The organism is Microcystis viridis FACHB-1342 (genome assembly GCF_014698335.1).
GTDB classification, from domain to species: domain Bacteria; phylum Cyanobacteriota; class Cyanobacteriia; order Cyanobacteriales; family Microcystaceae; genus Microcystis; species Microcystis ichthyoblabe_A.
In genome coordinates this window covers 1-57,671 of the sequence record NZ_JACJSV010000019.1, presented here as the reverse complement: position 1 = coordinate 57,671, position 57,671 = coordinate 1, and the positions used below count along the sequence as shown (strand labels likewise).

The 57,671-nt window shown below is 42.9% G+C and carries 54 protein-coding genes, 2 pseudogenes and 1 riboswitch (1 of these 57 running past the window's edge); of the genes and pseudogenes, 29 read left to right on the top strand and 27 right to left on the bottom strand.

Features of this window, described 5'->3' with window-relative positions; genetic code table 11:
• Window positions 1-449, top strand: the 3' portion of a protein-coding gene (locus H6G40_RS08695; RefSeq protein ID WP_002737508.1) for a DUF2301 domain-containing membrane protein. Its footprint begins 178 nt before the window's first position; only the last 449 of its 627 coding nucleotides appear in the window; the start codon falls outside the window, past its left edge; the stop codon is at window positions 447-449.
• A 277-nt stretch (window positions 450-726) separates the two neighbouring features.
• Here H6G40_RS08695 and H6G40_RS08690 read toward each other — a convergent pair whose 3' ends face one another.
• The 4 genes from H6G40_RS08690 to H6G40_RS08675 form a co-directional block, all read right to left on the bottom strand.
• On the bottom strand, window positions 727-1,725 hold the full coding sequence (locus H6G40_RS08690) for an ABC transporter ATP-binding protein (protein ID WP_002736441.1): 999 nt from the start codon (window positions 1,723-1,725) through the stop codon (window positions 727-729).
• 259 nt (window positions 1,726-1,984) lie between these two features.
• Entirely contained in the window at window positions 1,985-3,991 is a 2,007-nt protein-coding gene (locus tag H6G40_RS08685) for an ABC transporter ATP-binding/substrate-binding protein (protein ID WP_190537530.1), read from the bottom strand.
• A 140-nt stretch (window positions 3,992-4,131) separates the two neighbouring features.
• Window positions 4,132-4,959: a nitrate ABC transporter permease gene (gene ntrB, locus H6G40_RS08680; protein ID WP_069474575.1), complete on the bottom strand. Its 828-nt coding sequence runs from the start codon at window positions 4,957-4,959 to the stop codon at window positions 4,132-4,134.
• Between the two features lie 169 nt (window positions 4,960-5,128).
• Window positions 5,129-6,451, bottom strand: coding sequence for a CmpA/NrtA family ABC transporter substrate-binding protein (locus tag H6G40_RS08675; RefSeq protein WP_190537528.1), 1,323 nt, complete (start codon window positions 6,449-6,451; stop codon window positions 5,129-5,131).
• An 809-nt stretch (window positions 6,452-7,260) separates the two neighbouring features.
• Here H6G40_RS08675 and H6G40_RS23655 point away from each other — a divergent pair.
• The 4 genes from H6G40_RS23655 to H6G40_RS08660 all read left to right on the top strand — a co-directional run bounded on the left by H6G40_RS23655 (window position 7,261) and on the right by H6G40_RS08660 (window position 11,301).
• Window positions 7,261-7,395: a hypothetical protein gene (locus tag H6G40_RS23655; protein ID WP_002740620.1), complete on the top strand. Its 135-nt coding sequence runs from the start codon at window positions 7,261-7,263 to the stop codon at window positions 7,393-7,395.
• Between the two features lie 78 nt (window positions 7,396-7,473).
• Window positions 7,474-9,216, top strand: a complete 1,743-nt coding sequence (locus tag H6G40_RS08670; RefSeq protein ID WP_190537526.1) for an ABC transporter ATP-binding protein — start codon at window positions 7,474-7,476, stop codon at window positions 9,214-9,216.
• A gap of 76 nt (window positions 9,217-9,292) precedes the next feature.
• Entirely contained in the window at window positions 9,293-10,954 is a 1,662-nt protein-coding gene (locus tag H6G40_RS08665) for a purple acid phosphatase family protein (protein WP_042790662.1), read from the top strand.
• A gap of 47 nt (window positions 10,955-11,001) precedes the next feature.
• The gene (locus tag H6G40_RS08660) at window positions 11,002-11,301 is read left to right on the top strand and encodes a hypothetical protein (RefSeq protein ID WP_242028730.1); all 300 of its coding nucleotides are present in this window, start codon (window positions 11,002-11,004) and stop codon (window positions 11,299-11,301) included.
• A gap of 223 nt (window positions 11,302-11,524) precedes the next feature.
• On the opposite strand, the gene H6G40_RS08655 is transcribed toward H6G40_RS08660, so the two are convergent.
• The 4 genes from H6G40_RS08655 to H6G40_RS08640 all read right to left on the bottom strand — a co-directional run bounded on the left by H6G40_RS08655 (window position 11,525) and on the right by H6G40_RS08640 (window position 14,814).
• Window positions 11,525-11,836, bottom strand: coding sequence for an aspartyl protease (locus tag H6G40_RS08655; protein WP_016514852.1), 312 nt, complete (start codon window positions 11,834-11,836; stop codon window positions 11,525-11,527).
• Window positions 11,833-12,108 carry a hypothetical protein gene (locus H6G40_RS08650; protein ID WP_002755638.1) on the bottom strand — a complete coding sequence of 92 codons (276 nt, stop codon included), beginning with the start codon at window positions 12,106-12,108 and terminating at the stop codon, window positions 11,833-11,835. Before H6G40_RS08650 ends, H6G40_RS08655 begins: the two co-directional genes overlap by 4 nt.
• A gap of 210 nt (window positions 12,109-12,318) precedes the next feature.
• On the bottom strand, window positions 12,319-12,942 hold the full coding sequence (locus H6G40_RS08645) for a sulfotransferase family 2 domain-containing protein (RefSeq protein ID WP_123230987.1): 624 nt from the start codon (window positions 12,940-12,942) through the stop codon (window positions 12,319-12,321).
• Window positions 12,943-13,389: 447 nt separating this feature from the next.
• Window positions 13,390-14,814 (bottom strand): protein adenylyltransferase SelO, encoded by a 1,425-nt coding sequence (locus H6G40_RS08640; RefSeq protein WP_069475609.1) that lies wholly within the window; start codon window positions 14,812-14,814, stop codon window positions 13,390-13,392.
• A gap of 82 nt (window positions 14,815-14,896) precedes the next feature.
• Here H6G40_RS08640 and H6G40_RS08635 point away from each other — a divergent pair, with 82 nt between their 5' ends.
• The 5 genes from H6G40_RS08635 to H6G40_RS08615 all read left to right on the top strand — a co-directional run bounded on the left by H6G40_RS08635 (window position 14,897) and on the right by H6G40_RS08615 (window position 19,176).
• Window positions 14,897-15,154, top strand: a complete 258-nt coding sequence (locus H6G40_RS08635) for a CRR7 family NDH-1 assembly protein (RefSeq protein WP_002755642.1) — start codon at window positions 14,897-14,899, stop codon at window positions 15,152-15,154.
• Between the two features lie 214 nt (window positions 15,155-15,368).
• Window positions 15,369-15,767, top strand: a complete 399-nt coding sequence (gene dndE, locus H6G40_RS08630) for a DNA sulfur modification protein DndE (RefSeq protein ID WP_002735106.1) — start codon at window positions 15,369-15,371, stop codon at window positions 15,765-15,767.
• A gap of 195 nt (window positions 15,768-15,962) precedes the next feature.
• Window positions 15,963-17,474, top strand: coding sequence for a cupin domain-containing protein (locus H6G40_RS08625; RefSeq protein WP_002736577.1), 1,512 nt, complete (start codon window positions 15,963-15,965; stop codon window positions 17,472-17,474).
• Window positions 17,475-17,500: 26 nt separating this feature from the next.
• Window positions 17,501-18,262 (top strand): class I SAM-dependent methyltransferase, encoded by a 762-nt coding sequence (locus tag H6G40_RS08620; RefSeq protein WP_002737696.1) that lies wholly within the window; start codon window positions 17,501-17,503, stop codon window positions 18,260-18,262.
• On the top strand, window positions 18,259-19,176 hold the full coding sequence (locus H6G40_RS08615; RefSeq protein WP_002735690.1) for a TauD/TfdA family dioxygenase: 918 nt from the start codon (window positions 18,259-18,261) through the stop codon (window positions 19,174-19,176). Before H6G40_RS08620 ends, H6G40_RS08615 begins: the two co-directional genes overlap by 4 nt.
• A gap of 94 nt (window positions 19,177-19,270) precedes the next feature.
• On the opposite strand, the gene H6G40_RS08610 is transcribed toward H6G40_RS08615, so the two are convergent.
• Window positions 19,271-20,785, bottom strand: coding sequence for a SagB/ThcOx family dehydrogenase (locus H6G40_RS08610; RefSeq protein ID WP_069475608.1), 1,515 nt, complete (start codon window positions 20,783-20,785; stop codon window positions 19,271-19,273).
• A 125-nt stretch (window positions 20,786-20,910) separates the two neighbouring features.
• On the opposite strand from H6G40_RS08610, the gene H6G40_RS08605 reads away from it, so the two are divergent.
• The 7 genes from H6G40_RS08605 to H6G40_RS08575 all read left to right on the top strand — a co-directional run bounded on the left by H6G40_RS08605 (window position 20,911) and on the right by H6G40_RS08575 (window position 26,937).
• Window positions 20,911-22,194, top strand: coding sequence for a flotillin family protein (locus tag H6G40_RS08605; RefSeq protein WP_069475607.1), 1,284 nt, complete (start codon window positions 20,911-20,913; stop codon window positions 22,192-22,194).
• A 211-nt stretch (window positions 22,195-22,405) separates the two neighbouring features.
• Window positions 22,406-22,783, top strand: a complete 378-nt coding sequence (locus H6G40_RS08600; protein ID WP_016514790.1) for a phosphomannose isomerase type II C-terminal cupin domain — start codon at window positions 22,406-22,408, stop codon at window positions 22,781-22,783.
• 48 nt (window positions 22,784-22,831) lie between these two features.
• The gene (gene cobU, locus H6G40_RS08595; protein WP_002773073.1) at window positions 22,832-23,383 is read left to right on the top strand and encodes a bifunctional adenosylcobinamide kinase/adenosylcobinamide-phosphate guanylyltransferase; all 552 of its coding nucleotides are present in this window, start codon (window positions 22,832-22,834) and stop codon (window positions 23,381-23,383) included.
• A 5-nt stretch (window positions 23,384-23,388) separates the two neighbouring features.
• Window positions 23,389-23,826, top strand: coding sequence for a class I SAM-dependent methyltransferase (locus H6G40_RS08590; protein ID WP_002735100.1), 438 nt, complete (start codon window positions 23,389-23,391; stop codon window positions 23,824-23,826).
• 104 nt (window positions 23,827-23,930) lie between these two features.
• Entirely contained in the window at window positions 23,931-24,521 is a 591-nt protein-coding gene (leuD, locus tag H6G40_RS08585; protein ID WP_002736080.1) for a 3-isopropylmalate dehydratase small subunit, read from the top strand.
• 101 nt (window positions 24,522-24,622) lie between these two features.
• Window positions 24,623-24,799: a hypothetical protein gene (locus H6G40_RS08580; protein ID WP_002737666.1), complete on the top strand. Its 177-nt coding sequence runs from the start codon at window positions 24,623-24,625 to the stop codon at window positions 24,797-24,799.
• A gap of 65 nt (window positions 24,800-24,864) precedes the next feature.
• Complete coding sequence (locus H6G40_RS08575) at window positions 24,865-26,937, top strand: AAA family ATPase (protein WP_069475606.1); 2,073 nt, start codon at window positions 24,865-24,867, stop codon at window positions 26,935-26,937.
• Between the two features lie 29 nt (window positions 26,938-26,966).
• Here the strand turns inward: H6G40_RS08575 and H6G40_RS08570 are convergent, their stop codons facing one another.
• The 3 genes from H6G40_RS08570 to H6G40_RS08565 are packed head-to-tail and all read right to left on the bottom strand — an operon-like array spanning window position 26,967 to window position 30,858.
• Window positions 26,967-29,204, bottom strand: coding sequence for an FUSC family protein (locus tag H6G40_RS08570; RefSeq protein WP_190537524.1), 2,238 nt, complete (start codon window positions 29,202-29,204; stop codon window positions 26,967-26,969).
• Between the two features lie 12 nt (window positions 29,205-29,216).
• Entirely contained in the window at window positions 29,217-29,378 is a 162-nt protein-coding gene (locus tag H6G40_RS22930) for a hypothetical protein (protein ID WP_002738019.1), read from the bottom strand.
• A 34-nt stretch (window positions 29,379-29,412) separates the two neighbouring features.
• On the bottom strand, window positions 29,413-30,858 hold the full coding sequence (locus H6G40_RS08565; protein ID WP_002735311.1) for an Ig-like domain-containing domain: 1,446 nt from the start codon (window positions 30,856-30,858) through the stop codon (window positions 29,413-29,415).
• A gap of 1,065 nt (window positions 30,859-31,923) precedes the next feature.
• Between H6G40_RS08565 and H6G40_RS08560 the strand changes: the two genes are divergently transcribed.
• Window positions 31,924-32,151 carry a DNA-directed RNA polymerase subunit omega gene (locus tag H6G40_RS08560; RefSeq protein WP_002737694.1) on the top strand — a complete coding sequence of 76 codons (228 nt, stop codon included), beginning with the start codon at window positions 31,924-31,926 and terminating at the stop codon, window positions 32,149-32,151.
• 27 nt (window positions 32,152-32,178) lie between these two features.
• On the opposite strand, the pseudogene H6G40_RS23210 reads toward H6G40_RS08560, so the two are convergent.
• Both H6G40_RS23210 and H6G40_RS08555 read right to left on the bottom strand, forming a co-directional pair.
• Window positions 32,179-32,295: pseudogene (locus H6G40_RS23210) on the bottom strand (Uma2 family endonuclease); the annotation flags it as partial.
• Window positions 32,296-32,362: 67 nt separating this feature from the next.
• Entirely contained in the window at window positions 32,363-33,148 is a 786-nt protein-coding gene (locus H6G40_RS08555) for a DUF3782 domain-containing protein (RefSeq protein ID WP_069475604.1), read from the bottom strand.
• Window positions 33,149-33,477: 329 nt separating this feature from the next.
• Here H6G40_RS08555 and H6G40_RS08550 point away from each other — a divergent pair, with 329 nt between their 5' ends.
• On the top strand, window positions 33,478-33,900 hold the full coding sequence (locus tag H6G40_RS08550; protein ID WP_069475603.1) for a SufE family protein: 423 nt from the start codon (window positions 33,478-33,480) through the stop codon (window positions 33,898-33,900).
• Window positions 33,901-33,904: 4 nt separating this feature from the next.
• On the opposite strand, the gene H6G40_RS08545 is transcribed toward H6G40_RS08550, so the two are convergent.
• Window positions 33,905-34,456: a ferric uptake regulation protein gene (locus tag H6G40_RS08545; RefSeq protein WP_002737956.1), complete on the bottom strand. Its 552-nt coding sequence runs from the start codon at window positions 34,454-34,456 to the stop codon at window positions 33,905-33,907.
• A gap of 105 nt (window positions 34,457-34,561) precedes the next feature.
• On the opposite strand from H6G40_RS08545, the gene H6G40_RS08540 reads away from it, so the two are divergent.
• Window positions 34,562-35,827 (top strand): J domain-containing protein, encoded by a 1,266-nt coding sequence (locus H6G40_RS08540; protein WP_190537522.1) that lies wholly within the window; start codon window positions 34,562-34,564, stop codon window positions 35,825-35,827.
• On the opposite strand, the gene H6G40_RS08535 is transcribed toward H6G40_RS08540, so the two are convergent.
• A complete protein-coding gene (locus H6G40_RS08535; protein ID WP_190537520.1) occupies window positions 35,780-36,394 on the bottom strand; it encodes a molybdenum cofactor guanylyltransferase in 615 nt (204 codons plus the stop codon). The two genes, H6G40_RS08540 and H6G40_RS08535, sit on opposite strands and share 48 nt — an antisense overlap.
• 149 nt (window positions 36,395-36,543) lie before the next feature.
• On the opposite strand from H6G40_RS08535, the gene H6G40_RS08530 reads away from it, so the two are divergent.
• The 5 genes from H6G40_RS08530 to H6G40_RS08510 all read left to right on the top strand — a co-directional run bounded on the left by H6G40_RS08530 (window position 36,544) and on the right by H6G40_RS08510 (window position 43,030).
• Window positions 36,544-37,683 (top strand): DegT/DnrJ/EryC1/StrS family aminotransferase, encoded by a 1,140-nt coding sequence (locus H6G40_RS08530; protein ID WP_123230982.1) that lies wholly within the window; start codon window positions 36,544-36,546, stop codon window positions 37,681-37,683.
• A gap of 37 nt (window positions 37,684-37,720) precedes the next feature.
• Window positions 37,721-38,626, top strand: a complete 906-nt coding sequence (crtB, locus tag H6G40_RS08525; protein WP_069475599.1) for a cyanoexosortase B — start codon at window positions 37,721-37,723, stop codon at window positions 38,624-38,626.
• Entirely contained in the window at window positions 38,619-39,365 is a 747-nt protein-coding gene (locus tag H6G40_RS08520) for a cyanoexosortase B system-associated protein (protein ID WP_069475598.1), read from the top strand. The genes crtB and H6G40_RS08520 overlap by 8 nt, the downstream gene beginning before the upstream one ends.
• Window positions 39,366-39,497: 132 nt before the next feature.
• A complete protein-coding gene (locus H6G40_RS08515; protein WP_002773033.1) occupies window positions 39,498-40,715 on the top strand; it encodes a polysaccharide biosynthesis/export family protein in 1,218 nt (405 codons plus the stop codon).
• A 113-nt stretch (window positions 40,716-40,828) separates the two neighbouring features.
• On the top strand, window positions 40,829-43,030 hold the full coding sequence (locus H6G40_RS08510; RefSeq protein WP_069475597.1) for a GumC family protein: 2,202 nt from the start codon (window positions 40,829-40,831) through the stop codon (window positions 43,028-43,030).
• A 6-nt stretch (window positions 43,031-43,036) separates the two neighbouring features.
• Here H6G40_RS08510 and H6G40_RS08505 read toward each other — a convergent pair whose 3' ends face one another.
• From H6G40_RS08505 to H6G40_RS08485, 5 genes are all read right to left on the bottom strand, one after another.
• Window positions 43,037-44,485: a family 10 glycosylhydrolase gene (locus H6G40_RS08505; RefSeq protein ID WP_069475596.1), complete on the bottom strand. Its 1,449-nt coding sequence runs from the start codon at window positions 44,483-44,485 to the stop codon at window positions 43,037-43,039.
• An 18-nt stretch (window positions 44,486-44,503) separates the two neighbouring features.
• A complete protein-coding gene (locus tag H6G40_RS08500) occupies window positions 44,504-45,394 on the bottom strand; it encodes a hypothetical protein (RefSeq protein ID WP_002735334.1) in 891 nt (296 codons plus the stop codon).
• 86 nt (window positions 45,395-45,480) lie between these two features.
• Window positions 45,481-46,845 (bottom strand): DUF3370 domain-containing protein, encoded by a 1,365-nt coding sequence (locus tag H6G40_RS08495; RefSeq protein WP_002737389.1) that lies wholly within the window; start codon window positions 46,843-46,845, stop codon window positions 45,481-45,483.
• Window positions 46,846-47,092: 247 nt separating this feature from the next.
• Window positions 47,093-47,542, bottom strand: coding sequence for a YlqD family protein (locus H6G40_RS08490; RefSeq protein ID WP_002740554.1), 450 nt, complete (start codon window positions 47,540-47,542; stop codon window positions 47,093-47,095).
• Between the two features lie 61 nt (window positions 47,543-47,603).
• A complete protein-coding gene (locus tag H6G40_RS08485; RefSeq protein WP_002737027.1) occupies window positions 47,604-49,523 on the bottom strand; it encodes a long-chain fatty acid--CoA ligase in 1,920 nt (639 codons plus the stop codon).
• Between the two features lie 292 nt (window positions 49,524-49,815).
• Here H6G40_RS08485 and H6G40_RS08480 point away from each other — a divergent pair, with 292 nt between their 5' ends.
• Both H6G40_RS08480 and H6G40_RS08475 read left to right on the top strand, forming a co-directional pair.
• A complete protein-coding gene (locus H6G40_RS08480) occupies window positions 49,816-50,406 on the top strand; it encodes a Uma2 family endonuclease (protein ID WP_149106554.1) in 591 nt (196 codons plus the stop codon).
• Between the two features lie 26 nt (window positions 50,407-50,432).
• A complete protein-coding gene (locus H6G40_RS08475) occupies window positions 50,433-50,999 on the top strand; it encodes a Uma2 family endonuclease (protein ID WP_103112187.1) in 567 nt (188 codons plus the stop codon).
• Between the two features lie 229 nt (window positions 51,000-51,228).
• Here H6G40_RS08475 and H6G40_RS08470 read toward each other — a convergent pair.
• The 6 genes and pseudogenes from H6G40_RS08470 to H6G40_RS08445 form a co-directional block, all read right to left on the bottom strand.
• A pseudogene (locus H6G40_RS08470) lies at window positions 51,229-51,393 on the bottom strand (P-loop NTPase fold protein); the annotation flags it as partial.
• Window positions 51,394-51,457: 64 nt separating this feature from the next.
• Window positions 51,458-52,162: a precorrin-2 C(20)-methyltransferase gene (gene cobI, locus H6G40_RS08465; protein ID WP_069475592.1), complete on the bottom strand. Its 705-nt coding sequence runs from the start codon at window positions 52,160-52,162 to the stop codon at window positions 51,458-51,460.
• Window positions 52,159-52,785, bottom strand: coding sequence for a precorrin-8X methylmutase (locus H6G40_RS08460; RefSeq protein ID WP_002736997.1), 627 nt, complete (start codon window positions 52,783-52,785; stop codon window positions 52,159-52,161). Before H6G40_RS08460 ends, cobI begins: the two co-directional genes overlap by 4 nt.
• A 1-nt stretch (window position 52,786) precedes the next feature.
• On the bottom strand, window positions 52,787-54,211 hold the full coding sequence (cobG, locus tag H6G40_RS08455; protein ID WP_069475591.1) for a precorrin-3B synthase: 1,425 nt from the start codon (window positions 54,209-54,211) through the stop codon (window positions 52,787-52,789).
• Window positions 54,212-54,268: 57 nt separating this feature from the next.
• Window positions 54,269-54,427: riboswitch (cobalamin riboswitch) on the bottom strand.
• Window positions 54,398-54,967, bottom strand: a complete 570-nt coding sequence (locus H6G40_RS08450) for a DUF3782 domain-containing protein (protein ID WP_184891222.1) — start codon at window positions 54,965-54,967, stop codon at window positions 54,398-54,400. It overlaps the preceding riboswitch by 30 nt.
• A gap of 57 nt (window positions 54,968-55,024) precedes the next feature.
• Window positions 55,025-55,651 (bottom strand): DUF3782 domain-containing protein, encoded by a 627-nt coding sequence (locus H6G40_RS08445; RefSeq protein WP_123230975.1) that lies wholly within the window; start codon window positions 55,649-55,651, stop codon window positions 55,025-55,027.
• 63 nt (window positions 55,652-55,714) lie between these two features.
• Here H6G40_RS08445 and cbiE point away from each other — a divergent pair, with 63 nt between their 5' ends.
• Both cbiE and H6G40_RS08435 read left to right on the top strand, forming a co-directional pair.
• The gene (cbiE, locus tag H6G40_RS08440; RefSeq protein ID WP_123230974.1) at window positions 55,715-56,983 is read left to right on the top strand and encodes a precorrin-6y C5,15-methyltransferase (decarboxylating) subunit CbiE; all 1,269 of its coding nucleotides are present in this window, start codon (window positions 55,715-55,717) and stop codon (window positions 56,981-56,983) included.
• 473 nt (window positions 56,984-57,456) lie between these two features.
• Window positions 57,457-57,671 (top strand): IS4/Tn5 family transposase DNA-binding protein (locus H6G40_RS08435; protein ID WP_190537532.1); only part of this gene is annotated, 215 nt, incomplete at its 3' end.

Below are 57,671 nucleotides of genomic sequence, written 5' to 3'. Positions count from 1 at the left end.
TTTTATACATGGGTTTTTGTCTGGGGTTAGGCATCAGTTTATTGACTATCCATATATATTTAATTCCCCTCCATCGTCTCCTGCAATTTTTTTGGCTAATCGGGGCGATTACTTCCCTAATTTTCAGCCTCTATTCTCACCTTTCTCCCCTAGAATTTGTCTATAACCATCCGGTGAGTTTATTGGGTGTCGGCTTTATTTTTGCTAGTCTCACGGGGATTTATTTCAAAGAAGCTTTTTGTTTTAATCGTCTAGAAACCAAGTTTTTAACCCCTCTAGTTCCCACCCTTTTACTCGGTCATCTTTTGGGGATATTGCCCTTAAATTGGGAAAAGGGGCTATTAATTCTCTGGGCGACTTTATTCGTTATCTTTGCTCTGAGAAAATTAAGCCAACCTCTCCCCAACGATATCGGTGATAAATCGGTCTTTGAACATCTTAATCACTGATAAACTCTCCAGAGATTAAAATCTATTCTAAGATATAGTCTTGCGGGCAAGTGAGTGGAACGAACCACTCCAGACACAAAGGACACAAAGATCGATCACTACTATATAAGTTAAACTGATCGGGTTTCAGCTTTTTGTTCTTTGTCTCTTTCTGGTTTATTCTTGGTCAGTAATCAGTAAACAGTAATCAGTGAAAAGATAGTAAGAAACTTATATTTAATACTGTCACTTAAAACTCAAATCTGATAACTGATAACTGATAACTGATAACTGTTACCTATCTGGGGGCCTCGATGGTAGCCGGATTGGTAGTATTGGCAGTCTTGCTGGTGAACATTTGTATCAGGCTAAAACCGACAAAAGCGAGTAAAGCTATGCCACCAATAGTAGTAACAATTTTACCCACGAGATTTTCTGTGCGGGGTTGTTCGGGGGCATCCTCGTTGGGATCCTCCGAATGGGCAAAACGATTGTAGAGGAAATCGAGAGCTTCATTGCGGAGTTCGTAGTAACGGGGATCCTCGGTAATTTGGGAACGAACCCGGGGACGAGCAAAAGGCATCTTTAACACCTCCCCAATTTTAGCGCTCGGGCCGTTGGTCATCATCACCAAGCGATCGCACAAGAACAAAGCCTCATCGATATCGTGGGTAATCATCAACACGGTTAACTGGTTTTCTTGCCAGATTTTCAGCAATTCTTCCTGTAATTCCTCTTTGGTAATCGCATCTAGGGCCCCAAAAGGTTCATCGAGGATGAGGACTTGGGGACGAATGGCCAGGGCGCGGGCGATCGCAACCCGTTGTTTCATGCCTCCCGATAATTGGGGGGGTTTTTTCTGGGCTGCTTCTGTCAATCCCACTAGGGATAGATTTTCTTCCACGATCCTCACCTTCTCAGCGTGAGATTTTTGGGGATAAACCGAACTAACCCCGATATAAACGTTCTCAAAGGCAGTTTTCCAAGGCAAAAGCGAATAATTTTGGAATACCATCATCCGGTCCGGTCCTGGTTCCTTAACCTCTTTATCCTGTAGCAGCACTTGCCCACGACTAGGAGAAGAAAACCCCGCCACCATATTCAAAAGAGTCGATTTACCGCAGCCGGAGTGACCGATAATGCAGACAAATTCCCCCTCATTGACTTGCAGCTCCACACCGTCTAAAACGGTGTAAACCCCTTCGGGAGAGGGGTATTCTTTGGCAACATTACTAACTAATAAAAAAGGCTGGGTGGTGGTGCTGGAATTCACGGTCTTATCGGTAAAAGTTTGCATATTCGTCCTAGATTTATTTTAAGGTGGGCAAAGCCCACCACAACTATTAATTCGGGTCTGCTGAAAAAGTTTTTCGTGGGGTGTGGGGTGTGGGGTGTGGGGTGTAGGGTTTTAGCGATTTTCATCTGGTCAATTACCTAATTTTCAGGGAAAAAGTCCCGGAATTTTCCCCCCGATCACTCCCAGATATGGTACTTTCTGATTGCCAAAAAGTCTAAAAGTTTTACCCAACAAGGTTTTTAGATTTATTCAGCCAACCTTAATTAGCGACGGGATCATCGAGGAGAACTTCTGAGACGCGATAATCGCGACGGATCGAAAAACGTTCCAGATAGCCGATCGGATCGTCGGGACTGAAAATAAGATGATCAAAGAGGGCAAAACTGTGGCGATCGGGTTCCAAATCGGGAAGGCCCAGGGACCGGCAAGCTTCACCAAACAGATCGGGACGACGGACGCGTTCAATCACTTCCACCCAGTTGCGGGGGAACGGTGCGTAACCCCAACGAGCAAGCTGAGTTAGGGTCCATAGGGCCTCACTGCGGCCTGGACAGTTAGCTTGATCGACGTAAAACTGATTAAATCGGAATAGGGGTTCGGGGGCAGTTCCTAAACCGCGATCGTAACCATCGAGGAAACCGGGGCGGATAATTGCCCTATCCACACCCACATACTGGGGCTGACTGAGAATATTAACGATATGTTCTCGATTACGCTGATCATCGCAGTATTCACAGGCTTTAATTAAAGCTTTCACCATGGCGATATGGGTTTCGGGATGTTTCGCTGCCCAAGTTTCCTTGACTCCGAGGACTTTTTCCTGGTGTCCGGGCCAAATATCGAGATCGGTGGCGATAACGTAGCCTAATTTTTCGTGAACGGCGTAGGAGTTCCAGGGTTCCCCCACACAATAACCGTCGATCTTACCCGCTTTTAGTAGGGAAACCATTTGAGGCGGCGGAATTACGGCTAAATTGACATCACTATCGGGATCGATGCCGCCACTAGCTAACCAGTAGCGTAACAGTAGATTGTGCATGGAAGCGGGGTGAACCATGCCGAAAGTGGCGATTTTATCGGGACTTTGCTGGAGGGCCTCCTTTAAGTCCTCGAGTTTTTCTACCCCCAATTCCCTGTATTTATTGCTGAGGGTGATGGCGTTACCGTTGCGACTGAGTACCAAAGCACTAATCACGGGGACAGAGGGCTTATTTCCAGCCCCAATGGTCATGCTCAGGGGCATTCCCGCCACCATCTGGGCCGCATCGAGACGACCGGTGGCCACTCCTTGGGCGAGTGCTTTCCAGTTGGGTTCCCGTTGCAGGACAACATCCTCTAATCCTTCCTCGGCGAAGAAACCTTTCTCTTTGGCGATAATAATCGGAGCGCAATCGGTGAGGGGGATAAAACCGATGGTGGGATTGGTTTTCAATCTGGTAGCTTGGCCGATCACTGTTACTGGTTCGGTGGGTTGGCCGACTTTCTTCGATCGCTTCTGTTGGTTGAGGAAATAAACGATCTCGTTACGGAGGGCGTAGTAACTGGGATGGTTAACTACTTCTAAACGATGCCGGGGCCGGGGAATGGGAACATCGAGAATCTGACCGATATGGGCCTCTGGACCGGTGGTTAACATCACCACTCGATCGGATAGTAATAGGGCTTCATCCACATCGTGCGTGACCATGATACAGGTAACGTGGCTTTCTTCGACAATTTCCATCAAACGTTCCTGTAAATTGCCTCTGGTTAACGCATCCAGCGCCCCAAAGGGTTCATCAAGTAGCAGGACTTTTGGCCGTAGGGCTAAAGCGCGGGCGATCGCTACCCGTTGTTTCATGCCTCCCGATAATTCTCCCGGTCGTTTGTTGGCGGCATGGCGCAGGTGTACCATATCGATACTATGTTCGATGACACTTTTGCGTTCAGCAGCTGGTAGATGACGCAGCACGCGGTTAACTCCTAGGGCGATATTTTCCCGGACGGTTAACCAGGGCAGCAGAGAATAATTCTGGAAGACTACCATGCGATCGGGACCGGGACCTTTAATTTCTTTTCCCTCTAAAATCACCCCTCCCACCGTCGGGCGATCGAGTCCAGCGACCATATTTAAGAGGGTGGATTTCCCGCAACCGGAGTGACCGATTAAAGAGATAAATTCCCCTTGAGTAACGCTGAGATCGATATTTTTTAGGGCGATATATTGACGGCCATCGGGGAGAGGGAAAACCTTATCAATGTGATCGACTTCAATAAATGCAGACATTTTCAGTTATCAGTTATCAGTTATCAGTTATCGGTTATCAGTTATCAGTTATCAGTTATCAGATGTGAGTTTTTAGTTTACTGTTTACTTAAAAAGCTCCCCACACCCTGCCCCCACCGAAAAATTTTTTGCCGCAAACCCTATTTATTTTCTTCGGGTACAACTAATTTAGCGATGTAGGCCATGAGGCGATCGAGTAGGAAACCAACAATACCCACATAAATCAGGGCGAGGATAATTTCACTGATCATGGAACTATTCCAAGCATCCCAGATAAAAAAGCCAATTCCCACGCCACCGATCAGCATTTCTGCCGCTACAATCGCCAACCAAGATAAACCGATACCGATTCTTAATCCCGTGAAAACGTAGGGAACGGTGGCGGGAAAAAGAATATTGAAAAAATATTCAACTTTGGATAATTTTAGCACTCTAGAGACGTTTTTATAGTCTTGGGGAACCTGCTGTACTCCCACGGCTGTGTTAATAATAATTGGCCAAATTGCTGTAATAAAAATTACAAATATGGCACTAGGTTCGTTATTACGAAAAGCCGCTAGGGAGATGGGTAGCCAAGCTAGGGGGGGAACGGTACGCAGGATTTGGAAAATCGGATCGATCGCATCATAAATTAGGGCGCTGCTACCGATTAAAATACCCGCAGCGATGCCAACAATAGCGGCAAGGGTAAAACCGACGGCCACCCGTTGTAAACTGGCGAAAATTTGCCAGAATAACCCCACATCCGTGCCACCATTATTAAAAAAGGGATTAATAATTAATTCCCAGGTATCGCTAACCACTTTAGTGGGACTAGGGAGGGGAGCATCGGGACTAAAACAGATTATTTGCCAGATGAGAAGGAAAATTAATAAAGCAATCGCCGAAGTTGCTAGTTTGGGTAATTTTTTTTTGAGGTCTTTTACCCATTTCGGACCTTGAGAACGACGAGAAATAGAAACAGCCATAATCAGTTATCAGTTATCAGTGGTTCAGTTATCAGTGGTTCAGTTATCAGTGGTGGAGTGGTTCAGTTATCAGTGATCAGCATCAGTGATCAGTTATCAGTTATTAATTACCAGTTATCAGCAAATGATCTTTAACTGTTGACCGGTTACTGAATCACTGCTCACTGATTTAAACCTTTTTAATCTTGAGAGATTTCAGGTAAGCGGTGGGATTTTCGGGGTCAAAAGTAACACCATCAAAGAAAGTTTCCACACCGCGAGAGGTAGAGGTGGGAATTTGATCAGCCGGAACATTGAGGGCTGTGGCGGCTTCTCTCCAGATATCTTCCCGGTTAACTTTATCAACTAAAGCTTTGATGTCTGTATCGGCGGGAATATAGCCCCAACGGATGTCTTCAGTCACAAACCAAGTATCATGACTCTTGTAGGGATAGGAAGCGTTATCAGCCCAGAATTTCATGGCTACGGGGCTATTTTCGATTTTGCGACCATCACCGAAATCGATATTACCTTGCATTCTTCCCAAGATATCGGCGGGGTCAATTTTCAGCCATTCCCGTCCTGAAATAATCTCGCACATTTCCTTAACATTAGCGGGATCGTTGCACCATTGCTGCGCTTCCAGAACAGCCATAGTTAAAGCTTTTGCCGCTTTGGGATTTTTATCCACCCAATCGGCGCGTAAAGCGAAGGCTTTTTCAGGGTGATCCTTCCACAGTTCCCCAGTAATCAGGGCCGAATAACCGAGTTTTTTGTTAACTAATTGGGCGTTCCAAGGTTCCCCCACACAGAAAGCTTGCATCGTGCCGACTTTCATGTTAGCCACCATTTGTGCCGGAGGAACAACAATTAGGGATAGATCTTTATTCGGATCGATGCCACCGGCGGCTAACCAATAGCGCATCCAGAGATCGTGAGTACCACCGGGGAAAGTGACGGCGGCTTTAACTTCTTTGCCCGCAGATTTAGCTTTAGCGAAGGATTCTTTCAGTACACCGCTATCGAGGGCAACCTTTAGATCCATGTATTCGTTAGCCACAGAAATCGCTTGACCATTGGTATTCAAACGCGCCAGAATATACATCGGTACTGGCTGTTTGGTGATTTTGCCCAAGGTCATTAGGTAGGGCATGGGGGATAAAATATGCGCCCCATCGATACCGTTACCCGCCGAACCTAATTCGAGGTTATCCCGGGTTGCAGCCCAAGAAGCTTGTTTCATCACTTGCACATCGGGCATCCCGTGTTTAGCGAATAAACCTTTTTCCTTGGCGATAATTAAGGGGGCAGCGTCGGTGAGGGCAATAAAACCTAGTTTAGCGGTGGTGACTTCGGGAGTTTCTCCACCGGCAACGGGGGAAGCGGCAGGACTGCCGGCCGGGGAGGGACTGGTCGCGGTATTATTGGGAGTGGCGCAACCGTGGAGAATTGCTGTTCCTACGGCAGTTGCTCCGGCAGTGAAGATAAATCTACGTCTAGAAAGTTTACTCATGGACTAAAAAATCGTGATTAGAAACTAAACAAAGGTGATGAAACGGTGAAAAATTCTCATTATTTCCCCTAACTGACTGCGGTGATAACCGAGAAAATTTCTTGAAAGTAACTGTTGATTCAGTAAGGAGGCTTTGACTATTTTTATCTCTCGATCGCTTTTGCTTCTCCATCTGGGGAGATTTAGCAGTAGTTTTTGTCTAAGAGATTTTTTCTAGAAGCATAACAGTTTTGAGGAGTCGATAGATAGATAGGGGCGGTTTTTGGTCATCTGGGCTAGAAAGATCAGTTTATTTCAGGGTTATCACCGAAGCAATTAACTTAAATTTACAGTCTTCAACAGGAAAATTCGTATAGATTGTTACAAAATATTGCCAGTCATGTAATAAAAGCATAAAAATTTGTCTGAAACGCATGGTAGGGCGATGGGGATTTTTAGCCATCTTGACTCAGTTATCGGATTTGAGTTTGCAGTTCAATGATTACTGGTTGGGTGCAGCTCACATTTGTGAATCTCTCTCACTTATGGTGAGCAGCAGAAGTTATTAAAAGAGGGTGAAGGCAATTCGCCCCTACAATAATATTATTGCACCAATGGTAGGGGCCCATCGTGGTCAGTGAGTTTATCGAACTGCGTGCGCCCAAAATGTAATAAGCTGCCCGCGTATTTAAATTGCTTGTTAAGATGAGGCACTCTTGCACTCTGGCAACAGTAAAGGGATTGAGGGAGATTTGGCTAATCTAAGAATAAGCGGTTTAAATACGTCTTAGCTGATTGAATTTTGGCAGCATCAAACAGAGGTAACTTAAATGTCCAAAAAACAAGAACGACGGGTTCAGAAAAACGACGGCTATCAAGCTAAAATTGATAAACCCCCTGGTAAACCGCCCACGGGTGGTTCTAATGTTAAACCGCCACCAAATCAGTACAAGGAGAAAAAATAAAATCTTGGGGGGCTATTCCCCCTTTTACCTGTTCCCTGTTCTAACTGCTCACTGATAACTGATAACTGATAACTGAATATGGCTTATTCTCGCATTAAAAAACTAGCAAATTATCTACGTCCCCATTGGCAAATAGTAACTTGGGGGGTAGTTGCTTTGCTTGTTGTTAATCTTTTGGGTGTTTATATACCGCTTTTAATCCGGGATAGCATCGATGATTTAAGTAAATCCTTTGACTTCCAAAAAATCATTTACTATGTGATTTTTATTATCGCTTTAGCCTCGATTATGTGGTTTATCCGCATGATATCCAGAGTGTTATTATTCGGGATCGGTCGTCAGGTAGAGTTCGATCTTAAACAAAAAATCTTTCAGCATTTATTAACCCTTGAACCTGCCTATTTTTCGCGGCAAACTTCAGGAGATTTAATCAACCGTGCCACTAGCGATGTGGATAATATCCGTCGTCTGGTGGGTTTTGCTTTGCTCAGTTTGGCTAATACTTTTTTTGCCTATGGGTTAACTTTGCCCGTAATGTTAGCGATTCATATTCCCCTTTCAGTCGCCGCCATTTCTGTCTATCCTTTGATGTTAATTGCTGTGCAGTTATTTAGTGGTCGTCTGCAGCGGCAACAGAAAAAAGTACAAGAAAAACTCTCGCATCTGAGCGATTTAATTCAAGAGGATATGAGTGGTATTACTCTGATTAAAATCTATGCCCAAGAAGGTAACGAGCGCCTAGCATTTAAACAAAGAAATCGCAAATTATTACAGGCTAATTTAGATTTAGTCCAGACTCGTAATTTTCTTTTTCCCCTGATTGAAGCTTTATCCTATGTGAGTTTATTGGCGTTGCTTGCCCTCGGTACTAGACAAATTATATCGGATAATATCACCATTGGGGACTTTATTGCTCTGTTAATTTTGGCGGAAAGATTAGTTTTTCCCACTGCTTTATTAGGTTTCACTATTACGGCCTACCAACAGGGAGAAGTGAGTATCGATCGCCTAGAAACTATCCTGTTAGCTGAGGCTAAAATTAAAGACAATGCCGATTGTATTCACCTAAAAAATATTCAAGGAAAAATTACCGCCAAAGCCTTGACTTTTTTCTATCCTGATGCTAAAGAACCAGCCTTAAAATCTCTTTCTTTTACCATTAATCCGGGGGAAATGGTAGCGGTAGTCGGTGCGATCAGGTCGGGAAAATCTACCCTTGCTAACGCTATTCCCCGTCTTTTGGATATTGCGGAAGGACAGTTATTTATTGATAATCAAGATGTCACTCAAATTGCTCTTGAAGATCTGCGAAAAGCGATCGCTTATGTTCCCCAAGAAAGTTTTTTATTTAGTACCACCATCGAAGATAATATCCGTTATGGCGATCCGCTGCTGAATTTTTCGGCAGTGAAATCGGCGGTCAAACAAGCGAGAATTGAGGAGGAAATCGAGAATTTCCCGCAAAAATACGGAACTTTAGTGGGAGAACGTGGGATTACTCTTTCCGGGGGTCAACGTCAACGGGTCTCTTTAGCGCGAGCTTTAGCCATCCAAGCACCGATTTTAATCCTTGATGATGCCCTATCTAGCGTCGATAATCAAACGGCCACGGCTATTTTGGAAAATCTCAGCCAAGAAAGCCAAAAAACCGTGATTTTTATCTCCCATCAATTATTGGCCGCTGCCACTGCTGATCGCATTTTTGTCATGGACCTCGGAGAAATTGTCCAGATAGGAACCCACGAGGAGTTAATCGCAGTCCCCGGAGTCTATCAAAATCTCTGGCAACAGCAGCAGTTAGAGTCTAAGGTTTTAGATTAGCCGATAAAATAGGGAATCTGCTAGTTATTACCGGTGAAGTTGTGGACTATCTCAATTATTCCTTAAGACTGTTTAAATGCAGCACAGCAGTTATCTTTTAGCGACAATGAACAAGGAGCAACTTTTAACCGAACCTTTTTTACAATTACCCACCGAAACATCAATACAAGTGATTTGGTTTACGGAATTTTTTGGCACTGGTCATCAGGTGCGCTACGGGGAAAAACTAGAGAAAATGGCCCCCGCTCGTACTAGCAAATTAACTAGAGTTAGAGAAGATGCTCAATCGAGAACCCTTGAAGCTTATCAATCTTTAACCGATCGAGAAATCTGGCGACATCAGGCCGAAATTACTGATTTAAATTCGGGGGAAAGGATTCCCTATCAAGTCACCAGTTTTCAGGAAAATAAAGCGATTAGAAGTGATATTTATACTCTTACCCCAAGACCAAAAAAAGGAACTAATCTCAAAATTCTGCTCACTTCCGATCATCAATTAATGCCTATGACTGCCGCTAATTTACAAAAAGTTATTGAAACTATTGGACAGGTGGATGCAGTTTTTTTAGCAGGAGATTTAGTTAATATACCCGATCGAGCTTCCGAATGGTTTGATGATAGTCGCGGTGGGGCATTCTTTCCCTGTTTACAAGGTCGTGCTAATTATCCTCTGACAAAGAATGGTATTCAGACTATTTATAAAGGGGGAGAAATTATTCAAAATGCTCCCTTATTTCCTGCTATTGGTAATCATGAAGTTATGGGCAGATTTTCTAATTCCACAGGTTTAAATGAACAGTTTAAAGATGCTATTCCTCAATTTATTGCTAAACAACTAGCGGAGGATACAGCAGCAATTAGTGAAAACTGGCTAAAAAATAATGCTTTTAACACAGAAACCTACGAAGAAATTTTTTCTTTGCCTCAAAATAAATATTATTCTCTCACTTTTGGCGATATTCGTTTAGTGGTTTTATATGTTACTAATATCTGGAGAAATCCCAATTTAGAACCCAGTGCAAGGGGAAGATATTACGAAAATCAAAGAGATTTAGATAGTCCCAGTCGCTGGGGTTACGGTCAGCATATTTTTGAGACAATTGCTCAGGGTAGTCCTCAATATCAATGGTTAGAAAAAGAGTTAAATAGTCGAGAATTTGAAGAGGCTAAATATAAAGTAGTTATGTTTCATCATCCTCCCCATACCCTAGGAGGAAATATCGTGCCACCTTACACCGATCCCGTGCCGACAATTGAACGGGATGCCACGGGAAAAGTTAGATCAGTACGTTATGATTATCCCCAAGAAAATGATTATATTATTCGTGATCTCATTCCCTTATTAGAATCAGCCAAGGTTAATTTGGTTTTTTATGGTCATTCTCATTTATGGAATCGTTTTCTTAGTCCTAAGGGTATGAATTTTCTTGAATCTTCTAACGTTGGTAATAGTTATGGCGCTCATTTAGGTGATAAAAAACGTCCTGTACCTCTCGATAGAAATTATGCGGCCATCGGTAATCCCAATGGATTACCAGCAATTATCCCGAATATTGCTCCTCTAGTGGATTTGGTTAATCAACCTTTACCCTATATTGCCAGTAATGATCTGACGGTTTTTAGCATTTTAGATACAGAAAAAGGAACCGTGAGCAGTTATCGTTTTGATACCCGTTATCCTGACTCCGAGGTAATTAAATTTGATGAATTTGATCTTTTTAGCGTAGGTGAAATATAATAAAATCAAAGAGTGCCGGTTAAATAGATTCTCTTGGGGTTAATTCTATGACTACTGTTACCAGCAATGATATTCAAGAATTGAAAGACTTACTCTCGGCAATGCGACAGGAAAACCGTGAGCAAATAAGTTCCCTGCGAGAAGAAACCCGTGAGCAAATAAGTTCCTTGCGAGAAGACACCCGCGAGCAAATTGATACGCTAAAGGAAGATAATCGCCAACAACTAGAAACCCTGAGAGAAGAAAATAACAAGCAATTTATTAACCTACACAAAGAAATCACGGAAGTCAAAATTATCACAGCTAAAATTGAAGGAACAATTCAATCCCAAGCAGTATTAACCTAAAAAATTCCCGATTTAGTTGAGCGGTTGATAAGGTTTTTAATTGGGCGATCGCCTGCTCAAGTCGTTCAGTCATAGACAACATCTAGCGTATAGGGCTTAATATATTCTAGCTTTCACGTTGCTGCAGCGATGGCGTACTGCTACCCAGTGCCTTCAGCATCGCACTCTACTTCAACGCTTCGATCGTAACTAAACCACCCTCAATTGCCTGAATTCGCAAATCTTATCCTCGTAATAGCTGCATCCCAATCAACGGAACCGTCTCTGATTCGTTGATGTAAATCTCACGATATTGCCCGTCCCAGATCACAAGCCCGATGTAAACTTCAAACGTGCAGAAAGTCCCATCGCCTAATGTCGCAAGATCTCGACCCTCCCAAATAAACCCTAACCTAGCAATTATCTCAGACGGCAAGGTGAGAAAACCCGAAAATCCTGTATCAATTACAGCATCTACTATCTGCGTTGTTTCATGGTTTCTGACTGCGATCGCCAACGTCGCCTCACACCCTTGATTTACACGACCTTGCATCATGGCTTTGTTCTCAGGCTCCTTGCGCCAAAGTGATCGACGGCTGAATGCCCAATGCGAACAAACCATGTCTGAGTATCAGGCACTCGTGCAGAAAGTTGCTTCGCTGCGCTTATCAAATCATCCGCTACTTCAAAAGCCCCTGTTTCAATGTCAATTGCCACAATTCTCCCCTGATTTCCCTCCTCGACTTGGGGACGTACCTGAGATTGATAAATCTCATTACCACGTCGGGCAAATTCTTCTTTACTGTAGCGGGGTTGTCGAACTGTCATTGAAGCGACCCTGTGGCGACTTTTGCCCCTCTATTTTAACGAAACATTGGGAATCTTCCCTAACATTCCTCAACTGGTCCCACCAGAGCGGCATCGTACTTAAACTCACAGCTTCAATCCATGGGCAGAGTACGTTCCCCAAAATCGATCGGTGGGGCAGTGGGAGCCAGATTAGGAAACGCACCCTACAAGATCGGCGATCGCACTTTTTTAGAATTCATAATTAAATGTCCTAATATCAGGTTCAAATGCTTCCTTTACAAGTTCTTTACTCTTCTCAGAATAGTAACTCTGATATGGTTTTGTATTTGATACATTTAGTTTTGGTAACGAGACGGAGATTCCAATGCGAGAGCATATTTCGTTGAAGTCATTATCTAGGCTTTCATATCTCCCAACAAAGTCAACAAGCAACTCATTGTTATCATATATAAAATCTTTTTGATATCTAACTTCATTTTCACATCGCCATTTTATATATTCTTCAAAGCTACCTAAATTTTTCGTTAACTCATGCTGATGATGTGTTTCTGATTTCAACGCATATTTGTAGAGTGAAACTTGCCAATCCCATGGGTTTCTGACTACAGCAAATGAAAAATACTCATTGAATTTCTCTGCTCCAAAACTCTCTTTTATTTCGGATGCCTTGACATGCGCAGGAAATGGATGAGGATCAAAGAAAGGAGAAGGAAAGCCCGCCTTTTTTATCAACCTATGAGCTGTCCACTGCCATGGACTTATTGCAAATGGTCGTAGCGCCGTTGTAATACTTGTGCCAGCATTCTTATAAATATGGACGAATATAAACTTGTATTCTCTCGATATCAGCATGCGTATTATTCTCCTCGTGCCTAACTACATATTATAGGTCAACTTTCTATATAACACTCTCCAGAGTAACGATATGAGTCAACTTTCTGTATATCACTCCATTTAGGCGCAATCGCAAGAAACTTTCTCTATATCACACCCAAAAGCGTGTTAGCCAGATTAGTTTACTGCAAACAATCTCTTTTAAGGAGACTTATCACAGAAGCTTTCTAGAATTCTAGCAAAGATTCTTAGAGCTGACTGCACTTTGTCACAAAACTTTACTATTATTTTGACACTCTTAATGATTGGAGAGGAAACAGCGATCGCCAAGTCTGGTCAATTTTTGTCCAACGCATTTTAGGAAATGACCTAAATAAGTAGCTAGAGATAATTAATTACACATATTTAACTACCTCTTGCCTATTCTAACCAAGAAATTAATTTTGATCACTACTTATTACTTAATTACTGTTTATTTTGTAATTTTATCACTAATTCGTGGAAAGGTTGCCAATCGTCTTTAGAGGTAATTGCTTCCCAAACCGATTCGATTAGCGGTCTAAGTAAAGCGGTTTTAGGATTATAATGCGTTAAAGTGTCGTCAATTTGAGACAAGGAATCTAGGGGTAATTGATTTAAGACCAAACTATATAACTCTCGCCAACGTTGCCAATCAGCTTTCGGTAAATCCATATTTTCAAGAATTAGAGAACTATTTTCTCGCCAACCGTAATTAAATTGTTCACTTAATTGATAGAAAAATTCGTGATAACCGAGGCCAGTTTCTTGGAGAACTTCCACAGTTTTGCTAACCAGTAAAGCAGATTCGGGAGTAAAAATATCCTCAAAACCTAACTTTTTAAGCATCATTTTTTGATAATAAAAATTGTAGTGCTGGTCATAGTTAGCCAAGGCCATATCTAACTCTAACAAGGAGACAACCATGGCCAGGGGAGATTGCAGTAACTCTAGATTTAAACGACAGATAAAAGGCTGATTACCGTAACTATAACGACCACCGTAGTCGAAATAGGCCGCCGTAAATTGGGGGTTATAGTAAGGAATAAAAGCGTAGGGACCATAATCAAAACTTTCCCCAGTAATTGACATATTATCGGTATTGAGAACCCCATGACAAAAACCTGCGGACATCCATTGGGCTGCTAATTTAGCGGTTCTTTCAATCAAAACATCGTAAAATTTTAAATGGCGATCGCTATCTTGGGGATCGATTTCAGGATAATAATAAATAATCACATGATCGAGGAGTCTTTTAATTAAATCGGCACGTTTAATATGAAATAAACGCTCAAAAGTCCCGAAACGAATATGAGAATTACTAACTCGAATCATCACCGAAGATCGCGTCGGGGAAGGTTCATCACCACGCCAGAGGGGTTCCCCCGTTTCCACCAAACTCAAACAGCGAGAGGTATTCACCCCTAAACTGCGTAAAGCTTCCCCGGCTAAGACTTCTCTAACTCCACCCTTGAGAGTTAACCTACCGTCCGCATGACGGGAATAGGGGGTCCGTCCCGATCCTTTCGTACCAAAATCGTATAATTTGCCATCAATACCCCTAACTTGACCGTAGAGAAAACCGCGACCATCTCCCAAAAAAGGATTATACTCGCCAAATTGATAACCGTGGTAACGCAGGGCTAAAAAGGGGGTAAGGGCTTGAAATTTACCAAAAGCCTCGATAAAATGCTCATCTAAGGTTAATTCTGGCTGAATTCCCACCAAAGGTAATAAAGCATCATTGCGAAAACGAAGGATATGACGGGGAAAATCCGCAGCCGCAACTTGATCGTAGTATTGGTCCCCCAAGTCCTGCATGGCGCTTTCGGAAGGGAGACTGAGAAAGGGATTGGTGAGATGGTCTGTCATAGTGGTGGTGTCGATCGAGCGTTGAGGCGATAAAGTGATAAAGATAGCCAAAAAATTTTCCTACTGAGACTATCAAACAGCGATGCCCGATTCTATTATGTATCAAGGGGACTATTTTCTTGTCCTTGAGGCCGATCAACCTGAACAATTCCAGACTCCCGACCAGTTACGCGATAAGTTAAAAGATTTAATCGCCGCAAAACCGGAGATTTGTCCTCGACAATTGGCAAAATTCTCTAGTTTTGAGGAAAAAGCTCTCTATCTGCGCGATAATTACTGCGAGTTAGACCTGGGTGAGGAGGGTTATCTACAATGGTATGTGGTCCGTTTGGAAAAATAAGGAAACCCATTATTAAGTAGTTAGGTGTTAAAAACTGTCAGACACTCCCTTTATCAAGTAGGGCTGTTTTATTCTCCCATCAGAATATCAAAAGTAAAAGCGATCACTGTCTTTGTAAGATGAGGAGTGACCGCACTTTCCACTCTCCTATTAAACAGGATTGAGAAGGACTAACTATTCTATCATCAGTCAGAGCGAGGTAAAATTATAGATTATGGAATCACCGATCGAACGTTTTCGACTATCTCAAACCGCCAAAGATAGCCTCATAAAATTAAAACGCTACACCAAAATTGACCAATGGAATATCCTCTGTCGTTGGGCTTTTTGTCGTTCCCTTGCTGAACCGAGTCTCCCCTCTCCCGTTCCCATTCCTGCCGATAGCAATGTAGAATTATCTTGGAAAGTATTCGGGGGAGAAATGGCCGATATTTTCTTAATTGCCCTCAAACAACGTTGTCATCAAGACGGATTAGGAACCGATAAAGAAACTCTAACTCAACAATTTCGCTTACATTTACATCGCGGTATCGGTTATCTTGCTGGGGATGCCAAGCTAAAAAAAATCGATAATTTAATCGAATTAGAGAGGGAAAATCTGAGAGAATCTTAATCAAGAACACTCTATCTTCCTCTCTGTGTTCTTTGTGCCTCTGTGGTTTATACTTAATCCTTCTGAGATAACCCGAAGGAAAACTGTCAGCCTGGTTATATTTAACCCAGAATGAGCGCATCTCAAACGCTATCGACAATTGGCCAATTTTGTGATAGTATTTAAAAAGGGGCGGCTATCGGGGAATGAGAAAAAATGGAAAACTTAATCAAGGAAGCACTAAGCCATCGAGCAATTAATCACCCGTATTTACTTGCTTTAGAAAAAGGAGAATTTCAACATATTGATGAAGTTCTGAAAGATTTTGCCAGTCAATATGGAGCTTATAGTGACTGGTTTTCCCGCTATTTAACAGCAGTAATATCAAAGCTAGAAAATCCCACTCATCGAAATCACCTGCTGGAGAACTTAGCTGAAGAAACCGGACATCTACAGGATGAATATCTGGAAGCAATCCGTAAATTAGGTATTAAAGACGAGTGGGTACAGGAAATTCCTCACCCACAGTTATTCAAGCGTTTTCAAGAAGCTATGGGAGTAGATAGCACGCAAAAGCCTTGTGTTGAAGTAGAAATCTGGCGTGAATCATTCTTATCGCTGCTCCAGAATGGAAGTCCACTCGAAGCTATTGGAGCCATAGGTTTAGGGACTGAATCTGTGGTTAAATTTATCTACAAACACATTATTGAAGCGATTAAAAACCATACATCATTATCCTTGGAGCAATATGTATTTTTTCCTTTACATACAGAAGTGGAGGATGAACACAGCTTAACTTTAGTTGAGATTGCTAGGGAATTAGCCAGCGAAAGCGAACAAGCTGTTCTGGAATTACGCAAAGGAATGTTAAAAGCCTTAAATCTACGTGCTGCTTACTGGGACAATATGTATGAACGTGCGTTGGCACTAGATAAATCTTTGATATCATCAGACCAACTCAAGATTGTTACGCTTTTGACTAAAATGATTAAAGGCAAAAGGCTGTCTAATCAGGAACAGGAACTTTTATTGCATCAAATCAATGATGTGCGGATTGGATTGACGGAAGACTTATCTACTGTTCCAGGGGAAAAACTACTACCCGGATTGAGTTCACTTTTGCTATACGGGATGCAAAGGGAAAAGCACAGGGAAGAAGTTCTGAACTTGCTAGATTGGCTTGAAAATCCATCTGGTGAATGCCAATGCTCTCCAACAATATTAAGGCTTGCATCACAACTTTACCATGATTTTCAAACGCTGCGACTGGGAGCATTGACCGAAAAAATTAATGAACAAAAAAGCCTAACTCATGTCCAAGAAGGTAAAGAGCTTATTTCAACAATCAGGGCCAGCAACTTAGAGGCTTTGTACAACAATAAGGTTGATAAACTCAATATTGATTTTAACGTATTTCGCCTGCCATTTGCTCTAGAAGTTTTAGATGCACGCCTAGTTATAGTCAAGCCAGGAAAGGCGAATGAAATGCACAAACACGCACATGAAACCGTATTTGTATTTCTTCAGGGTCAAGGAAAAGTTATTGTTGATCAATACGAAAACGAAGTCGAACCGGGTACTTTTGCTGTTATTCCCCGTTGGTGTGTGCATCAATCTGTGAACTTAGGAGAAGAAGAGCTAATTTTTCTGGCGATAGCTGATTTTGGATTAACTGGTAAAAGTTTTATGGGTAATTACTTACACAGTGCTAGACTAAAACAAAATTAGTGCAAATTTTATCCCGTTAGATAGGTATGAAAGCAACACAAGAAACCAAAAAACTTTACGAAGAAAGCGCAGCAGACTGGAAACGAGTAGAACCGATTTTGCTTTCTGATTACTCTGCGCGTCCGTTTGTCATTGATTTATGTGAACCGATTGTCAACAAGAATATATTAGATCTAGGCTGTGGGGAAGGTTATGTAGGAAGAGAGTTAATTAACCGAGGCGCTCAATATGTTCATGGGATTGATATTTCATCGCAAATGATCGAGCAGGCCTTGATTCAAAAAAACGAGTATCAGATTACTAATGTTTCTTATGAAACTGGTGATATTCGTGATTTTGCGGTCACTGAGTCCGAACAATACGATTTAGTTCTGGCTATGTTCCTGTTCAACTACTTAAATGTTTCAGAAACTATTAGCACGCTGCAGAAAGCCTACCAACTTTTGAAATTCGGTGGCTATTTCCTGTTCGCCGTCCCCCATCCCTCTTTACCTTTTCTGAAAAAAGATAAGTTTCCCTTTTATTTTAAACCGAAAGCTGGCTATTTTTCTGGACGCGATCAATTATTCCCCGGTGAGATTTGGCGCCGAGATAGAAAAGCCGTCGCCGTGCAATGTGTTCATAAAACTATGGAAGATTACTTCACATCTCTTCGTTTAGCAGCATTCACAAAAATGCCAGAAGTTTATGAACTAAAAATTAATCAGGAACATTTAGAACTAGACCCAGAATTTTTTACTCCGCTCATTGACCTTCCCCTTCACGTTGCCTTCAAGATTCAAAAATGATTATACCGATTTCTGATCCTAATATTTCATTACTGACTTGGAAAAAATTGCCTGATCCTTCTCAACTATTTTTTCATGTACCAGAATCATTAGTCTCAGATTTACTAAAAACAAGCAATCAGAGATGGCTTGACAAACCCAACGAAATAGGACGGCAAACAGTTAATAAAAATCTTGACTTTTTCCTGCCGTTTCGTGAGAAATTGCTCCAGGAACCAGGCATAATTATTTTCCGATTAGAACCGGAATTAACAGAAATAGAAATGCGGTTAATTTATGCTTTTATTTCTCGCATTTTTGGACTGCTAAACCACCGCTATGGCTATTTTTTTGATGTAATCGATCGAGGAATGGATTACACTAAAGAAGCTATACCCGTTTCGATGACGAATGCAGAAACTGGCTATCATACCGATAGTACAGCCAAAAACTACTTCCCTGATATTGTTGGCTTACTCTGTCTTGCTGCCGCGGATGAGGGAGGAGATTCCCTGGTAGTAAACGCCGCCAATTTGTATCAATATTTCTGGCAACACCATACAGACCTAGTTCCCTGTCTCTACGAACCTTTGGCGCGGGATGTGATTACCCCTGGAGAGATTAATTCTCAAGAAGCTATTCAAAATAATAATTTCCCCTTATTCTCAACAGATTCTCGGGGTCTGGTTTTTCGTTATATGCGGTACTGGATTGAAGTTGCTTACTCCAAACTAGAAATAGCGCAACCGGAAGCTATCACAAAAACACTTGACATCATCGACAACTTTTTTTCAGAACCGGAAAATACAGTCCGCTTCAAAATGAAAAAAGGTGATATATTTTACGTTAATAATCGCTTTTTATGCCACAATAGAACCGCTTTTAAAAATTCAGGAAAACCTCGACAAATGGTGCGTAGTTGGATTAACCTTTAAACAAAATACGTCCCAGCGAGAAAGTGCATCTGTCAAGGTACAGAGTACGATGACAGATGCCTCCTTGTCACCCCTTCAGGGGTTCAAACTCACCTTAAAAAACTTTTGGTCGGCCTAAAGTAGTGATATAGATAACTGCTTCATCGGAGGGAATTCCTAACACTTCATTAACTTGATCATCAAAAAAACCACCGATACCACTAACCCCTAACCCCAGATGAATAGCCGCTAAATTTAATCTCTGTCCCAAATGACCCGCATCTGCATGAAGATAACGATAGACTCGATCGCCATATTTAGCCACTGCTTTTGACAGATCCGCCGTATGAAAAACCACAGCGGCCGCATCTCGTCCCAAATCCTGACCTAAACAGAGATAATGTAACTCTTGCCGGAAATTTTTAAAGCGAATTTGCCGCAATTCTTGGGCTTTAGGAGCATAATAATAACAGCCTTCCTCTAATCCGGTTACTGCCGAAACAGCGATAAAAGTTTCCAATAAATCCAGAGCAAAATAATCGGGATTGGGATCGAGATTTTGGTCGGCATAATCTTGGGGTTGATAGGTAAAATGCAGCAGCGCTCGCAATTCGTCTAAACTGAGACTAGCACCACTATAAGCGCGGGTAGATCTGCGTTTAAGCATCGTACTTTCCAGATCGATTAAATCTTCCCCCCAATTGACGGGACGGGATGTCACCGAAACTTTTAGACAAAAAGGAAAATTATATTTATCTTCCCAATTAGACGGGGTAATATTTGCTTCTATCTTCTCATCTGTGGCTATGATAGTGGCTTGGTGTAGAGAGTTTAATAATTCCCCCTCGGCAATTTTGGGATAAAGAGTCGTGGTTGTCGAAGGGAGTGCCGTGGTACTAGGGGGGAGATTTTGCCGGATATTGAGCAGATCTGCCAAAGGAATCACCGTCATGACACTTTCTTTCTCGGAATCAAGATAAAGCAATTCATTCATCTGACTATCGTTAAAACCACCGATTAAATGAGCGCGATAGTCATTAATCGAGGCTGATAGCTCAATATTGCCCAATAAATGCCCTGTATCGAGGAAAATACGCCGATAGGCTCGATCCTCGTAGCGCCAAGCGGATCGATAAAAAATGGCACTGGTAACTAAAGCGATATCGGTATTTTCTAAAACAGGATTCCAGAAACAAGCAGATTGTAGGTTCGTCCAGACATCACTTTCCCAGAATAAAAGCAGCGAGTGACTTTGACCTTGATAACTGTAGAGACCGGCGGGTAAAAATTCCGTGCCACGGGAGATCAGATAGACCTCGGCGGGGTATAATCCACCAGCAGAGGGTGCAGAACGCAGGTACAAGGGACTACCCATAGTGGCGATTTTGGCAGTTAATCCATAGCTACAGCCCAAAATTCGCGATATACGTCGCCAAAAGTCTCCTTTCTGGGGAACTATTTGACGGGAGAGGTAGGGTTTGAGATCGAAAGTCTGACCGATTTTGTATTCTTTGAAAGGATAGGGTTGTTGACTCCAATCAAGACCTTTACTTTTTGAAGCGATCGTCTGGGGGTCGTATTTGGTCCGCTCGTGGTAGTATTGGGCGATCGAGATTGGCTGATCTGGCATGATAAAGATAGGCTGTCTAAGCTTTACTTTTTAGTTTAATATCGATGACCCCCAAAAAATCAACCAGCCAGAGAGTCGATTGGCTAAAAGTAAAGATAATCACCAATTTCACCCACATAAAATCTATGGAAATTATCGCTGTTTTACTGGGAGTTTTCGGTTTAGGGACAGGTGCGGGTTTATTAGTCATCCGTAACTATTATCACATCTGTCAACCGAGTGAAGTTTTAATTTTTGCCGGTAGTCGTCGTCCCACGGCCACGGGCAAAACCATCGGTTATCGTTTGGTAAAAGGGGGCAGCAGTATTCGTTTACCGATGCTAGAACAAGTGTATCGAATGGACTTGACCAACATGATCATCGATCTCAGGGTGGTTAATGCCTATTCTAAGGGCGGTGTGCCGTTGATCGTCACCGGGGTGGCGAATATTAAAATCGCTGGGGAGGAACCGATTATTCATAATGCGATCGAGCGTTTATTGGGCAAGAAACGCAAGGAAATCGAACAACTGGCTAAAGAAACCCTCGAGGGCAATTTGCGCGGTGTCCTGGCGAATTTAACCCCAGAACAAGCAAACTCCGATCAGATTGCTTTCGCTAAAAGTCTCCTAGAAGAAGCGGAACAGGATCTGGAAAAATTGGGTTTAGTTTTGGATAGTTTGCAGATCCAGAATATTTCCGATGAGGTGCGTTATCTCGATTCGATCGGACGGAAGCAAAAAGCCGAATTACAGAGAGATGCCCGGATAGCAGAAGCAAAAGCCCGAAAAACATCGATTATCAAGGATTCCGAGAATCTACGCCTAACCGCTTTGCGTCGTATCCAAAAAGATTTAGAAATAGCCAAAGCTGACGCAGAAAAACGGGTGCGCGACACTCAAACTAAGCGCGGCGCCATGATTGCCGAGGTAGAATCGGTGGTTATGTCCGATTTAGCTAAAGTACAGGCAGAAGTGGCGGTACAAACTGCCCGAATTAAGCAGGTGAAACAGCAATTACAGGCAGATGTGATCGCCCCTGCGGCCGCGGAATGTCAACAAGCGATCGCAAAAGCCCGGGGGGAAGCAGCCAAAATTATCGAACAGGGGAAAGCGCAAGCGGAAGGAACCAAAAAACTGGCGGCATCTTGGCAAGGAGCGGGAAATAACGCTAAAAACATCTTTTTATACCAAAAATTGGAGTTATTGCTTAAATTAATGGTCGCTAGTGTCCCAGAAGTGCAGGTGCAAACGGTGACGGTAGTGGACGGAGGTGATGGTAATCTTGTCCCGAAAATGACTGCCTTTGCTGAACAATTGCGTCAAGCTACCGGAGTGGATCTGGTACAAATGGCTAATCGCATAGCACAAACCGAGCCATCTGTCAAGGGTAAAGAGACAAATTTTGATTTTAAACAATTGCCCTCTTGAATCAGTTATCAGTTATCAGGAGACAGGAGACTCCGAGACAGGAGACTCCGAGACAGGATTCAATAGATTATTTTATTTATTCTCCCCATCACCCCATCACCCCACACCCCACACCCCACACCCCACACCCCACACCCCACACACCTTTAGCTAATAGCTGCAAACCAGAGATTGTCCACTAGAATGTTAATCAAGTTTGGAGACCACCACCATGGATGACTTAATTAATGATCCCTCCCCTTCTCCCCAAGACCTAGAAATGACGCGGACTCCCCCCTGGGGAACAGTGACGGTATTGGAGGAAGGTTCCCGGTATCGCATCAATCGCATTGTCATTAAACCCGGCCATCACATGAGTACCCAAATGCACTACCATCGCAGTGAACACTGGATTGTCGTCTCCGGTACAGCGCGGGTAATCTGTGATGAAAAAGAAACTCTCCTCAAACAAAAAGAATCTACATACGTTCCCATGAATACCCGTCATCGGGTGGAAAACCCCGGTTCTATTCCTCTGGTGATGATTGAGGTGCAAAATGGCGAATATTTAGGAGATGATGATATTCACCGTTTTGATGATGCAGAATAGGACAGTTTTCTTCCGTATATACTTTAGTTATTTGCCAAAATCTCGATCGTGGATGAAAAAATTATCCTAGTTACAGGGGCTGCCCGTTCTGGGAAAAGTGAATGGGCCGAATATTTAGCCAAAATCAGCCAAAAACCCGTTATTTATATCGCCACCTCCTCGGTGGATGAAAAAGATCAAGAATGGTGCGATCGCATTGAAAAACACCGGCAGCGACGTTCCCCCCAATGGCAAACCCAAGAAATTCCCCGACAATTAAGCGAAACTATTGATAATAGCCCATTTACTCACTGTTTATTGATCGATTCCCTCGGTACTTGGGTAGCCAATTGTTTAGAAATGTCGGCAGCTGAATGGTTAGAAATCAGCGATCGATTCTTGTATTCCCTCAAAAATGCGGCGGTTGATGTTATTCTGGTGGCGGAAGAAACCGGTTGGGGTGTGGTTCCCGCTTATCCCCTCGGTCGTCTGTTTCGCGATCGTTTAGGCGATCTCTGTCGTAGAATTGGCACAATAGCAGACGCGGTTTATCTAGTTACCGGCGGCCATGCTCTTAATTTAAGTCAATTGGGTCAGTCTTTGTCGATAATTGGGCAATAGAGAAGTTGAGCAACGATTATCAGCGTCAAGTAATTGATTTTTATGCCCTTCGTCACGATTACGATAACGATTTTACGCAAGCTCGCGCCCTTAAATTAGTAAATTATCTCTATTTACAAAAAAGCCAATCTGTGCTAGACGTGGGAACGGGATTTATAGCGGTCGCAATTGCCCCAAAAGTAAAAAGTGTCATCGGGGTTGATTTCACGCCGGAAATGATTGCCAGAGCCGAAAAAAAGCTAGAAGCATTAAATATCGAGAATATTGACCTAATTAACGCTGATATAGCTGCCATTGACTTTGCCGAGTCTAGTTTCGATCTGATTACCTGTTCTCTGGCGATTGCACTTTTCCCCGATATCCCGCAAGTGCTGGCAAAATGGTATCAATGGTTAAAAAAAGGCGGTTTGATCGCCTATCGGCTGCCGAAATTGCGACTCTAGTGAACAATTATCGCCGAGAAATCGAGAAAAATGCCACCGATCAGGGGGTATGGCAAGATGCAACCACCTTTTTTATCACTGCTAGTAAAAGTTAGAAAAAGATCATGAGTCAAGTTAAAACCATCTCTGGACGAGCTTTACCCTTGCGAGGCAACGATATTGACACCGATCGCATTATTCCGGCTCGTTTTTTGCGTTGTATCACCTTTGAAGGTTTAGGCGAACAAGTGTTCGCCGATGATCGATCCGCTTTACAGGGGAGTCATCCTTTCGATCTACCCCAGTACCAAGGGGCGAAAATTCTGGTAGTCAATGGTAATTTTGGTTGTGGCTCTTCTCGGGAACACGCACCGCAAGCGATTTTACGTTGGGGAATTCAAGCAATTATCGGGGAAAGTTTCGCCGAAATATTTTTTGGCAATTGTATCGCTAATGGGGTTCCCTGTGTCACTGCTGAGGCAAAAACCATCACCCATTTACAGGATTTAATTGCCGCTAATCCCGAAATTCCCGTCGATCTTTCCTTGACAACCATGACAGTGGAATGGGGGGATTTTGTCGCTACCGTGTCTATGAATGAAGGTTCCCGACAGATGTTAATAGAAGGGGGTTGGGATACCTGCAGACAGCTGTTACAAAATCTCGATCTGATTCAATCTACCGCGCAAAAGTTACCCTATTTAAGTTTCGTCTAGGGAAACAATCTAGGCTGAGGGTGCGTTAGCAATAGATTAACGTACCCCGGCAGGGATTTTGTTGGAAATGCAGCAGCTGTAAATATTAAAAAATCTGCCCTATGACTAATCCTGATAATAATCTCCAAAATATCCAAGAACCGATTTTAAACGCTCCCGAAGATGTGCGAAAAATCATCGATCGCGTTTTAAAATTGGAAAGAGATAAGTTATACCAGCGCAATCCTCGCAATATCAATGATGATGTTTTAACAATTATTAAAGAAGTAATTCAATAATCAGTTATCAGTTATCAGTTATCGGTTTACTGAAAAAACTTCCCCATCATCCCCTCCATATAAATATGAAACTACTATCAATAAAGTTATGTAATTTTCGACAATTTTATGGTAAGACTCCTGAGATACATTTAGCGGCGAGTTCTCGCAATACGACGGTAATTTATGGCAATAATGGGGCAGGAAAAACAACAATTTTAAATGCTTGTACCTGGGTTCTTTATGAAAAATTTACAGCAGCTTTTGCCGAACCAGAGTTATTAGTTAATAAACGGGCAATTACCGAAGTAACAACGGGAACCTCCATAGAATGTTCCGCGGAAGTAAACTTTGAACATGAAAATAAACGCTATCAGGTAAAACGAAAATTTTTCGCCTACCAAGATGTAAATAGTAAGATTAAATACGGTTCAAATAGTTTATATATGCTCTACGCTGGTGATGATGGTAATTGGTACACACCCAATCAACCAGCGGAGGATATTATTAATCAAATTTTACCCGAAAGTTTACACCGTTATTTCTTTTTTGATGGGGAATATATCGATCATCAATTTCGTAGTAGTAGCCAAGGTAAAATCGCCGAAGATACAAAGGAATTATTGGGAGTTAAAGTATTAGATCGAGCGATCGAGCATTTAAAAAAAGCTAAGAAATCTTTACAAGATGAGCTTAAAGATTTAGGGGAATCGGATTTAAAAAAGTTATTAAAACAGGAAAGTAAAATTGAGCAGGATTTCGAGAAATTAAAACAGCGTCAGCAGGATATTATTAGCCAGTTATCCCAGCAAGAAGAATTAAAAAAAGCCGTGACTAATCGCTTACTAGAGTTAAGTGGTGCCGAGGAATTAAAACAGTTAAAAGAAAAATTAGAACAACAGGAAAGAAATCTGCGGCAAGATTTAGTCAGAACTAAGGATAAGTTAAAGAAATTAATTTCTCAGCAAGCTTATCAAGTCTTTTTAAAAGAAATTAATCAAAATTTTCAGCAATTAATCGATCGCCTACGACAACAAGGGGAATTACCCAGTGGTATCAAACAGCAATTTGTCCAACAATTATTAGAGGGAAAAAAATGTATTTGTGGTCAGGAATTACAGGAAAATAGCCAAGCTTATTTACAGGTACAAGATTGGATGAATAAAGCAGGAATGGCCGATGTAGAAGAAGCAGCCATTCGCTTATCTTCCACAGTCAAAGAAATGGATAAAAAAGTCTTAGATTTTTGGCAAGAAGTGGATAATTATCAAGCTAATATTCACCAGTGGCGCTTAGAATTATCTTTAGTAGAATCAGAATTAGATGAAGTGCGGGATAAATTTCGCCATTATCCCGATGAAGATATTAAAAATCTGCAATCTCGCTTAGATGCGATCGAGGATTCCCTAAAAGATTTACGCTTGGAACAGGGCAGCAATAAAAATCAACTAGATATCTATGAAAAAGAGTTAGAATCCCTGCAAAAGCAGGTACAAAAACAGCAACAAAAAGAGGAAAAATCTAATTTAGGACAACGACGTATTTTAGCGACTCAAGAGGCAATTAATCGCATTAGTGAGGTAAGACAGAGATTAGAAAATCAGTTTCGTTTGTCCTTAGAAAAACGGGTACAGGAAATCTTTAGCTCAATTTCTTTTACTCCCTATATTCCCCGTATTAGTCCCGATTACGAGGTAAGACTATTAGAAAATACCACAGGATTCGCAATTCCCGTGGCAGCTTCTACCGGAGAAAATCAGATTCTTAGTTTATCTTTTATCGGGGGAATTATCGATCGAGTGCGAGAATGGAGTCAGAAAAATACTTTGATGGGAATTGATAGCAGCACTTTTCCTCTGGTGATGGATTCCCCTTTTGGTAGTCTTGATCATATCTATCGTCGGCAAGTCGCGATCGCTATTCCTAAATTAGCCAATCAGTTAGTTGTTTTAGTGACAAAAACTCAATGGAGAGGAGAAGTAGAAACCGAGATTTCTCCCTATATCGGTAAAGAATATGTGTTAGTGTATAATTCTCCGAAAGCAGATTGTCAAGAGGACTTAATTAATCTTCATGGTGTTGATTATTCTCTAGTGAAACGCAGTCCTAATAATTTTGAATATACGGAAATTATCGAAGTTAATCGATTTTCCTCCTGACTACTAAATTCTGTTGTTATAACTAAATTTTAACTTCTAATAAAACGATCAATTGCTGTGTTCATTACCCCAACGCGACTGGATAATTCCACAAGTTCCGTGGTAACAATATTATAATCCCCTAAATATTTCTGGAGATTAGTTCCCTCTTTTTGATGGCCAATTTCCACTAACCTTTCCTCTCGCAATTCTTGCAAATGATCGAGGATATTTTCTAAAGTATCTTCGAGGGGAGGTAAGGGAGAAGGAGGATTATTTGCTTGCAAAGCTTGGGTTAATTGCGTCAAAGCTTGGGTTATTTGTTGCGTGAACAGACTTAGATTAGGATGGGGAGGACTACCGCGATATTGTTCCAATTCCGTCAATAAAACTGTCACCCCGCGACCAAAACGAGGAATATAATTACTTAAAGTGATTGCCGGTTCCATTTGTGGAAAGGGTGTGCTAGGATCATCAATTAATCGTTGTAAGGCCGTTTGCATAGTTGTATTTGCTCGTCGAGCTTTATTGCGATAGGAAGATAAAATTGCAGTTTGATAGGATGATTCTCCCAAATAAACTGCCATAACTGACTGAAAAAATATTTGATTAGCTTCTAATGCTTTAATGGCAGCGAGGGAAAAACGTTCATCTTCATTAACCCGTAAAAAACCGAAGGAAAGTACAAAGGCTAAAGCACTACCGATTAAAGTATAAACTATTCTGATATACTCTAAATTAATCCCGTCATTGCTGGCATCGAGACGACTGATAATTAAAGCAAAAATTGTGATAAAAAATACGGCTAAACTATAGTGAAATCGCACTAAAGCTAAAGCGATCGCTATAGAAATCACCCCAATAATTTCTAACCAGATCGAATTATCTATAATTGGCAACAATGCCAAAACAAACAACGAGCCTAAAATCGTGCCAAACACCCGATTAAAAAAGCGTTGAAAAGTCAAGCTAAAATCTGGTTTTAACACAATAACTAAGGTTAAACCAATCCAAAAACTATGGGTAATTCCTAGCTTATTGTAAATCAAAACTCCTAGCGCACTTCCCAAACCTAAGCGTAAACCATGGCGAAATAGGGGCGATTCTAGATTAAAATTAGATTTTAATGGTTCCCACCAAGCTTTTTCTTGACCGTACTCTTTTTCTATCCCTTCAAAGTTCCGCTGCCAGGGATTTTTTTTATCTGGAAATTCCTCGCTTTGCCGCAAATGTTGCGCTGTTTCACTGGCTATTTTTAGCTGTTTAAATAATTTTTTTAAACGATTATTTAATTGGGAAATTGCCACATAACTGCTATAATCATCTTGGGCATTTTCTAAAACTTTAGCTTGCAGGTTTTTTTGCTGCTCGATCGCCTTGAGTAATAGCTGCAAGCGCTCACAATCCGGTCGTTTATTTCTACCCAAAATTAACCCGGCAATATCTTCGCTAATTTCCGCCACTTGCACGAGAATATCTTCTAATAAAATACCCACCGTGGTCAGTTGTGGCAAGGGATGAAGATGAAGCAATTCTCGCAGCGCAATCAAGCTGGTATTAATGCGATCGCTATCTTCAATCAAGACGATTAACAATTCCCGCAGCTCACTCTTTCCCCAACGTCCCCGACGGGTTAAGGTGACAGTTTTCCGCGAACGGAGCAACAGCTGGCGAATTTGGTCAAAATATGGCTCCTCATGAGCATTAGAACAAGAGTGTAAAGGCAAAGAACGGAGATAGGTGGCGATACCCTGAAAATTTTCCGCTGTTACCTGACGTAAAGGCTGATTAGGACGAAAAGGCCAGATAAACAGGGCTAAAAAAATTGTCCATCCCCCTCCCAACACAGCAATTCCGGCCCGTTGTAAAGCGACGATCATATCTCCCGATGGCAAAGAAACGGCCAAAAGCAGCAATAAACTGATTACTACCCCAGCTAACGCCCCATTTTCCCCGTAAACCGTCAAATAACCCGCTAGAAACAACCCGCAAAAAACTATCACTACGGTCAATCCTAGCCAAGCACTGGCTAATGTGCCGATAATCAAAGCTAAAGCCATCCCGATAGTCGTAGCGACTAGGGTTTTCGCTCTCAGGCAGTAAAGCCCCCCCACATCCGCTAAAATCAAGGTTTGAGCCGCTAAACCGACCATTAACCCCAATTCTGACTGATCTAAAATATCACCGATAATAATCGGTACCGCGAGCGCCAATAAAGTCCGAATCCCCCGCTCGATCTCGATATCGCCACTGGGACGCAATAAAAAAGCAAATCGCTGAAGTAGCATATAGCACTTATCTTAATGGTGAGGTATGAGGTTTTCGTTTTCGGGAGTCAGCATTCTCCGAGTCACCTGATTAGGGAAAGATTTCTCTCCTGTCTCCTGACTTGAAAGAGGGTGTAGGGTGTGGGGTGTAGGGAAGGAAACCTCTTTCATCTGTGGGGGTGAAAATTTTTTCATCGGGACTGACTCCTAACTCCTTAATTCTGCTGTGTTAGGGCAGCCAACGGGGTTTAAAACCAGGGTTGAGTTCTTGAGGTAAAATTTTCGGGATGCTATTGGGACTGAACTGATCAGGAAGCGGTAATAACCAGAGACGACCATCGGCAATACTCGACCCCTCCCCAGTGACTAAATCATTTCCGACTCCAAAAGGTATGGTTGCTAACTGATCAAATAATAAAGCCACGCCATCGGGAGACATACTCATCTGCACGTCACGATAATTAGGTAAGGCCAGCAGGGGGATCATTTTACCCGTTTTTAGCTCAATAATCGCTAAAAATGGTTCTTCTTTCACCTTGCCATCGCTGCCCATAACCAGATCGCTTTTCAGACAGTAAAGGGTTTTTTCCTGTCGCGGTTCAAATTCACAGCTAATAATCGGATTAGCTGTTCTTAATAGTAGTCTTGACTCTCCCTGATCATTGAGCAAAAATAGCGATCGCTGATTATCTGGTTCCGATTTCACCATGAGTTTTTGGCGACCATCCCGGGAAAAAGCGAGTATTTTCTCGTAGGTGGGCAAAAATTGCGGTTTTCCCCCTTGCACATCCAAAGGAATCACCGCTACCCCTCCCGTTTGACTGACAACCGCTTTTTTACCGTCGGGAGATAGTAAAAAAATATCCCCTTGTATTCCTAACGGTCGCGATTGTCCATCATCGCTGATTACCCATAAACTGGCATCCCCCGGATTCCCGTGATTGATTCTCTGCACGATTAGGGTTTTGCCGTTATCTGAGAGATTAAAGCGCAGATTTTGATAGGTTTTCGCATCTAAAAACCTTTCTATACGACCACTAGGCAAATTTTGACTATTTTCGTCATGATTTAAACCCGTGGTAATTGTGTAAAGTTGCTGTTTTGGGGTATCTCGTCCTAAGTCAGAACGATCGAAGGCCGAGAATAAAATTCTATCCCCCCTCGGATAGATTTGAAAATCCGTGACCACTAGATCCCCAGGGGTAAGGATGGTTTTTTTCAGTTCTGTGACCTTATTTGCCCCCTGAATGATATTACAGACGATTAAACGGCCTCTTTCCTCTTGGTTGACTCCAATATAGGCAAAAGCTCGATCGTGGCTGTAAAATTCGCCGATAAAGTCCTCACCTTGGGCAATGGGTAACTTTACTTGATATTTCTTGCCGTAGATGGGCAATTCCGTCAAAGTATAGGTCAAGCGATCTCCGGCCCAGCTAATTTTACCCGGTAAGGGAGGATTGATCACCAAGCTGGTTTCTATATCGGAACGGTCAATCGGTCGATTAAAACTTAAAGTAAAATAATTGTCCCTAACGCCGATTTTTCGCCCTTGCCAGCTAAAATTCTCCCCTCGGGTCGGGACTTGATTTCCCTGGATCAAAATCGACGATATCGCGGCAATTAAAGCCAAAATACTCGCTAAAACTAAGCGATCAAACCAAGCTAATCTTTTCATCAGTTATCAGTTATCAGTTATCAGTAGTCGGTCGTCGGTCGTCAGGAGATTGCTTTTATTTATTCTCCCATCTCCCCCCTCTACAATAATTACTCGCCACCAGAAACACCTTGCGCCTGTATCATACTTTGTGCTTTTTGTCAAAAAAACTTTTTTTTTGCAATAAAACTACATAAAAAAAAGATCATCGTTGTGGGTGAAATTGACTAATTTACCCGTCTTAAATAGGATCACCTTCTAGGTTTGACAAGGGTTTCAACCATTGCTGGCTAAAAAAGCACAGAACAACCCATTCTGAAATTTTATCAAATCGCTGTAACCATTGGAACATCGTTGTTAAATAAAAATCTTTCTCAATTAATTCTTAAGAATTTATAAATATTGCGGAATGTTAATTTAAATATTCTCAAGTTTTTACGGTCAATAAATAATTTTTACTTATCTTTGTCCAAAATTGGGTTAGAAGTCAGTTATCAGTTATCAGTTATCAGTTATCAGTTCACTGAGAAAACTCCCCACACCCTACACCCCACACCCCACACCCCACACCCCACACCCCACTTTCTTATCAGCTTTAGTAATGATTGTCATCGGTTTTTTCAATCGAATAAATAAAAACGCCCCCAAAAAGGAAGCGTTTTTTAACTTATCATGAGGACTTAGCAAAATGTGTGCAGAGTTAGAACGCGGATGTTGGATGGGGATCCAGCATCTGTTTATTTTTAACCATCGATCGCCGGCACTGTCAAGGCCATGGGAATAGCATCACCGGAAGCTAAATCGAGGGGGAAGTTATACGTTCAAGTGTATTTACAGCCCCGGCAATGGTGTCCCTTTTTTGGGTTTATTTATTTCAAAAATTATCTCTTTATTTGTATATTTTTAAACTTGTATAAAATTGATTTAACTTTTGTAAAAAGTAGTTGACAAAATCCAATCTAGATGGAATAGGACCCTATCCTTAAGGTTGACAAAATGTGGTAAGGTGGACTGAGTAATAAAACTGATCACTAACCTATTATCAGTGACAACTGCCAAATTCACCAGAGAAGGCTAAATATAACTATGTCCAAACGGTTTAAATTCGACTCCTCCGAGATGATTTATCTCACCGATAAACTGATGAATGTGGCCAGCAATCGTTACTCGATCGTCGTGCAAGTCGCTAGACGGGCCAAGCGGGTCCGCTACGATACCGTAGAAAATATCGACGACCCGATGATTAAACCCGTCCAACGGGCCCTGATGGAAATGACCGACGAATTAACCGAACCGGAATTATTACGCGATTAATCCCCTAAAATTGCTGGGGAGCAACCCCTAAACTTCATCGGGGTTGATACCCAGCGCTCTTAGTCTTTCCGCTAGTCGTTGGGCTTTTTGTTCCGCTTCCTGTTTGGCTAAACCTGCTTGAGCGGCGATCGCCCTTTCCTCTCGATACTGGGAAGAAGGCGATTTTTATTGTAGGAAAGGTTAACCATAGCGATTGTTTTGACTAGGGAAATTACCAAGTATTCGGTTGAAAGTCGGCATCATTAATAATAGCCACCGTATCCCCGGAGGGTTTAATCACAAATAGACCTTTTTTATAAGCATAGCGATCGATTCCCTCGTTGATTTCAATTCCTGCCACTGCACCGTAGGCTCGATAGTTTTGATAATGGGGAAAAGCGATTTTAAAACGAGTCAATTTTTCAATAAATTCATCTACATCATCTTGAGATAATCTCGATTTACATTCCACCACCACGAGATCGGTATCATCCACCCCTAGGATATCAATTTCCATGGCGATGCCCTGACGTTTGACTCTAGCACGGGGATAAACTTCCTTAATATCAATGCCTTTTTCCTGAAAAAGCCGTAAAACCGCCGGTTCTACCAACTCTTCCACAAATCGACCCCAGCGAGTGGTCAGACTATCTACCGCTTTGCTGGTTCGTTCTACGGTGCGTTTCAGTTCTGTCATCGAGCGATCGCTTTCTAGTTTAGATTCGGCCAGGAGGTTCTCTATTTCGACTCTATGGCGATCATATTCCTCAGCCCGGCGATCATATTCCGCCTTGGATTGGGCAACCAGGCGATCATATTCCGCCTTGGATTGGGCAACCAGGCGATCATATTCCTCAGCCCGGCGATCATATTCCGCCTTGGATTGGGCAGCCCGGCGATCATATTCCTCAGCCCGGCGATCATATTCCGCCTTGGATTGGGCAGCCCGGCGATCATATTCCTCAGCGGAAGCGCGGAATAGCTGGTAAATATCCTCAAGAGTTACTGGTTCACTCATAGACTTGCCTCTAAAACACCCCTGATCATTTTAGCGATTCCGTCGAGAAGCCGGACGAGAGCGAGAGAGCAAAACGGCAAGAAATATTAAAATTATGTAAAACACTTGACAAATGTGGGGTTTAGGGTGGTTTTTTTTCTGGAATTTACCTAAAATGTCGGATGAATACCCCTGCAAGCGTGGCGTTTGATTGATGCCAATTCTAGCAGATAGCATCAATGCGCTCTGACCAAGGTAGTCCTGGCAGCGATAACCACAGCGCGCAACTTCCGCAAGAATGCTAATATAAAAAAGCTATTGGCTAATTTTTTCCTATTTTAACTCGCAATATGCTCCCGTCTAATCTCGATCGCATCGTCGAACGCCTCAAACGTCGTACCGATCCTAAGCAAAAATACGAACAATTACTAGCTTTTGCTAAAAAACTAGAACCAATACCAGAATCTGCCAAAATACCCACTAATAAAGTCCAGGGCTGTGTATCCCAAGTTTATATCACTGCCGACCTCGAAAATGGCCAAGTTTGGTACAAAGGCGATTCCGACGCGCAATTAGTCAAAGGTTTAGTTGCTTTGTTAATCGAGGGGTTAAATGGACTGACTCCCTCGGAAATCCTGCAAGTCACCCCGGATTTTATCGAAGAAACCGGTTTAAAAGTCAGTCTTACCCCTTCCCGCGCCAACGGATTTTATAATATTTTCCAATTAATGCAGAAAAAAGCTCTCGGTTTTCAGTTGGGAATGTCCGCTTAGATGTCTAGTTTTCTGGTTCCGGTTCCTTTGATTCGGGAATCTCGCAGTTTTGGAAACGAGTATCCACCAGCGAACGGGTGCAACCCCAATTACTCGGTATTCCCGACGGCCAACCCATCCGCAAAGCTTCCGGACAGATGGCCATCACCGTTAGCTGACAGTCAATTAACTGAAAACCCTCTTTCTCACACTGTTTGAGACTGTGTTTGAGAATGGAATCATTGTTAAATTCGATGGTTTTATTACACTGAATACAGACCAAATGATGATGGTGGTGGGGATAGGGTTGATTGAGTTCGTAGTGTTTATGACCCTCGGCCAATTCCAACTCCCGCAAAATTCCCATCCGCGACATTAGTTTAACACTGCGGTAAATCGTCGATAAACTAATTCCTTCCCCCCGTTTGTCCAGTAATTCCTGCAATTCTTCGGCACTGAGATGATTGCCTTTCGGTAAATTCTGGAAAACGTGCAGAATTTTCTCTCGCTGGGGAGTTAAGCGCCACCCCCGTGCATTGAGTTCCGCTTTCAGGGAGGAGGCAGTGTAGGCAGACATAAGCGATCGACTCTCAATAAAAGCTATTTAATTGACAATGATAGTCGTTTCGGCGAGCCATTGGCAACAGTTTTCAGTAGTTGAAAATTCTCCCCGCATTCAAGTATGAAAAATTACTATGAAATCCTCCAAATTCCCCGTAATGCCAGTAATAATCAGATAAAAGCCGCTTTTCGTCGTCTGGCCCGGCAATATCACCCCGATTATAATCCCAATGATCCAGAGGCAGTGACAAAATTTCGCGAAATTGAACAAGCTTATCGGGTTTTGAGCGATAAAGACAAAAGAAAAGAGTATGATCGCAGTTTATCCCCAGAAATACCCACTTTTAACCGTAGTGCCGAGGATTTTTATCAACAGGGATGGCACTACGCTCAAGAGAAAAATTATCAACTAGCGATCGCATTTTACCAGCAAGCGATCGCAATTAATCCGCAATTTTGGCAGGCCTATCTGCAACGGGCGGAAGTTTACTACTATAATCAGCAGGATCGGCAAGTTTTAAGCGATTGTCGGCAAGTTTTGCAGTTAAAACCCGATTGTTCCCAAGCTTACTATTACCTCGGTTTATCCCGTCAACGACTCGGTTACACCCAATCCTCCCTAGAAGCTTATGGCAAAGCAATCGCCATTGACCAAAATAATCCCCAATTCTATTATCAAAGAGGATTGGCTCTAGAGGAACTCTCGGAACTGCCAGCAGCACGAAAAGATTTTCAAATAGCGGCCAAGAAATTTAAGCAACAGGGAAATTTTCGCCGCTATCATGCCATTATTAATAAGTTAAAATATGTTCATAAAAGTTATCGACAACAGCAATCAATTAAGTGGTCAAAAACTCTTTTTATTATTTTTAATTTGCTGAAAATCTCTTTTTTATCTTTGCTCAAACCCAAGACCGGTCTAGCACAGTCTTTTTTAAAGCTTAACCGTAATCAGGCTTTGGCTACAGGGGTATTTGCGGCAATAATCAGCAGTTTTTTTATCGCTTTGACTTGGCAAAACTGGACAGTTAAATCCGAGTTTTTACTGTTATTAGGCTGGGCAGTATTTCCTTTTATTATTCTGACTTTATCTAGTTGTTTGGGCAGAAAATTAAGTAATAAATATGGTAGTATCGTCGGGGATATATTTTTAGGTGGCTTAATAATTTTGCCCTTTTCCCTCGTCATTTGGCTCACTTCCTATTTATCCATAAATGGCGATATTATCGGCGCAATTATCGGTGTAACAGGCGGTTATCTAACCGGAATGCTTTACTATGGTTATCGACATTTATCCAATATTTCTTCGCCGATCTCTTTACTTTTAATCCCTTTTGTGCTAGGTTTCCTCACGGTTAATATCTGGGTAGTTTATTATTATCTCTAAATCTTCTGGGGTATTACAGTTAAATAAAATCTCGGAATTATCGATAATTAATTCCTCCACCACAGCGACATTTAACCATTTTTGAAAAGAAGTGTCTCCCTGCTTAATATAAGTCTGCAAAGATGCTAAACAACGACGATGATAAAAAGCACAGAGAGGCTCCCAACGATTGCCGCACCGAGGAACCGAAGCCATAGCATTTTCTGGTACAGTGGCTAATAATCTTGACCATTCTTGAATAATTGAAGACCTGAGTAAAGGTAAATCGCAAGGGAGTAATAAAACCCAATCGGTTGATACAAAAGTTAATCCCAAGGCAAAGGCCAATAAAGGCCCCCTAGTGGGGAGAGGTTCCTTGATTATCTGGCAGCATTGGGGAATGATAAGTTCATAACGTTCCGGCCAAGGCGTAATCACAGACACTTGTACTGCACAATCTTGGGCAATTAAACAAGTATTCTCTAGAAAAGAGACACCCTGAAAAGATAACAAAGCTTTATCTCGTCCCATGCGGGAACTTTGACCACCAGCCAGAATTAACGCCGTTAAAGCGGGAAAATCACTCATAATAACCAGTTTTAAAGGATAAACCACAGAGGCACAAAAAACACAAAGAAAAAGACAGAAAGAACAAGAGAGCCTACAAATCTAGGCAACTTGCTCAAACCTATGCTAGTCTCTTGACAATTAATAATGTCTCCCTAAACAAGCAATAGATGAATTCCCATTTAATCAAAGTTCCCTTTGTTGATTTAACTTGGCAAAATCAGCCCCTACAAGCAAAAATTACCGAGGCAATCCAAACAGTTATCGACCGAGGAGATTTTGTTTTAGGCCAAGCTTTAGCCGAATTTGAAACCGCCTTTGCCCAGGCTTGCGGAGTCGAGTATGCTGTGGGAGTAGCTTCTGGCACTGCTGCTCTTGCCTTGGCTTTACAAGCTTACGGCATCGGTGCCGGGGATGAAGTGCTAGTCCCCGCTAATACCTTTGTCGCCACCCTCATGGGTGTTATTCAAGCGGGAGCTAAACCAGTTTTAGTTGATTGTCACCTCGATACGGCCTTAATTGACCTCGCGGCGGCCGCCCAAAAAATTACCCCCAACACCCGCGCCATTCTACCCGTACACCTGTACGGACAGATGGTATCACCCCAACAATTAGAGGATTTTGCCCGCAGCCATAGTCTGACCATCTTTGAAGATGCAGCCCAGGCCCATTTAGCCAGTAGAGAAGGTTATCGCGCCGGCAGTGTCGGTGTGGCGGCGGGGTTTAGTTTTTATCCCAGTAAAAATTTAGGTGCTTTTGGCAATGGCGGAATTTTAGTGAGCAATGATCCCGAAATTAGCCAAAAAGCCCGCAGTTTAAGAAATTATGGCGCACCAAGCAAGTATTTCCACACCGATATCGGCACTAATAGCCGTTTGGATAGCATACAAGCCGCCATTTTAAACATTAAATTACCCCATCTGGAGGGCTGGAATCAGACCCGTCAGCGAGCGGCAAGACAATATGATCGGCTGTTGGCTCCTTTAGCCGATAAGGGCATTTTACCCATAAGAGACGAAACCGAGACTGGTCATGTCTATCATCTCTACGTTATTCGCCTCCTCCCCCATTGTCCCGTTGATCGCCAACAACTACAAGAACAATTAACTGCCGTCGGTATTCAAACTGGCATTCATTATCCGATTCCTTGTCATCTACAACCGGCCTATCGCTACCTGGGTTATCAACAGGGAGACTTTCCCAATGCAGAGACTCTCTGTGAAGAAATTGTCTCTCTCCCCATGTACCCCGGCATCCGGGAGGAGCAAATTGCCATCGTGGTTGAACAGATCACTGCGATCATCGGGTAACATAAATTCAGAATTTGTCACTAAATCGCTCTGTCCTATGGGTATTAGTCCTTCCTTATCCACCGTCTCCCAGAAAAATCGGCAATCTTGGCTGATGATCGGTTTCTTGGCGGTTATCTATGGTCCGGTGATCTTTCACTGGTACGATGGTTGGCTGAATAAATCGATCAGCACCGAACACGAGTACTTTAGCCACGGCTTGATCGGCCTTCCCTACGCCGCCTATATTGTCTGGCAGAATCGCAAAAAATGGCAACGCCTCGAAGATCGCTCCTACCCCCTCGGAGCGTTTTTGTTAACCCTAGGAGCGATTTTTTATCTCCTCGGCTCCTCCCTTTGGGTTAGTATGTCTTTCCCGATTATTTTAGCGGGAATCTGTCTCTGGTTAAAAGGAAGGGAAGGTTTTAAATTACAGGGAGTTCCCCTACTTTTAACGGCTTTAGCGACTCCTAATCCTATACCATACCTGATCGCTCCTTATACTCTACCCCTACAGGTTTTTATTGCTGCTTGCTCTGGTTTTATTCTCCAGCAAGCGGGTCTAGATGTCTCTGTTGACGGTATTTATGTGGCGGTAGAAGGTAGGACGGTGGAAATCGCTCCCTACTGTGCGGGGCTGAAAATGTTATTTACCAGTCTTTACGTCACGCTGCTGCTGCTCCATTGGACTGATACCATCAAAAACGGCCGTAAAACCTGCTTTATGCTCCTCAGCGCCTTTGGAATTAGTGTCGGAGCTAACATCATTCGTAACGCGCTTTTAGCTTGGTTTCACGGCACAGGACAGGAGGAAAACTTTACATTATTCCACGATGGCTGGGGGGGCGATTTATACTCCGTCTTGATGTTGTTACTGATCTTTTTGGTCTTCCAAATCATGCAGTATCGCGAGGTAGTCAGGAAACAGTCCCTGACTCAAGAGGAAGTTAACCAGGATGATTAGTCGAAAAATTCCGGACGAGGTAAGTTTAGTGTTAGATAAAATCAAAAAAAAGCTACCGGGTAATTATTTACTGCTGTTGTGCTTGCTGCTGATTTTGATTTTAGGGGGTATCTTACCCAATTTAATTTCTGGCCAGTGGTCTTGGCTGGATCAACCGAGAATCGGTAATATTCAGAAAATGCTGGCCCTACAAGAATCGGGAATCAAGTTCTCTGACCTGAAAACCACCGACCGGAGCCAAGGTGAAATCGCTGAGGGAAAATGGTCGGTACAAGTGGTGGAAAGTCCTGATGGCAAGAGGATCACCGTGCTTTTAAAGCCACAGGTTTACTATAAAAGTCAACCGGGAGTAGAATGGTCAGATATAAGTTCTATTAGTCGTTGGAATCAGGGGGAAACAACCGAGCTATCAATTCCCACCCAGTCAGGAGGAAAGGCCACGGCTCGATTCTATCGGGCTTGGACACAAAGCACTTTTGCCGTGGTGCAATGGTACGCTTGGCTAGGTGGTGGTCATTACGATCCCTCGGTGTGGTATTGGCTTGACCAATGGGCGCAATTAAAAAGACAAAGAGTACCCTGGATAGCCGTTTCCTTGCTGATTCCCTTAGAACCGATGAAAGAACTGCAAACTCTCACTCCCTTTGCTCTCAATCTCGCCACGGAAGTGCAGAGTTACTTAGAACAAAATGTCTTAAGTCAATTAACTTCTCTGCCTGAGACCAAAAAAGAAAAGTAGTTTTTCTGCTCCCAACTATCTGTTTAAAAAAAACTAGCTCAAGGCACTTTTCTAGTCCTTAATAGCTTCTTTGTTCCTCTCCCACTAGATAACTCTCAGAAAATAAATTGATATATCTGTATGATTCCACCAATGCTCAACAAGTTTTTGCCAGTTGGTTTATTCAGAACCGGGGCCATAGCCTTATCAGGGTTTAGTCTGACAGGGTTCTTATGGGTAATTCCCTCCGAGAGCCTCAAGGCCCAGGGTCCTTTGTCCATTCCCCAGACTCAACCCGGATCTGGGTTAGAATTTTTGCCCCCCGAACCGCCTAATCCCACCTTTCCTGAAAACACGATTCCCCCCGCTGGCTACAGTCCACCGGTTTACTCTCCCAATAATCCCCAATCCCGACAAATTCAGACCTATCGACTCGATATAGGCGATCAAATTACTGTCTCGGTTCCTGATTTTCCCGAATTTAATTCCGCAAGTCCGGTGGATCCCGATGGGAATTTTCTAGTGCCGATTTTAGGCCGCATTCCGGTACTCGGCTTGACTTTAGACGAAGTGCAAACTAAAATCCGCCTCGAATTGGGGCGAAAATACTTGCGGGAGGAACCAGAAGTCATTGCTGTTCTAACCACTGCCCGTCCCGTCCAGTTGACCATTCTGGGAGAGGTACAGCGACCGGGGTTTTATAGTATTGCTCCTAATACTTCCCTAGTACAGGTAATTTTGGCAGCGGGTGGTGGCACTCCCAGAGCCGATCTGCGTTCGATCCTTGTCCGTCGGGTTTTAGTCGATGGTACAGTGTTAGAGGAGAAACTTGACCTTTATACTCCCTTGATTAAGGGGGAACGCTTACCAGATCTGCGTCTGCAAGGAGGTGATGCCGTGGTTGTTTCCAAGTTAGAAGTGGGCCAAGAAACGGGATATAATCGCACATTGGTGGCTAGAACCACCCTCGCCCAGCAGAATATTACCGTCAGGGTTTTAGCTCCCTCAATTCCTTCGGGAATTTCCCTGAGAAATGTTTCGATTCCTAATGGCAGTACCTTCCTCGATGTGGTGGCTAGTTTACCGGTTTCTGATCGCCTGCGGATTAATGTCAATGAAGTGTCCCTGCTACGTTTTGACAGTGCCAAAGGGGGAATTGTTAGTCAAACTTTGAGTCCGATAGCGGCAGTTAGGGGAGATATCTCCCAAAATATTCCCTTAGAAGATCAAGACGTAATTATCGTCACCCGCACCCTATTAGGGGAAATTTTCGCCGCTTTTAATATCATTACCCAACCCATTCGGGATATTTCCAGTTTTACCAATACAATTCTCGACTTTGGCAATCAATTCAATAACTTCAATAATTGAGGTGCAACTTGCTCCCTTCACTCCTTAACACAACTTCATAAGCTAGGATTTCAAGGACGAGAATAACTCTTGACCGCTAAAATGTAAAAAATCTGGGAATATATTAAAAAGCTATGGCTCTACCAATTGTTAAACGATTTCTCATCTCGCTAGATCAGAACAAATTTGTGGGAATATTCGTCTTCCTCGTCTGTTTAGGTGGTTCTGCGATCTTTGCTCTCCTCCCCGATCCAGAGAAACCCCCCACATTTTATCGGGCGGTGGGACAACTAGCCTATCGGGTACCGCCGCCAGCTTTTACCAGTACGGGAACCCAACTGCAAGAACAAGGACGGGCTATCGATCGCGATTTACTGCTATCTCCCCGGGTATTGATCAATACAGCCAAAAAATTGCAATTTAATCAAGAACAGCTCGTTAAAATTCGCGATCAAGATTTAAAAATCACCTTCCCGGGTGAAGCGGCGGGAAAAAATAATAGCGATCAACCCCAAGAGATACTTTTAGAGTTAACGGCCGACTCCCGGGCCAAGGCGGAGTTAATTCTCGAAACCTTGATGAAGGAAATGGTGGAATACAGCCGCTGGATTAATACTTCCCAGTTACGGGCCCGCATAGAAGCTCTCGGTGTCCGGCTTAACGAAGTCCAAAAAGATTTAACCAGAGCCGAAGAAAAATTTTATCGCTACATTAGTAGCCAGGGTTCAGATTTACTGGCCATTCAAGATGGGAGTTTATTCGCCGCTATCACCAGTAGTCAACAGCAACAGCGAGAAATTCGTCTAGGACTGCAAGGCATTCAAGGACAAATTGATAGTCTGAGTAAACAACTCGATTTAACTCCCGATCAGGCCTACACCTCCTCAGCCCTTAGTGCCGACCCGATTATTGCCAGTATCCGAGCGCAGATCTTGGACACAGAGGCCCAATTGGAGCGACTAGAGAAGGATTTACGTCCCGAACATCCCGCCGTAGTTAAATTACGCAAGCAACAGGAAGTTAACGAATCTCTCTTACAAAAAAGAGCCGCCGAGGTGATCGGAAAAGATGGTGTCCTGACCTCTCTTCCCAGCAATCGCATCCGTCAGCAAAGTAATCTCGATGCCGCCCGTCAACAACTAGCGGGTCAATTAGTCGCCCTGCAAACTCAGCGCGAGGGTTTGATGAAACAATTAGAATCCTTAGTGACTCAGGAACAGCAATTACGCTCCCAATACGAGAAATTCCCCGATAAACAGTTACAGCAAGCTCGTTTAACCCAAGCCGTCGCCTTTCAAAGGGGTATCTACGAGAATATTCTCAATGCGCTGGTGGATGCTCAGGCCGCAGAAGCGGAAACCGTGGGTAGTCTCACCGTCGCCCAACCGCCGGTCGCTGAACCGATCGAACAGGTGTTTAACCGCAAGAATCGTCTCTTGATTCTCTTGGCGGGTGCTGGTTTGGGAACTTTAGCCGGATTGGGTGTGATCCTGCTGTTAGCAGTGATCGATGATCGCCTGCACAGTCCCCAAGAATTGCGGGAAGCTTTGGTTAGTCAGGATATACTACTCTTGGGACAATTGCCCATTGTCCGGAATTTAGAGGGCGAGGAAATCGATCCGATTCTCGCCGATGCTAATGCCAATTATCTCCCCTACTACGAACGTTTACGCAGTACCCTGCGACTTGTTGGCGGCAGCGAAAAGGTGAAAGTGGTTGTTGTCACCAGTATTACTGGCGGAGAGGGGAAAACCGCCACTGCCTATAATCTGGCCATCGCCGCGGCTTTAGCGGGCCGACGGACTCTGTTAGTCGAAGGAGATCTGAGAAGTCCTTCTAAGTCCGAAGAAATCGGAGTCACTCCCGATCCCAATTCTTTCCGAGAACCCCTACTTTACTACGGGGCAAAAAGTAAATCGATCCGGCTGGCCCCAAATATAGAAAACCTTTCCATTTTGCCTAGTCCCGGTCCGCAAAAACAAGCGGCAGCTATCATTGAATCGAGCGAATTACAATTGATTCTCAAAGATTCTAGCGGCCGTTTCGATCTGGTGATTGTCGATACTCCTTCTCTGTCTAGCTGTAATGATGCGCTGCTCTTAGAAGAACTAGCGGACGGGATTATTCTGGTAACGCGCCCGCCCATAACTCGTTCTAGTCTCTTGAGTGAAGCAACTGACCAGTTAACAGAAGCGGAAGTGAAAATTTTAGGGGCGGTGATTAACTACGTCGATATTACACCGACTCTCAACACCGCCGAACCAGGACTGCCGCCTTTGATAGTTCCCCCAACACGAGGACAAACAGAGACAGAGGAAGTGAAGGTGGAGGTATAAATGGGGTTACTTATGACAAAATCTTCGGGCTCGATCGAATTGTGGTTCTTGCCAAGAAAAAGCAAAATGACTGATACTATCTATGGTGGGAAAAGCTAGGCGAATCGCTGCCATTTGCACTTCTAAGGAGGGACGATTGTTATAGGGTTGTCCCCATAAACCGGCTAAAGCTGGGATAACAGGAGTTTGATTTCCCCTGCTTTCTACTACTCTTTTGATCTGATTAACTACACAGGTAGTATCGTTACAATTAGCGTAGGACATGGGATGCCATTCTAGGGAAGCGGGAAAACTATCCCAAGCTTGTAAACGGGAATCAAAACCTTGATTACCCACAAGACGATTCCCATCGGGAAAAAACACTGCTCCGGCGGGAATTCCCTGACGTTCCACCAGGGCAGAAAAATAACTAATATAATCAATGACACCCTGGGCAGCATGGGCAACCGCTAGGAACCAAAGTTCTAATTTGAGGCGATCAAAACGACTTTTAACTGATTGTTTCATCTCCTCTTCTAAAGGTATTCTTCCTTGCCAGAGAGGAGCAGTTTCTTGGGGATAAAGGCGATCGGCTTCGACGATATCATCAGGGGAAATTTTGCCACGAGTCAGATAGCGATCGATGAGAAATTTGCCCTTATTATTCAATCCTCGATTAATTAAAGCTTGTCGGGATGCCGGACTAAAAATCCATAAATCTTTGACATCATCAGCAACGGAATCGACTCCCGTTCCTCTGGGATAGCGAATATAATCAAATAAAACTCCATCGGGACGACGTTGTAAAATGGCTTCTAGGAGAATTAAATAATCCTGTCGCGCTTGATTGCTGTAGGGATCGACAAAAGTTTGGGATTGATCATCGACAAAAGAGGTGCTATCTTGTCCTTTACCATTGCGTGCTAATACCTCCTGTCGATAGGGTTTTAAGCTATAAGCATAGCCAAAATTGAGGCTAAATAACCAAGCATAAACCTTTAAACCGCGTTTATGTCCCTGTTCGATTGCCTGTGCTAATAAATCGACATTTCCGGCACTGGGATTTTTAATGACGCTATCCCAAACGGTGGGATTATTGTTAGGAGGTAATAGGACTTGACCATCGGCAAAAACTTCCACATAAACTGTATTATAACCTTTGGCCACGATGCGATCGAGGATACTTTCCATCGATCCGGGACGGCTATCACAGGAGTAGAGACGTAACCAGATCGCCTGTTCCTGTAACCAGTGTCGGGAACGGCAAAAGCGCAATTGTTCAGCATATTTCTGTACTAAGATGTTATATTCTTGGGGCGAGGTTTGACGGAGATTTTCTTGTTGTTGGATTTCTGATTCGGACAGTTGACAATTATCATTGACAGCGAGACTAGAGTTAATCCCTAGAGGACTAATCCAGAGAATTGTAGCAAGAAAACAAAATAGCGATCGCAGATAATTAACTTTCTTTAACATAGTTGTTCACAGCGTTTGCTATTTTTTATTGTTTTTATTTTCAGATAAATAGCCATTTTTCAGGAGAAAAGCGCTCAGAGCAGTGGGAAAGTCTGGATATTTTCCGATCACTGTATTTTCGCCATGGATATCGAGACCCCAATCGGAGTGTTTATCATAATTAGTGAGAAGAAATTGCCAAGCTTCTTCGTATTCTCCTAGTATAATTTTCTGTGCCACATAACCAGCCAAAATGCCATTAACTTCGCCTTTTTCTTTTTTAGCTAACTGAAAAGCTTTCAGCATTGCTGCTAAAGTTTTTCTTAATTCTTGGGGATATTTTCTAGTGACATCTGCTAATTTACCCTGTTGAAAAGTATAAATTTTGGAGGGAGGAAAAGAGGCAGCGTAGGAACTAAAAGCATATAAAAAAGAATTATCAACGGTAATAAATTCATAATTATTATCTCCATCTAAATCTTCAAAAGAACCACCACTACCATCTAAAAATCCCGTTTCTTCTCTAATAAATCTATCTTTTTGCCAAGTATAAATTACCAAAGATGTGCAGCAGTGAGCGCCGCCGCTATAGGTGGAGATGATAATCTCATCGATGCCATTATTATCTAAATCTCTTAATTCCACATAGCCAGATCCAAAGGCACTATACCCGCTATTTTGCTGATAAAGTTGCTCGTTATAAAAGATTTGATAAGAAACATTATTAAGATCAGAATTGTCATCAATTTTCTCGTTTAGGTCGATGGGTTGATAGCTAACTTGTACCTTAATTTTCCCCGATTTAATCACTTGATTTCTTAGGGGTTGACTGGTATCAAAATCGAGTTTAGTCACGGCTAAACTCGCGGCTGCATTGCCCAAAAATTGAGATAATAAGCAGCAAATAAAGCAAGTTTTGCTAATATCCATCGGCTAATTCCCAGAGAGAGATTAATATCAGTGTATCTTAGTTGTTCCTCCGGACAATCAGCCGTTAACTTTTCGAGAAAAACTATCTATTTCAACGTTTTAACGCTCAAAACTTGGGGGGGGGTGGCATCGGGGGGATAGAGAAAATCGAGATTAACGTCGCGTCGGGCGCCGGGGGGAAGTTCTATCTGTACTAAAGCTTCTCCCTGTTGTCCTTCCCGTTGAACGAGATGGAAAAAACGTTCCTCGGTGCGTCCCAGTTCGTTACGATAGGTAACGCGCACTGCACCCCGGAAAAATACCGGTCCCTGGACGGGTTCAACAAATAGCAAGCGATCGAGATAATTATCTTCTTTAATTGGGGTTTGAATAGTCAAAGCCACCACCTGGGTTTTGCTAGTGTTGTTATATAGAGGTAAAGTCAGATAGTAGTGAACACCGTAGTTACCGTGAGCTTTGAAAGCCGTATCGGGATAACGCACTAACATGGGGGCGCTTTGAATTTGTCTGGTTCCGAAAGTAGCTGCTGTCACCGTACTTAAAGGATAGGCAAAAGCTTGACCGGGTTGAGGAATGGTGAGATTAATTCCCCCTTTGGGATCGACAATGCGGGTTGCCCATTCCGAACCGACAGAAATTCCGGCCACGCGACCATAAAAATTTCTTCTTCCGGGAGACCACTGATCAGGGGGAGTGGGGGGAAAATCACGAGGAGCGGCTAAATCACCTCTAACTAATAGGGTACGCCATTCCTCTAGGATAGGGGGACGAAAGGTTTCTATTTCCCGATCTTCGATTTTGACTTTTTGGGGAACTTCGTAGAGGGCTAAATTAGCCATATAGATAGGGCCATCGCTGTAGAGACGCAGCAGAGTCGAGCGAGCGCTGCTTCTGGGGATAACTAGATCCAAGAGCATCCGACTTTCGCCGGGGGGAATGACGATCTGGGTGGGAAATTGGGTATCATGGCGACGACGCATGATATCGCTGGCTAAACGGGAACCGGGACCGGAAAAAACCCGGCCGTTGGGATCTTCCACCAGAGAGGGTAAATCGACAAAAGGGGCATCGGCGGAGGTGACGTAACTGACTCCTTGCAGGATGCGGATAACGAGGTTTTTGGAGGTGGGATTAGTAACGATCAGTCCCTGGTGTAGGTCGCGGATGGGATCGGTTTGACGAGCGATGTGGTGGGTGAAAACGTCAAAACGTCCTTGTAGGGGATGATTGAGATGGGCTATGGGAAAACGTTTTCCTTTACCGGGGAAAGTGGAGAGGAGAATTCCCTCTTTTTCTACCACTTCGGGACTATTGCTATTAAAAACTAGAACGTCATTTAGTTGACCGGGCAACTGACGCACTTCCTGATATTGGGTGATTAATTTCCTCTCTATCTGGGGCAGAACCGAGGCGGACTGAGCTAAAAGAATAGTGGGTAAGAAAGAAAGCATAGAGATTCCATATTTATAGGATCTAATTCAGGGTGAGTCGATGGAGAGCTGAAGTTATACGACAATATAAGCGAGTGTGTCCGGGCGATCGATAAAGAATCTTAATATATTTTTAAGGTCTGATCAAGTCCTGTCAGGGGTGATGTGAACTAGGGACGGTTTTCTGGGTGAGCAAGGGAGAATACCCCTTGCTATTGCCGATTTTAAGGGTTAAGTTGACAATGACCCGTAACTGCTCACCCTAGCTTTAAATTTCGCCGCGAATTTCTTCGACGATGCCATCTCTAAGGACGAGTTCCACATTCATTTTGGCCACTAAGTTATCGCCTTTTTCGACGCGGAAAAAGCTTTCTAGTTGTGCTTGGGCGACTTCTTGATTGAGTTCCAAGAGTTGTATCTGTTGCAGTTGTTGCAGATACTGGTTTTTTTGTTCGAGAAACTCACTTTTCTGTTGATTGACTTGGATTTGAATATTGTCAATCTGTTGGGCAGCCGCGGGGGGTAAGGGGATCAGACTCTGACGCTGAATTTCTGCGATCGCTCTTTGTCCTTGGCTTTCTAATTGTTGAATTTGTGCATCAATTTGCACCATTTGTGCCTGTAATTGCTGTTGTGCTTCTTCTTTCCAGCGCGGGGTTACGATGACTTTAATTGTCACCGGGCGCTTCAGTAATAAACTGGTTTGTGCGTCATCCATGATTTGCTTATCCTAAAAAGGTTTTTTTGTCAAGGGTTTAGGGAATATTTACCAGAAATATTTACTTGGCAAACATCTCGTTAATCATATCGCGATAGCGTTGCGTTACTACCGGTCGTTTAATCTTTAAAGTTTGGGTCATCATGCCGTTTTCTAGGGAAAAAGGCTCTAAAATTAACTCAAAGGTTTTAATCTGGTCATCGGTACGATAACCGGGCCGATTTCTCACCTCGCGCTTTAATTCTTGTTGGTAGAGATCTAAGACTTTTTTGCTGTAGAGATCGCTAGAAAGAATCGTGGAGCGATCGCTGTGAGGATCGGGTAAATTTAAGGATAGTTTCTGTTCTTGGGCCCAATTAGCCAGTATATCAAGATTAGGCACGATCAAAGCCCCCAAAGCTTTTTGATCCTGTCCCACTAGCATGATTTGGGAGATAAAGGGACTGCGTAAACAAGCATCTTCAATCGGTTGCGGTTCGATATTTTCACCATTGCTCAAAACAATTGTATCTTTGGCCCGTCCGGTTAAGACTAAATCCCCGGCAGCGGTTAACCAACCAATATCACCGCTATCAAACCAACCATCGGGAGAAATCGCTTTTTCGGTTGCTTCGGGTTTTTTATAGTATCCCTGCATCACCTGCGGACCACGAATCAAGACTAAACCGTGTTTTTCTGTGGGTAGGACTTCTTTGCTGTGTAAATCGACAATACAGATTTCTGTCTGAAAGACGGGACGACCGGCAGACCCGCGCAGGTTATGATCGATACGACGGACGGTAGCGACGGGAGAAGTTTCTGTCAGTCCATAACCAACTAAAATCGGGATTCCCGCAATCTCATAGAAAGTATCTAGATGTCTAGCTAAGGAACCACCGCCACTAACCAAGATTTTAACTTTATTTCCCACTGCTTGGCGAATTTTGCCATAAACTAGCTTGTCACCGATGGCATGGAGGGGATAGAGTAAGAGGGATTGAATTCTTGCTTTTAGTCTTTCGATCCCGGAAGCGTGAAGGTGATCAAGACTGAGATTATCGGCGATACGTTTAGCAATAACGTAATTTTCCGACTTTTCTAGCAAAAATCGCACTAATTTCTGTTTTGTGGCCGATTGTTCGCTAAATTGCTTTTGGATACCCTCGTAAAGAGATTCCCAAAGACGGGGAACTCCCACCATTAATTGCGGACTAAATTGCTTTAAATCCTGCTTAAAAGTGCGAATACTGGTATAAATCTGGGTGCAACCTTGAGCTAGACTGAAATACTCACAACTGCGCTCGTAGGAGTGCCATGAAGGTAGTATACTTAAAACTCGATCGCCAGGATCCGGTTGAAAGATAGCGTTTAAGTTGCGTACCTGATGCAGCAGATTACCGTGACTTAACATCACCCCTTTTGGTTGTCCCGTCGTCCCCGATGTGTAGATGAGGGTAGCCAGATCATTTTCGCTCTTGGTGATGGGTTTAAGGGTGTTCTCAGCCCCGATCGCCATTAGTTGCTTGAAATTTAAGGTCTGCACGGAAATCGCCCCAGTAGCGGGGTCTTCGTCGGTGAGCAGCACGATTAATTTTAGGGGCAATTCAGGGATTTTCGCCAGCAATTTGCCTAAAGTTTTGTTATTTTCGACAATCAGCGTCTGACTGTCACTATCGGCCAGAATATAGGCTAATTCCTCTGCATCTGCTTGAGCAGATCGTACCGCGTTGGCGGCCCCGGCTGCCATGGAACCTTGGTCGGCAATAAACCACCGGGGACTATTATCGGCAAATAAAGCGACATTTTCGGTTTCTGTGACTCCTAATGCTTGCAAAGCGGCGGCAAATTGCTGAATTTGTTGATAAAGTTCCCGATAGGTGAGAATTACTTCCGGTTTACTGTGGGGATCGTGCAGGGCGATAATATTGGGGAAACGCTGGGCAACTATTGACCAAACTTCGGGTAAAGATTGAATATTTGAATAGTCAATTAGGGTTGTCATAGCAGTAGTTATAGAGGGTTACAAGAGTAATAACATATAGATTAACCATTCGAGGCTCTTTTTGCCGGTTCCCCTAGACAGTATTTCAACAGGTATCTAATCCTGCAAAGTTAATTTCCTAGTTGAGACTCGGAGAGAGGAGACTTTTCAGTTATCGGTGAACGGTGAACAGTAATCAGGGAATGTTACTGTTACTTAATACTGCTTACTGATTACAGAAAAGGCTAACGGCTTAGATGTATAATTAATTTTGCTTAGGTACTTAATATAGTTGTAATTAGCAGAAAAAACGATGATTGCTCTATCTAAATATAATAATCTCACTCCAGAAGAATATCTTCAGTTTGAAGAAAAAAGTCCCATTAAACACGAATATATCGATGGACAAATTTACGCCATGGCAGGGACGACGGATACTCATAATATTGTTGGGGGGAATATATACACAATTGTTCGTAATCATTTGCGGGGTTCCGATTGTCGGGTTTATTTTGCCGATGTGAAAGTCAGATTAGAGAAACGCAATCACTTTTATTATCCTGATATTCTTGTCACCTGCGATGACAGAGATAGGGAAACTGCTACCTACAAAAGTTTTCCTAAATTGATTATCGAAGTTCTCTCCGATTCTACAGAAGCTTTTGACAGGGGGGATAAATTTAATGATTATCAAACTCTAGAAAGTTTAGAGGAATATGTCTTAGTCAATAGTAAACACCAACGAGTGGAAACTTTTCGCCGGGGTGAACAGGGTTTATGGATTCTGCAAACCTATCAGCAAGAAAGTTTTAGTTTACAGAGTATTAATCTGACGGCATCTTTTCGGGATTTATACGAGGATATCACCCTAGAAACGGTTAATGATACTCCCGAAAGCCCTTAAGAAAATCTCCTTCAACGATTAAACCCATGATTGCTCTATCTAACTATAATAATCTCACTCCAGAAGAATATCTTCAGTTTGAAGAAAAAAGTCCCATTAAACATGAATATATCGATGGGCAAATTTACGCCATGGCAGGAACGACGGATACTCATAATATTATCGGACTCAATTTAACTTTTATCATTCGTAATCATTTGCGTGGTTCCGATTGTCGGGTTTATTTTGCCGATGTGAAAGTCAGATTAGAGAAACGCAATCACTTTTATTATCCCGATATTCTTGTCACCTGCGATGACAGAGATAGAGAAACTGCTACCTACAAAAGTTTTCCTAAATTGATTATCGAAGTTCTCTCCGATTCTACAGAAGCTTTTGACAGGGGGGATAAATTTAATGATTATCAAACTCTAGAAAGTTTAGAGGAATATGTCTTAGTGAATAGTAAACACCAACGAGTGGAAACTTTTCGACGCGGTGAACAGGGTTTATGGATTCTGCAAACCTATCAGCAAGAAAGTTTTAGTTTACAGAGTATTAATCTGACGGCATCTCTTCGGGATTTATACGAGGATATCACCCTAGAAACCTGACAGGGGGACAAGAAAGCTGAAATCCATATATCGTAAACTTTTCATGATTTTAGCTCGAAAAAGTTCGCCGCACCATCTCTCACTTATTAATAATGATTCCTAGTAAGCTCGCTCCTATCCCTAATTCTTTCGTTAGCTTTTTGCCTAGAATCGCTCGATCTATTTCTAGCGAGAGAAGCCAGAAGCCTTTGTTGGCAAATTTTTTAGCTCGCTTGTCCCCCTGTCAGAAAATCAACACCACTGACGGATCATCAGCAATCATCAAGTTAATCGCTTGCATCAACTCTGCTGATTTTGGATGTTTACAGCGATCTAAATCGTCAATAAATACATATACTCGATCATTCCCAATATAGGCATCGACAATTTTAGCAAAATCTTCATGAAATTCTTCCTATCATCTAAACCCGATAGGTTTTGTCAGGTAGGGGATAGAAGATTTAACTATGTCTATAGAATTATTGGAGTTTAGTTTTACTAGGAATCAGAATTAATGACCAGTAGGTGACAGCCTCTGGATCGATTTCGGTAATCGGAATAATTTGCTGATTGGGTAAGGTTGCTCGTTCGATGTAGAGGGCGCGTTCTAATAATCCTAATTCCTCGAGAATATCACGAACTTTAGCGAAATGTCTGCCTAATTTAATAATCGCTGCTGCATCGATAAATGCTAGGCGATCCCGCAATATTTCCGCCTCTAAAGTAGCGGGCATGATACTAAATACGTCATTTCGATAAGTGATAGGTACACCCAGCATTGCTGCACTTGCCATCACTGAAGAAATACCCGGCACGACTTCAATGGAAAAGCGATTGCACAAGCGATTAAAGATATACATAAACGTGCCATACAACATCGGATCGCCCACACATAAAACTGCCACATCTCGGCCTAAGTTTAACTGTTCGGCGATATTTTCGGCGGCAATATCATAATGAGGTTGAGAACTGCGCTCGGCACTAAAAGGTAAAGGCATGGGAATTTCTATCTGCTCGGGACGGATAAAATCCGACACAATTGCTCGTGCCAAAACTTTGCCACTTTCTAAGGTAGGATAAGCAATTACCGGAACAGTTGTGAGAATCCGGTGTGCTTTTAGCGTCAACAATTCGGGATCACCGGGACCGATTCCTAATCCATAAAGTTTGCCTAATTTATTCATAATTCGTTCTCTTTTGCTAAAGCATTGACTGCTGCTGCTGCGATTGCGCTGCCGCCTCTACGTCCGTGCAGGGTAATAAATGGCACGCCACGACTATTAGTTGCTAATTCTATTTTCGACTCTGCCGCTCCTACAAATCCCACGGGAAAGCCTAAAATCAAAGCCGGTTTAGCTACATTTTGATCGAGCAATTCTAGTAGGTGAAAAAGTGCGGTTGGTGCATTACCAATGGCTACCACTGCTCCAGCTAAATGAGGTTGCCAAAGTTCTAAAGCGGCAGCGGAGCGGGTATTATTAATTTGTCGTGCTAACTCGGTCACTTCTGGATAATTGAGGGTACAAATAATCGGATTATTTTTAGGTAAACGGGCTTTGGTAATGCCATTAGCGACCATTTGAGAATCACAGAGAATTGCTGCACCCCCAGCGAGAGCATTTCGTCCGATTTTAACCGCGTCTGGTGATGCTTCTAAATCTTCTGTTATGTCTGTCATCCCGCAGGAATGAATTAGACGAACTGCCACAGGGGCTAAATCATCGGGGAGATTTTTCCAGTTAGTTTCAGCCCGAATAATAGCAAAAGATTTGCGGTAAATTTCCTCACCATTCTTAATGTATTCCATTCTATTCATCTAAATTTTTTGATTTTTGGGAGCTTAAAATTTGGGCTATGAGCGGGGGAATCTTGGTAAATTCTCCCTCAAATATGGGTGTTTCTAAGAACTTTTGACTATCACCCACATAGACTTGATAAGCTTCTAGTATTTGGCCATTTTCCTCGATGGTAGTTCCTAAAAGGGTAATTTCCGCAGGACCCGGTTGAGCGCAGGATTTAGCACAACCCGTCAAGTGAATATTAACAGGAGAATTGCAGGTTAAGTGTTCCTGCAAATAATCTGCCAGGAGAGAAGCATGAATTTGAGTTGCAGTGGCCGCTGCCGCACAACCCGGTTTACCGCTACAGGCAACTATCCCCGCATCCCATCCGGGAGAAGCGGATAATCCTAGTGATGCCAGTTTTGGCAACAATTCTGACACTTTTTCATCGGGAATATCGGGTAATATAACAGTCTGCCAAGGGGTTAATCGTAACTGACCACTGCCAAAAGTTTCTGATAGTGCCGCTAATCCCCATAGTTGATTAGCCGTCAATTGTCCTAATCTTAATGATAGGCCAACATAAGACAATCTGGGTTGCTTTTGAGGATGAATTCCTAGATGAAAATAGGGTTGAGTAGAATGGGCAGCCTGCTGGTATTCTTGCCCTTGTATTATGCCGGTAGAAGTCCGATGTAATCGGGAGTTAACTTGTTCGAGATATTTTGTCAATCCCCAATCTTTGATTAGGTGTTTCATCCGAGGTTTTTTCCCCTTGATATTGGGGGTTTGTTGAACATAATTGACATAAACCTTTACTAGAGCTTTGACCACAGCTAAACAGTTTTCTGGCTCAATTAATAAGTCCGTGTCATATAATTGTTTATCTCCTCCAAGTGCTAATCGAAAGCAAACAAGAGAAGTTAAATTTGTCGGATTTTTGACGGTAATTGCCGATAGCTGAATCTCATTATAGCGGTGTTGCCAAGCCATAGTTGAACCAGTGCCAATTCCCACTGCACCACCGCCATCGATCCCGATACTAAATTTAGGACTTAGTTGGGCAATTGATGGATAATTTTGGATAAAATTATCTAATTCTTGGACTAATGGACGAGTATCGATCAATTCTTGGCAGTCAATTCCAGCCGTGGGACTGGACATGATATTACGCAGATGATCGATACTGGGGTTATGGGCAGCTAACCCTAATTTTTGCAGGGTTTGAAATTCTTCTAAACTGGGGGATTTTTGCAGTCCGCGAATTTGCAGATTTGCCCGATTGGTAACTTGTATTGTCGTCTGCCATTGTTCGAGCCAAGTGGCGATCGCTTTTCCCTGTGGAGAATTGAGCCATCCACCGGGGGTGCGGAGACGAATTAAAAATCCATCCTGGGCAGCAGTGCCATAAAATAAACCGGGACAAGCATTTGCTTCAACTAACCAATTCACCGTTGTTTGTTCTCCATGCGACGCAGAGAAGTAGTTAGAAAATTAGTTGTCTATACTACCGATCAAAAGCTTGTAATTGGTATTCTGACTCGCAAGGAAAAAGGGAAGATGTACTCTTTTTACTTTTTACTTGATTACAGCTGCGGCACAGTACCAGAATTGCACTGGACTTTCCCAAAGACAAGTTTAAGGATCATACCACGTTTTTGGTTGAAAATCAGTATCGTTAAGAATCGCTACATTTTCCCCCCTTTGTGCTAAGACAAATAAACCTTGACGATAAGCATATTTATCCGCTCCCTCTTCGATTTCAATGCCTGCTACTGCCCCATATAATTGTTTGTGGTTATATTCGGGAAAAAATTGCCTAAATTCTGTTAGATTATTGATTAATTCTTTGACATCATCTACACTTAAACTACTTTTAACTTCCACTACTAGCACATGATTTTCATTAGTTACTAACACATCAATTTCTAGGGTTTTACCGTCGAGACGTTTTCTGACTCTTTGACTAACTTGATGTACGGGAATATCACGATTTAAAAATAAAGTCTCACAAGCGGGGGCTACCATATTTTCGACAAAACGTCCCCATTTACCTCCAAGATTACCAATTTCTTGACTGAGTCTGGTAATTTGGCGATCGGTTTCTTGAAAGCGTCGCTCGGTTTCTTGAAAGCATCTTTCTGTCTCTTTTTGAGCTTCTGCTAATTCGGCTAATAATTTCCAAACATCATCGGCGGTGGTGGTCATAATTTTTCCTCTGAATTAACTTGGCACTAACCCGATTATATCTTGTTTTTAAAGCCCCTACCACGTTTTCGGTTGAAACTCAGTATCGTTAAGAATCGCTACATTTTCACCCCTTTGTGCCAAGACAAATAAACCTTGACGATAGGCATATTTATCTGCTCCTTCTTCGATTTCAATGCCTGCTACTGCCCCATATAATTGTTTATGGTTATATTCTGGGAAAAATTGCCTAAATTCTGTTAGATTCTTGATTAATTCTTTGACATCATCTACACTTAAACTACTTTTGACTTCCACTACCAGCACATGATTTTCATTAGTTACTAACACATCAATTTCTAGGGTTTTACCGTCGAGACGTTTTCTGACTCTTTGACTAACTTGATGTACGGGAATCTGACGATTTAAAAATAAAGTCTCACAAGCTGGGGCTACCATATTTTCGACAAAACGTCCCCATTTACCTCCAAGATTACCAATTTCTTTACTGAGTCTAGTAATTTGGCGATCGGTTTTTAAAGATTGTTCTTTGAGAATCCGCTCGGTTTCTAAAGATTGTTCTTTGAGAATCCGCTCCGTTTCTTGAAAGCGTCGCTCGGTTTCTTGAAAGCATCTTTCTGTCTCTTTTTGAGCTTCTACTAATTCGGCTAATAATTTCCAAACGTCATCGGCGGTGGTGGTCATAATTTTTCAGATAAATTAACTTAGCACTAACGCGATTATATCTTGTTTGAAGGATAGAGCCTGATGGCAGATAATGAAATAGTAGCGATTTTTTTTAATATGGCGGATCGCAATTGTAAGTCGAAATGGCTATCGATCATAGGAATTGGTGAAGATGGCTTAGAAGGTTTAAGTTCGGTGGGGCGAAGTCTGCTTTCTTTAGCATCAGTTATTGTCGGTGGTGAACGTCATCTGGCAATGTTACCCCCAGAGGATCAACGGCAAAAACTGCTCTGGACTTCTCCCATTCAAGACTCCATTAACGAGATTATCCGCCGTCGTGGTCAATCTGTCTGTGTTTTGGCCAGTGGTGATCCCATGTGCTACGGAATTGGTGTCACCCTCACCCGCCAGATTCCCCTGGAGGAAATGACGATTATTCCCTCTCCTTCTAGCTTTAGTCTTGCCTGTAGTCGTTTGGGTTGGTCCCTGAGTGAAGTGGAAACTTTGAGTTTGTGCGGTCGGCCCCTGGCTTGGTTGAATGGGGTGCTTTATCCCGGCGCTAAACTGCTGGTACTAAGCGCCGATGCCCAGACTCCGGCGATCGCTGCTCGGCTGCTCCGGGAGGGAGGTTTTGGCGAGAGTTCCATCACGGTTTTAGAACATCTAGGGGGAACCCGAGAACGCCACATTCAAGGCATCGCCAACGATTGGGAGTTTACAGATCTGGCGGATCTAAATGTCATCGCCATTAGCTGCATCTCCTCTAATCCTCCTACCCAGGCGCCGCGCCTTCCTGGACTGCCGGATTCTGCTTACCATCATGACGGACAGTTGACAAAAAGAGAAGTTCGTGCTATCACTCTGAGCAGATTGGCTCCCTTACCCGGACAATTGCTCTGGGATGTGGGGGCGGGTTGTGGTTCCATTGCCATTGAGTGGCTGCGTAGCGATCGCCGTTGCCAGGCTATTGCGATCGAACATCATCCCACCAGATTACAATACATTGCCGATAATGCCGCCGCCCTGGGAACGCCTCACCTGCAAATCGTCGCCGGAATCGCACCGAGCGCCCTGGAAGATTTACCGCAACCGGACGCTATTTTTATTGGTGGCGGTATCACCACACCCCACCTATTGGAAACCTGTTGGTTAGCCCTGCGCCCCGGGGGTCGTCTTATTGCCAATACTGTTACAATTGAAAGCGAATTAGTTCTCTTGCAATGGCATAGTAAATTAGGAGGGGAACTGCTGCGAATTGGCATTGAAAAAGCCGAACCGGTCGGCAAGTTTTTAGGTTGGAAAGCCATGGCCCCCGTAACCCAGTGGACTGTTCTGAAACCGAGATTGTAAATCCTTGATTTTCTCCTTGATCCCTCTTGCAAAAGTTGTAGATAGAACTTTTTGGATATTCTTTTTCTTTCTAATTAGTTAGGGCTTGCTGAATAAATCTAAAAACCTTGTTGGATAAGGCTTTTAGACTTTTTTTCCCTCAAAAAGTGCCGACCATTGGAGGGATCGGGGGTAAAATTCAGGTACTTTTTCCCTGAAAATTAGGTAACTGACTACCTCAAAATCGGTAAAACCCTACACCCCACACCCCACACCCCACACCCTGCCCCCACCAACAAACTTTTTCAGCAGACCCTAGTTAGGTGTTAAAAATTGTCAGATCCCCCTTAATAAGGAGGGATCAAAGCCCCCCTTGATAAGGCTATCCATTAGTCAGATCTTTCTTAACAAAAAGAGAAGAAACTTAAAAAAAGGGGAAACGATTGATAGGTATAGTTTTGAAAGAAGGAATTAAGGTGGAGGTAAGCAAAAAAATGGAGAAATGGGCAGCCCAAGAATTACAGTATGCAGACCTAGGGGACACCAGAAGAAAGAAAAGGTTAATCAGTATCGTAGAAAACTTGGCCAGCCAACCTAGTACAAGTGTGCCACAAGCTTCGGGAAATCTAGCCGCAGCGAGTGCCACCTACGACTTTTGGAATTCCCCCTATTTTCACCCCTCAGATATAATTGCCGCCCAAGCCAAAAG

Excerpts from the sequence above, each read along its gene's own strand:
- H6G40_RS08460 (WP_002736997.1), bottom strand. The coding sequence starts at position 52,785 with ATGGAATACATTAAGAATGGTGAGGAAATTTACCGCAAATCTTTTGCT.
- H6G40_RS08625 (WP_002736577.1), top strand. The coding sequence starts at position 15,963 with ATGGAAAACTTAATCAAGGAAGCACTAAGCCATCGAGCAATTAATCAC.
- H6G40_RS08660 (WP_242028730.1), top strand. The coding sequence starts at position 11,002 with ATGACTACTGTTACCAGCAATGATATTCAAGAATTGAAAGACTTACTC.
- leuD (WP_002736080.1), top strand. The coding sequence starts at position 23,931 with ATGAGTCAAGTTAAAACCATCTCTGGACGAGCTTTACCCTTGCGAGGC.
- H6G40_RS08670 (WP_190537526.1), top strand. The coding sequence starts at position 7,474 with ATGGCTTATTCTCGCATTAAAAAACTAGCAAATTATCTACGTCCCCAT.
- H6G40_RS08665 (WP_042790662.1), top strand. The coding sequence starts at position 9,293 with ATGCAGCACAGCAGTTATCTTTTAGCGACAATGAACAAGGAGCAACTT.
- H6G40_RS08505 (WP_069475596.1), bottom strand. The coding sequence starts at position 44,485 with ATGTTAAAGAAAGTTAATTATCTGCGATCGCTATTTTGTTTTCTTGCT.
- H6G40_RS22930 (WP_002738019.1), bottom strand. The coding sequence starts at position 29,378 with ATGAAAAAATTTTCACCCCCACAGATGAAAGAGGTTTCCTTCCCTACA.
- H6G40_RS08510 (WP_069475597.1), top strand. The coding sequence starts at position 40,829 with ATGGCTCTACCAATTGTTAAACGATTTCTCATCTCGCTAGATCAGAAC.
- H6G40_RS08485 (WP_002737027.1), bottom strand. The coding sequence starts at position 49,523 with ATGACAACCCTAATTGACTATTCAAATATTCAATCTTTACCCGAAGTT.
- H6G40_RS08685 (WP_190537530.1), bottom strand. The coding sequence starts at position 3,991 with ATGTCTGCATTTATTGAAGTCGATCACATTGATAAGGTTTTCCCTCTC.
- H6G40_RS08645 (WP_123230987.1), bottom strand. The coding sequence starts at position 12,942 with ATGCTGATATCGAGAGAATACAAGTTTATATTCGTCCATATTTATAAG.
- H6G40_RS08605 (WP_069475607.1), top strand. The coding sequence starts at position 20,911 with ATGGAAATTATCGCTGTTTTACTGGGAGTTTTCGGTTTAGGGACAGGT.
- H6G40_RS08475 (WP_103112187.1), top strand. The coding sequence starts at position 50,433 with ATGATTGCTCTATCTAACTATAATAATCTCACTCCAGAAGAATATCTT.
- H6G40_RS08480 (WP_149106554.1), top strand. The coding sequence starts at position 49,816 with ATGATTGCTCTATCTAAATATAATAATCTCACTCCAGAAGAATATCTT.
- H6G40_RS08580 (WP_002737666.1), top strand. The coding sequence starts at position 24,623 with ATGACTAATCCTGATAATAATCTCCAAAATATCCAAGAACCGATTTTA.
- H6G40_RS08555 (WP_069475604.1), bottom strand. The coding sequence starts at position 33,148 with ATGAGTGAACCAGTAACTCTTGAGGATATTTACCAGCTATTCCGCGCT.
- cbiE (WP_123230974.1), top strand. The coding sequence starts at position 55,715 with ATGGCAGATAATGAAATAGTAGCGATTTTTTTTAATATGGCGGATCGC.
- H6G40_RS08655 (WP_016514852.1), bottom strand. The coding sequence starts at position 11,836 with ATGATGCAAGGTCGTGTAAATCAAGGGTGTGAGGCGACGTTGGCGATC.
- H6G40_RS08550 (WP_069475603.1), top strand. The coding sequence starts at position 33,478 with ATGCTCCCGTCTAATCTCGATCGCATCGTCGAACGCCTCAAACGTCGT.
- cobI (WP_069475592.1), bottom strand. The coding sequence starts at position 52,162 with ATGAATAAATTAGGCAAACTTTATGGATTAGGAATCGGTCCCGGTGAT.
- H6G40_RS08650 (WP_002755638.1), bottom strand. The coding sequence starts at position 12,108 with ATGACAGTTCGACAACCCCGCTACAGTAAAGAAGAATTTGCCCGACGT.
- H6G40_RS08520 (WP_069475598.1), top strand. The coding sequence starts at position 38,619 with ATGATTAGTCGAAAAATTCCGGACGAGGTAAGTTTAGTGTTAGATAAA.
- H6G40_RS08560 (WP_002737694.1), top strand. The coding sequence starts at position 31,924 with ATGTCCAAACGGTTTAAATTCGACTCCTCCGAGATGATTTATCTCACC.
- H6G40_RS08540 (WP_190537522.1), top strand. The coding sequence starts at position 34,562 with ATGAAAAATTACTATGAAATCCTCCAAATTCCCCGTAATGCCAGTAAT.
- H6G40_RS08620 (WP_002737696.1), top strand. The coding sequence starts at position 17,501 with ATGAAAGCAACACAAGAAACCAAAAAACTTTACGAAGAAAGCGCAGCA.
- H6G40_RS08490 (WP_002740554.1), bottom strand. The coding sequence starts at position 47,542 with ATGGATGACGCACAAACCAGTTTATTACTGAAGCGCCCGGTGACAATT.
- H6G40_RS08675 (WP_190537528.1), bottom strand. The coding sequence starts at position 6,451 with ATGAGTAAACTTTCTAGACGTAGATTTATCTTCACTGCCGGAGCAACT.
- H6G40_RS08450 (WP_184891222.1), bottom strand. The coding sequence starts at position 54,967 with ATGACCACCACCGCCGATGATGTTTGGAAATTATTAGCCGAATTAGCA.
- H6G40_RS08600 (WP_016514790.1), top strand. The coding sequence starts at position 22,406 with ATGGATGACTTAATTAATGATCCCTCCCCTTCTCCCCAAGACCTAGAA.
- H6G40_RS08610 (WP_069475608.1), bottom strand. The coding sequence starts at position 20,785 with ATGCCAGATCAGCCAATCTCGATCGCCCAATACTACCACGAGCGGACC.
- crtB (WP_069475599.1), top strand. The coding sequence starts at position 37,721 with ATGGGTATTAGTCCTTCCTTATCCACCGTCTCCCAGAAAAATCGGCAA.
- H6G40_RS23655 (WP_002740620.1), top strand. The coding sequence starts at position 7,261 with ATGTCCAAAAAACAAGAACGACGGGTTCAGAAAAACGACGGCTATCAA.
- H6G40_RS08575 (WP_069475606.1), top strand. The coding sequence starts at position 24,865 with ATGAAACTACTATCAATAAAGTTATGTAATTTTCGACAATTTTATGGT.
- H6G40_RS08535 (WP_190537520.1), bottom strand. The coding sequence starts at position 36,394 with ATGAGTGATTTTCCCGCTTTAACGGCGTTAATTCTGGCTGGTGGTCAA.
- H6G40_RS08545 (WP_002737956.1), bottom strand. The coding sequence starts at position 34,456 with ATGTCTGCCTACACTGCCTCCTCCCTGAAAGCGGAACTCAATGCACGG.
- H6G40_RS08565 (WP_002735311.1), bottom strand. The coding sequence starts at position 30,858 with ATGAAAAGATTAGCTTGGTTTGATCGCTTAGTTTTAGCGAGTATTTTG.
- H6G40_RS08515 (WP_002773033.1), top strand. The coding sequence starts at position 39,498 with ATGCTCAACAAGTTTTTGCCAGTTGGTTTATTCAGAACCGGGGCCATA.
- ntrB (WP_069474575.1), bottom strand. The coding sequence starts at position 4,959 with ATGGCTGTTTCTATTTCTCGTCGTTCTCAAGGTCCGAAATGGGTAAAA.
- H6G40_RS08615 (WP_002735690.1), top strand. The coding sequence starts at position 18,259 with ATGATTATACCGATTTCTGATCCTAATATTTCATTACTGACTTGGAAA.
- H6G40_RS08445 (WP_123230975.1), bottom strand. The coding sequence starts at position 55,651 with ATGACCACCACCGCCGATGACGTTTGGAAATTATTAGCCGAATTAGTA.
- H6G40_RS08530 (WP_123230982.1), top strand. The coding sequence starts at position 36,544 with ATGAATTCCCATTTAATCAAAGTTCCCTTTGTTGATTTAACTTGGCAA.
- dndE (WP_002735106.1), top strand. The coding sequence starts at position 15,369 with ATGGAATCACCGATCGAACGTTTTCGACTATCTCAAACCGCCAAAGAT.
- H6G40_RS08690 (WP_002736441.1), bottom strand. The coding sequence starts at position 1,725 with ATGCAAACTTTTACCGATAAGACCGTGAATTCCAGCACCACCACCCAG.
- H6G40_RS08500 (WP_002735334.1), bottom strand. The coding sequence starts at position 45,394 with ATGGATATTAGCAAAACTTGCTTTATTTGCTGCTTATTATCTCAATTT.
- H6G40_RS08635 (WP_002755642.1), top strand. The coding sequence starts at position 14,897 with ATGCCCGATTCTATTATGTATCAAGGGGACTATTTTCTTGTCCTTGAG.
- H6G40_RS08495 (WP_002737389.1), bottom strand. The coding sequence starts at position 46,845 with ATGCTTTCTTTCTTACCCACTATTCTTTTAGCTCAGTCCGCCTCGGTT.
- H6G40_RS08570 (WP_190537524.1), bottom strand. The coding sequence starts at position 29,204 with ATGCTACTTCAGCGATTTGCTTTTTTATTGCGTCCCAGTGGCGATATC.
- H6G40_RS08640 (WP_069475609.1), bottom strand. The coding sequence starts at position 14,814 with ATGACAGACCATCTCACCAATCCCTTTCTCAGTCTCCCTTCCGAAAGC.